Below are 57,533 nucleotides of genomic sequence, written 5' to 3'. Positions count from 1 at the left end.
TGCGAAGTAATGATGACGCTCGATCCACCAATCGATCCGAGATCGGTCGCATCTGCAAAACTCGAGTTGATGTCACTCGGCGAGAATACATCGTTGGCGGTCGCGCGAAGCCGATAAGACCCCGTGGAAGTGCCAGCCGTTCGCCCGGAACCCGTGGTGGGGTCGTATCCGGTATTCCCGTTGCTGGAGACACCGATGTAGTACGTGCCAGCATTGAGCGTTTCTGTCAACACCACGCTATCGCCCGAGACCACCGAAACTGCGGAATCGATTTCGGTCCCGGTCGAGTCGAAGAGTCGAATCGCTCCGGTGAGTGTCGATCCCAAATTCACGTTGAACGGGTCCAACGTGACGGTCAAATCGCGGCCGTCGTTGGCGATTTCAATCCGGTGGAGATCGTAGTCGTTCATGACCAACGAACTGCCGGTATTGCCATCGCCGATGAACCCGATGACGTCTAGAGACGTGCTCACGTCACCGCCTGAGAACAACGTCCCCGCATTGGCAGCGGTTGCCAGTGTGTCACCAGACTCGTTCGATGTGCCGACTCGCAGTTTGTAGATGCCCGCCGGCAAGTCATCCGGGAACTGCAACGAAACCGAATTCGACCCCGCGAAATAGGTCGCAGATTGCGGTGCGAATACACCAAGCGTGCTGGCATCGGTGGGATCGACCTGAATCAACTGATAGAAGGTGGGGTTCTCAGCGAGCGTCGCATTGAGCGGGTCGTTTGCGTTGAAGTAGATGTTTACTCGGTCTTGCAACTGCAAACGATTGATGCTTGTGCCCAGACCGATGGCACCACCCATACTCGTGTCGGCCACGTTCACGGTGAGCTGCGGAGTGAATGGCGACCCGTTCGCCAGGAGCGTATCTGTGTTCGGGTCAAAAGTTCGAACGGCAACGGAAGAACCGTTCGCGGTCGCGGTCACACCGCCGACAGCTTCCGAAATTGGTGTGGTCGTTCCTGGCACGACGCCGAGACGAATTGTATTGGCGACTCGCGTAGCGATCTGTCCGGCGGGTTCGGCATTGCTCATGCCGATCCGCACATTGCCGGTGGCGACGCCGGTATTGTTGGTGTCGAATTCGAATGTCACCGTTTGGTCGCCGGCGGTCAGTGTGAAGGTATCGCCGTCGGTCACACGGTTGGGATCGTTGATCCGCAGCAACGTCTCACGCAGAACCGGTTGAGGAACCACCGCGACAGCTTGCGGGCTGAGGTCCAACTCAAAGGAAATCGTTTGATCGACGCCATTGTTGAACGCTTCGCCATCCGTGTTCTGCAGCGGACTGCCACCGGAACCTACCAAAATGATTTGGTAGAAATCGTCTGGCAAATTCTCGGCGAACCGCACGACGACTTGGTTCGTCTCGTCGCCGATCACCGCAGCGCCGGGGGTCACGGTAATGTCGTCTCCGTTGCCGAAAACGCCATCGTTGCTCCGAACGAACTGAATGGAATCCAACGACGCCGGGTCAATCACTTGGCCTTCGCTGAACTCGAATGTCAGTGTGCGAAACGCTTCGTTGAGTTGCGTATCTTGGCCTGGAAAGACTGGCTCGCCAACACTCGGCTCCACCCCGATCAACTGCGGGGCCGCTAGCAAAACCCGCTCTTCGAGAGGCTCGACGGGTCGCATGCTCGCATGGGCATGCGATTGAGGACGCCTACGACGTAGACCCGCCCGAGAAGAACTTTTTCCACCAACAGTCAAGCGAGAGTAAACAGTGTCAAGCCAATGCTTGAGTACCATTGCGAGTGTCCTTGTGTGGGCCTAGGTAGGATGGAGTCACGAGAGAGAAAAAGATGACACCAAAACAAATACGGTATATGGAAGTTTGCTGATCCGATCAAGGGCGTGAAAATCGGTCTCGGAAGAGGAAATGACTTGTCATTTCGAGATTCCCAGCCGCTCAGCCGTTGTCGAGAGGTGACTGACTGAATTACCGCTTGAAAGCGAGACCGCCACTGTCGACAATGGCAACTCGAGGTTTCAGCGTAATGGGCGGTTTAGGGGGTTTCCAAGTGAAATTCTTTGCCTGAGGCAAAATTCCTGTCGGGTTAACAGGGTTTTGCGTCCATCGGGACAAAAACCAACAATACCAATTTGGCCCGCACTTCACTTCGCAGAGGGAATGACCCCTCATTTGTCTGTTGCAAAATCATCCGTTGCAAAATTGCGCGACTTAGTCGCCAATTTTGAAGTTTTGTATCATAATGCAATAGTCGTGGGTAGCGTCAAGCAATGAAAACATTTTCATATTGAGGTTTTGAATATGCAAGTTGCCTTAGACAGTTTGGTTTTCTTCGTGCTTCTGATGGTTGCGGTGAACCCGGCGTGTGCAGAAAACGCACCGGCGATTGCTGCCAAAGCCGATGACCCAAAGCTGACGAAAGCAGAGATCGCCAAACTCGTTGCGGATTTGTCCTCGCCAAAGTTCGCGGTGCGTCAATCGGCCAGTCAGAAATTGGCCACGGGCGGAGCCGAGGTCATTGGCCCTGTGCTCGAGGCGGGGAAGACGGGCAATCTCGAAGTGGCCACGCGTGCCATCCAAATTCTGGAATTCAATTTTCTTCACGGGGTTCTAGAAACTTCGATGAAAGCGCAGATGGCGTTGGAAACTTTAGCAGATCGGGATACGCAATTTGCCTCTGGCCCAACAATCCGAGTCGAGGCAAACGAGATACTCGCGTTGAACTATCTCGTGCGGGAAGAACGAGCCTTAGCGGCTATCCGTCGGTTGGGCGGGATCGTCCGGTATCGCGAAGGGGCAGATTGGAATTATGAAGATGTGACGAAAGACCAACCGCCGGAGATCGTGATTCTCACGCTACAGAAGTGGAAAGGCACTTCGAAGGACTTGGAGCACATCAAACGTCTCGATCGGCTTCGGCAACTTTACGTGATCCGCAAAGAAGTCGAAGAAATGAAGTACGTGCACGCGATTTCCGAGGAAGACGTCGCAGAGATTCAAAGGGCGTTACCTCAAGTCGAGGTCAGTTGGCGCGGACCGGCATTTCTCGGGGTGAGTGGCACCGACTTGCTTGGTCGTGGCTGTGAGATCAACACGGTCAGCCCCAACCAAGCCGCTGCGAAAGCCGGCTTACAAAGAAACGATCTCATTTTGCAGTTCGACGGACAAGACGTGGACAGTTTCGAACAGTTGGTTCGTTTGATCGGTCGACACGACCCTGGCGATAAAATCCCCGCCACCGCCCTTCGAGGAAACCAAATTTTGGAATTCGAGATTGTTCTCGAAGGCTGGAAATAGTCGACGACTCACATCCCGTATCGCGACGACCCCGTCGATTGTTTCTTGTTGAGCCGATTGTTCGTGTGCAAGCCTTCGAGGATGAACTCTGCGATACTCGCACGAAGTGCAGGAGCATGCGGCGTTTTCTCCAATTCGGGTGCCAGTTCGGCAGCGGCATCCTCGACTTGCCGACTAAACCCGCGAATCGTGTCGATGAGTTCTAAATACGTCCCGGTAGAGACGGAATCACCGACTTCTAGAGTTTTTCCGGTCTCGAAATACTCAACGACGTTCCGAAACTGCTTGGTCTTGAAGTGAGCATCGAACACGTTTTTCGTCGCTTCTTCGACGAGTCGAGTGGCCAAACGGTCTTCTTCGCCGGCTTCCTCGGTCATCGTCAATTCCATTTTCCCCCGTGAACCGGCCGCGATATGAGCCAAGTCGCTCAGGCGGGCAACCGTAGATTCCTCACCCGCCAAAACGGCCCGTCGTTCCGCGTTGGACACCATGTTCTCGTAATTTGCGATACTCATCCGCACCGAGACACCACTGGCGTGATTCACATGCGGACTCGTGCGGGCCAGCATACTGGCCTCTTCGACGATTTCCTTCATGAAGTGCGGAACCACAACGGAAACAGATTCCTCCTCACGGTCTGTCCAAGCATTCTCCTGAGTGATTTTCACCGAGAGTTCCCGGCTCAGCGGATAATGCGTGCGGACAACCGAACCGATTCGGTCCTTCAGCGGAGTCACAATCCGCCCACGGTTGGTGTAGTCTTCGGGGTTCGCGCTGAACACCAGACACAAATCCAACGGCAGACGCACGGAAAACCCGCGGATCTGCACATCGCGTTCTTCGAGCACATTGAACAGCCCCACCTGAATCTTTGGCGATAAGTCGGGTAACTCGTTCATGCAGAAAATGCCCCGGTGGCTGCGGGGAATCAAACCGAAGTGCATCACGTCTTCACTAGCGAGATGCCGACCCTCGGCGTGTTTGATCAAATCCACTTCACCGACCAAGTCGGCGATTGTCACGTCCGGCGTGGCCAACTTTTCGTGATAGCGATTTTCGCGATGCACCCAAACAATCGGCGTTTCATCGCCCTTCTCCGCAACCAGATCACGAGCATATTTCGATAGCGGTTGCAAAGGGTCGTCATTGATTTCCGAACCTTCGACGGTGGGAATCCATTCGTCGAGTAAAGCAGTCAGCATACGCAGCATTCGTGTTTTGCCCTGCCCTCGCAGGCCAAGAAAGAGCATATCGTGTTGCGACAGAATCGCGTTATAGATCTGTGGAAACACGGTCTCGTCGTATCCGAGGATTCCCGGAAATACCGGCTCCTTCGTTCGAAGTTTTGCCAGCAGGTTTCGTCGCATCTCTCGCTTGACCGGCACGCTCCGGTAGCCACTGTCTCGGAGTTCACGGAGATTTTTCGGTCGATCAGTCATAGGTTCTCTCGGCGGGGAACGGGGCGAGATTTGCTTTGTCATTGAAGCCAGCGCGGTTTTGCGATTATAGGTGCGACCTTTCGCTGGTCAACGTGCGGCATGGGACTTCCTCGGCCGCCACTGACTTAAATAGCGTATGGAGTTGACGTTAGTAGCCGCAGAGGCGATGCTCGCGGGGGATATCGTAAATTGAGGAGACCGAATGACAACCGCCATTGAAGACGCCCTTCGCCGGGTGGTGAACCGAGAAGCCCTGACAGCCGCCGAAACTGAAGCGGCGATCGGTCAGGTCATGGATGGCGAAGCGAAGCCTGCTCAACTTGCCGCCTTGTTGGCCACGCTCGCGTTTCGTGGCGAGACCGTAGATGAAGTGGTCGGTGCTGCTCGGGCGATGCATTCGCGAGCGATCCGCATTCCCACGACGCAAACCGGGTTACTGGACACCTGTGGTACCGGTGGAGACCACCTCCACACTTTTAATATCAGTACCGCAACGGCAATCGTTGCAGCGGCCGCCGGTATACCCGTCGCCAAACATGGCAATCGCAGTGCATCGAGTAAAAGTGGCTCGGCGGATGTTCTGGAAGCGTTGGGAGTGAATGTCAATTTGGAACCTGAAGCGGTCGCAAGTTGTATTCAGGAGGTCGGCATCGGATTCTGCTATGCACCGCTTGTTCACGGTGCCATGAAGCACGCGGGACCGATCCGCCGAGAGTTAGGGCTACGCACAATCTTCAACTTGTTAGGGCCATTGACGAATCCCGCCGGTGCGGAATTCCAGTTGCTGGGCGCTAGCCGCATTAGTTTCGCGGAATTACTTGCCGGGGCGTTAGCGAGTTTGGGGCGGCGGCGTGCATTGGTCGTTTGTGGTGCCGATCAACTCGATGAAGTCTCGCTTTGGGGTGAAACCACAGTCTTCGAAGTCGAGCAAGATTCGGTCCGCCGATTGACGTGGACCCCTGATGACTTCGGTCTGCCGACTTGCGACGTCGCCGACTTACGTGTCCACTCTCCCGACGAAAGTGCCGCACGGATTCAAAATATCCTCAATGGGGAACCGGGGCCGTCTCGTGACATCGTTGTGGCAAACACTGCTGCGGCTTTGCTGACGACTCGCTCCGTGACTAGTCTGCAAGATGGTGTGGCACATGCGTCTGAAACGATCGATTCTGGGGCTGCGAAGCAAACACTTGAAAAACTGATTGCCTTTACTCAAGCGACTTCGAGATAGATTGCCATGCAAGTCGCATGGAAATTGTTCGACGACGCCACTTGTCGCTGCATATGATCAAGACGGTCACAAAGGCAGGTTATCGCGGAAGGTTCTCTCCAGATGTGTCAGGCGACAGCCGCAAGCGAACAGGAAGCCGCAAAGCCCCGACCGACGGGGCGAAAGCGATTGTGGATGTTCCGTATTCTTGCATGTAGTTTGGCATTGTTTTTATTCTTGGTTGCCGAAGTGGCTTGCAGACTATTCGGTTTAGGAGATCCGAATCTCGGAGCCGATCTGTTTGCTGGGTTCCAAGAGGTGCGTCCGCTGTTTGTGTTGGGTGAATCCGGCGGCCGATACCAAATTCCAGAATCCCGTTACAACTTCTTCGCCCCAGAATCGTTTCCCAAAGCGAAGCAGCCTCGCGAGAAACGGATCTTCTGTCTCGGTGGCTCCACAGTGCAAGGGCGGCCCTACTCAACACCAACGTCCTTCCCCACGTTTTTGGAACTAGGACTGAATGCGACCGATCAGTCAGCAGATTGGGAAGTCGTAAACTGTGGGGGAATTTCGTATGCAAGTTACCGGCTCGTACCGATCTTAGAAGAGGTGCTCGCGTATCAGCCCGACATCATCATCCTGTGCACCGGGCACAATGAGTTTTTGGAAGATCGGAGTTATCACCATCTCAAAGACTCTTCGTCGCTGTTATCGCAGTCGTTGTGGGTCGCTTCGCACTCTTGGTTGTTCAATGCCGTCAGCCAGATTGCCCACTCGAAAACCGAGCGACCAAAACTTTCCGCCGAAACTGATCCGATCCTAGACTACAACGATGGACTCGCAGCCTATCATCGTGACGATGAATGGCATGAGAATGTCATTGCGCACTTCGCACATAACGTGCGGAAAATTATACAAATCGCGGAGGAATCCAAGGTGGCAATTGCCCTGGTAGTTCCCCCTTCAAATCTTGATGACTGTCCCCCCTTCAAGTCGGCTAGTAAACGCAATCTTTCGGATGACGAGCACGTGAGATTTCAACGACTCCGAACGCAAGCACGAGATCTCATGCGGAACGATCCTCAAGGGGCCGTTTCCCTATTTCGAGAAGCGATCGCAATTGATGATCGGCACGCCGCTACCTGGTATCAACTAGGTCAGTGTTTTCAAACGCTTGGACTTCGTTCCCAAGCTCATGAGGCATTTGTGAGAGCTCGAGACGAAGATATCTGTCCTCTGAGAATACTAAGTCGCATGGAAGAACAGTTACGGGAAATCGCAGATGAGTATAACGTGCCAATCTTAGATGTGAGCGTCTTAATGCACGATGGCCGTTCGCTTGTTGATCATGTTCATCCTGATTTCGAAGGTCATCAAGATATTGCAAAGCGGCTCATGGAGTTGATGTTCGAATACCGCTGGTGTCAATTGGAAGCGGAGTGGCAGGAACACTGTGACCGAAGATTTCTCACTCACATGGATTTGCTAGACGACTTCTACTATCTCCGTGGCCAACGCACACTCGAGGCTCTACAAGCCTGGACCGAAGGACGCGCGGACGGCCCGCCAGTCGAAAACCGTTTTCCTGATCGGATACGCTAGCTGTAACCACAACACTTTTCTTAGTTTCTCATTTGAAACCTACTCGCTCGAGGAGTCAGTATGCCGAGTTTTCGAATTCTAGTGATGACATTGAGTTTGATTGTCTATGGCCAGATGGTGATGGCCGCTGACGAACGTCTCAATGTGGTACTTATTGTCGCGGATGACTTGGGGTTTCAGGCAGGATGTTTTGGGAACCCGGTGATTCGTACTCCGAATCTAGACCGGTTAGCCAAAGAGAGCGTTTGGTTTCCCCGAGCACATTGCACGACCGCAAGTTGTAGTGCCTCTCGAAGTGTTTTGATGACGGGAATGCAAAACCATTCCATCGGTCACTATGGACACGCACACGGGGCCAACCACTTTAGTACTTATGAGTCGGTCGTCTCGTTGCCGGTGTTGCTCTCGGGGAATGGTTATCGGACCTGCTCAATTGGCAAGTATCATTTAGCGCCGGAGTATGTGTATCACTTCGAGGACTATCGTAATCAAGGCGTGCAAGGGAATCGCAATTCCGTCCGCATGGCGTTGAATGCGAAGGAGTGGATTGCGGAAGACGACGATCGGCCGTTCTTTCTCTACTTCTGCACGAGTGATCCGCATCGTGGCGGCGGTCCTGATGGGTTCTCGAACCACAACGAAGATCCGAACTATTACCCGGGAGTGAAGCCGGTCAAATACCTTCCTGAAGAAGTCGTCGTGCCTGAATGGATGAACGATACTCTCGTCGCACGGAAGGAATTAGCCGAGTACTATCAGTCGATTTGTCGGATGGATCAAGGACTAGGAGTTTTGTTCGACGCCTTGGAAGAACTCGGGCACGCTGATGATACGCTCGTTATCTTTCTGTCAGACAACGGCCCACCTTGGCCGGCTGCGAAGACGAATCTCTATGAGCCCGGTTCCAACTTGCCGTTGATTGTTCGGCATCCGAAACTTGAACAGAAAGGTGTAAAAAACAACGCACTTGTGATGTGGACTGATATTGCACCGACAATCGCTGATTTTTGTGGGATTGGAGAATTCCAAGCACCACTTGTCCGACCACGCGAGAACACCGGCGAGCGGATCGAAAATGGCCCGAAACGCCCGTATGAGTTTCACGGTCGCTCATTTCTAAGCGTGTTGGGTGACGAAAATCCCAGTGGATGGAATGAAAACTATGCCTCGCATACGTTCCATGAAATTACAATGTATTATCCGATGCGAATGATCATCCATGAGGACTATAAGTACATTTTCAATATTGCCAGCCCCCTACCCTATCCGTTCGCCTCGGATCTTCAAAGGTGCCCCACTTGGCAGGAAGTGCTAGAGACGAATGCTGAGAATTATGGCAAGCGGTCGGTCTATAATTATATCAATCGGCAACGACACGAACTTTATGACTTAAAGACTGATCCGTCCGAGACAAATAATCTCGCGACCGACCCCGAGCATCAGGCGACGCTACAACGATTGCAACAGAAACTACAAGACTTCCAAGAACGCACTCGTGATCCCTGGCGTTCAAAGTGGGAATACGAGTGATGTCGTCTGAGTTTTAGTTTGTGACTGAGTACAGTTGCTGAGTCTTGATGTAGACTTCTACGCTTCTCGGGACGAGATAGCGGATACTTTGTCCGTTTGAGACACGTTCGCGAATGTTGGAAGAAGAGAGTTCAATTCCAGGAATAACAACATCACGGACTGATTGAGCAATTGTCGGACCGACAATGCTTTCAATATCGACGACGATATCGTCTCCCCGATTGACAGCCACGATCGTCGCTAACTCTGCAATTCGATCCGGGCGATACCACGTCGGAAAGTCACGGAGAGAGTCCGAGCCGATGAGGAAGTACAGTTGATCGTCGGGACATTCATCCGAGATCTGTTGCAGAGTATCGACTGAATAACTAGGACCTATGCGTTTCAACTCACGTCGGTCGATACGAAAATCGTTATGGCCGGCAATTGCTAATCTCAGCATCGCGTCGCGGTGTGTTGATTCCGTGACTTGCTGACCTAACTTATGGGGAGGATCACCCGCGAGAATAAACCAGACTTCGTCAAGTTCCAATTGCTCGCGGCACTGCTCTGCCAGCACGAGATGCCCCATGTGGATTGGATCAAACGTACCACCGTAAAGTCCAATCCTCATGGGTCAACGTCCTTTTTCGACCGGTTATTGATACGTCGGAAAATCTTTCGTGTGGGTGTCGAGTGACTAACGGGTTAGCAGTTATGGCCGATAGAACTTCACGAGATCCGATTTTAGCTTCTTCAGGCTGCCTTCGTTGACGTACATCATGTGGCCAGCCGGGTAGTATTTCATGGTGATATTCTCTTGCTGCGGTTTTCGCAGCATGAGGTGGCGGAACGTGTAGATCGTGCCATAGTACGGCGTCGCAAGATCATAGTAGCCACTCGCAACGAAGACTTTGAGGAACGGGTTCTCGGTCATCGCCGAACGAAGCGCTTCTGTCGAATTGACATAGCGGTTTTCGAATGGTTTATAACTCCAAGGGTGAACCTTGCTGCTGAGGATCTCATAAGGTTCGGACTTGGTCACGTTCAGTTCATTTCGGAGATAGTGATACATCGCCGAAGTGTATGCTCCGGACATGGCGGCACTACTTGGGTCGTAACTATAGGAGTCGCCAGCTGAGTCTTCATCTGCACCGGTATAGCGACTGTCGAGTCGGCCGACCGTCGTGTCTTGTCGACGCATCAGTTCTTTAGCGAATCTTGACATGCGAATGCGTAAGTTCGATTGCAGAACGTAGCGTCGGGAAAGTCCGGTGTAGTCTGCAACTCTCTCAGCGATTTCTCGTTTTTTGGCGTTCGCGAGACTATCACCCAAGAGAAGTGCTGTTGCATAGTCGCCAGCAGTGAACTCTTCGACTTCCTTCAAGAACTTGGACAATGGCAAGTCTTGATAGCGTTCGGGCAGTTGCTTGTGATACCAAGCGGTCGCTGCATAACTTGGTAGAAATGTGATATAGGGAAGATCGTTGTTTTCGGTGAATCGAATCGTTTGAAAATCGAGCACTGAAGAGATTAGTACGATCCCATTGAGTTCCAAGTAATATCGATCACGCAGTTTGTCGGCGAGGCCGGCGGCACGTAACGTCCCATAACTTTCGCCGCAAAGGTACTTCGGCGACTGCCAGCGATTATACTTTGTGGTGTAGTGATGAATGAACTGGCCCACGGAATCGATGTCTTCATTGTATCCGTGGAACTGCGATTTGTTTTCACCATCCTCCGGCCGACTGTAACCGGTGCTGACTGGGTCAATAAAGACGAGATCGGTGACATCCAATAAGGAGTGTGGATTCTCAACCAGTTTGCCAGGAACTGGTTCCGGCTTTGCTTCGTCATCAAGTTCCACACGCTTCGGCCCCAGCATCCCCAAATGCAGCCAAACGGAGGACGAACCCGGCCCGCCATTGAAACAGAAGGTGATCGGCCGTGCGGGGCGATCTTTCGGTTGGGGGACGACGTAAGAGATGAAAAAGACATTGGCTTTCGTCTTGCCATCGTCCTTCAGAAGCGGAAGTGTTCCTGCGGTCGCTTGGTAGGCAATCGACTGGCCACCGATTTCGGCGGTGTGTTCGGTTACTTGACGGGTGGGGTCTTGCTCGACATTTTCCTTGTCATCCACCGTCTCAATTTGCTGGGCCAGTTGAACCGCTGGCTTGTCTTTCGTACTTTGATCCTCTTGCGCAAAGGCGGGGGGACCAACGATCGATGTTAGAATGAGCAAGACGGCGGTCGACTTCAAAGTGTGACTCAACTTTTTCATAGTTCCAGGACATCCAAACGTTCAAGTGTCACTGCGGATGACAGTCGGAGGTAACGGTGCATGCTTTGATTGTGGTATCTTGCCCAAATTAACAACCGTGCGGGCTGACGAACAGGCAAACTCGAAAGTTTGAGTGACGCCGTGTCGTTTCCGGGTGACACTTGTGTCGGGGATCAGAAGGCGTGGAAACTCGCTGGTGTTGTGACCGACGGTTCGTTTGGACGTGACGATATTATTCGGTTTATTGGAATGTCGAGTTCGAATGGTCGCAATCCTGGGTATCTCCGCATTCTATCACGACTCGGCCGCCGCTTTGATTGTTGATGGCGAACTCGTGGCGGCGGCCCAGGAGGAACGATTTACCAGAGTCAAGCACGATGCCTCGTTCCCGACCCAGGCGATTGAGTACTGTCTCTCACAAGCCGGTGTTTCAAAGGGGGAACTGGATTGGGTCTGCTATTACGAAAAACCGTGGTTGCGGTTCGATCGGATCTTGGAAACTTACCTGGCAGTGGCACCCCGTGGATTTGTATCGTTCGCTCGAGCAATGCCCAGTTGGCTCAAACAGAAACTTTGGGTTCGACGAAGATTGTCCCGACTCGTTGCCCGCTCCGCGCGGAATTCGTTGGTTTTTGCTCGACATCATGAATCCCATGCTGCCAGTGCGTTCTTCCCGTCACCCTTTGATGAGGCAGCGATACTCACGATCGATGGTGTGGGTGAGTGGGAAACCGCGACGTGGGGTATCGGTCGTGCCAATCGGATCGAACTCCGACAGTGTTTACGATTTCCCCATTCGTTGGGCTTATTGTATTCCGCGTTTACATCGTACTGTGGATTTCGTGTGAATTCCGGCGAGTACAAGTTGATGGGGTTAGCACCTTTCGGAAAACCTATTTACGCAGACCGCATTCGAACCCACATCATCGACGTGAAAGACGATGGTTCCTTTCGACTGGATTTGTCGTACTTCCAGTTCACGCATGGACTGCGAATGACGTCTCGAAAGTTTCACCGATTGTTCGGAGGTCCACCAAGACGGCCCGAATCCGAGTTGAGCGAACGGTTCAGGGATATTGCTGCTTCGATTCAGTTGGTGCTGGAAGATGTGGTGCTTCGGATGGCACATACGCTTCACGCGGAAACCGGCCTGAAGTCTCTCTGTCTGGCGGGCGGTGTCGCATTGAATGCCGTTGCGAACGGGCGAATCTCACGCGAGGGACCATTCGAAAATCTTTGGATTCAACCCGCTGCCGGGGATGCAGGTGGAGCTCTTGGGGCTGCGTACTGGGTGTGGCATCAACTGCTCAATCATCCGCGAGTACCCCAGGGAAACGATCGTCAGGCTGGTTCACTATTGGGGCCGAAATTCTCTCGGTCGGAAGTCCGGCGGGCTCTTGATGACTCGGGGCTTGTCTATCAGGAGTTCGATTCCTTTGACCAACTTTGTGATCGAGTTGCAGAGTTGCTGTCGCAGCAGCGTGTCGTCGGCTGGTTCCAAGGGCGAATGGAGTTTGGGCCACGGGCTTTGGGAAATCGGAGTTTGTTGGCCGCTGCAGATCATCCCGATATGCAAAGGAAACTCAACGAGTGCGTCAAACGTCGGGAGAACTTTCGCCCCTTTGCACCGGTCACTTTGGAGAGTCTCGCGGAAAAGCATTTCGAGATTCAAGAGAATACCAAGTATCCTTATATGCTTGTCGTCGTTCCTACGCGCGGGGACCGATTCCCGGCGACTACACATGTCGATGGTTCCGCTCGCTTGCAGACGGTCGATGAATCCGCCAATCCCGAACTGGCAAAGTTGCTGCGTGCCTATCACGAACGCACGGGTTTGTCCGTTTTGGTCAATACGAGTTTCAACGTGCGTGGCGAGCCGATCGTATGCACACCAAGCGATGCCATTCGTTGTTTCCAAGAAACCGCGGTGGATGTTCTCGCGATCGATCGATTCCTGATCACAAAGCCAACTCGTACGGAGTCGTCTTGCTGATGAACCCGTCACCGACAAAAATCGAACTGCGTGTCTTCGCCGGTGGACTCTTGATTCTTGCGGGGATTCTTGGGTTTGTCAGCCCATCTTGGCTTCCCGATCCCGGACGACAGTTGGTGATGTGGCTACTGATAGTGTCTGGATTGCTTGGGCTTGTCTGTCCGGCCATGATTCGGGGGATCTATCGGGCGTGGATGTTCATCGTCTTGCCGATCGGGTGGTTGGTATCGCATCTTGCGATGGCCGTGATTTACTTCCTGGTGATCACTCCCATTGGCGTGTTGCGTCGACTTGTCGGAGCCGACCCGCTGAGCATCCGCGAATCGAAGACGTTGGACTCGTATTGGGAATCAATTCGTCGAGAGGATGACCCGAGTCGGTCGTTTCGCCAATATTGACCGTTTCACGGGTTTCTAGATTAGCGAGGACGTGAAAATGTGTTGGTTTTCCGCTGATCACGAGAGAGAAGCCGGTACGATCGATTGTGAACTACTCATTGTTAAATATTCGTTCTACGAAATTCGAGTTCTAATGATTTTAAAGTGCAATGACGGAATCTAGCGAACAATTATTACTTAGCGAACTCTGTGCCGGGCGACGGCGGTGGTTGATTCGTCAGAGCAGCGGTGTGTTCCAACATGAATTGACGAGTCGCCCCGCGGGGATCTTGTGTGGTTCGTTTAATCCGCTCCATGAAGGCCATCTGCGACTTCGCGAGGTCGCAGAGCAGATATTAGGCGGTGACGTCTGGTTTGAATTGACCGTCACCAATGCAGACAAGCCGCCTTTGGACCCCACCACCGTGCGGATGCGGTGTCGCCAATTTGTATCGCACTCTGTGCTGCTGACAAACGCGGGCACCTTTCCGAGCAAGGCGGATGATTTACCGAATACCGTGTTTGTCGTCGGATTCGACACGGCGAAGCGGATCTTGCAACCGCGTTTCTATGGAGACTCTTTCGCTCGAATGTCGACGGCGTTGGAGCACTTTCGTCGGTCTGGCTGTTCGTTTCTTGTTGCAGGACGGCGTCATGACGAAGGATTTGGAACGCTGACGACGCTACGAGTTCCTGAGCAATTTTGTGATATCTTTCGCGAAATTAGGGAATCAGAATTTCGCGTGGATATTTCTTCGACGGAATTGCGAGACCGTGATCTTGGCCTGTCGGACGATGATTGACGACGTGTGCTAGGCTGCGTCTTCTTCGGCCTTCGGTTTTCTTTCCGCTGATGGTTTTGGCACTCGGCGGTTGAGGTTGAGGCCACTGTCTTGCAGCGGGTCATGAGTATCGAGAGACTTTTCGGATTTGTACCGAATCGGCAATTTGACCGTAAATGCCGATCCTTTGCCGAATTCACTTTCCAAAGAGACTTCACCGCCGAGCAATTTGGTGAGTTCCATCACAATCGACAACCCAAGCCCGGTTCCGCCGTACTCGCGGGTCATGGTGTCACGTTGACCGGGGGCGGATCGTCCTTGTCGGAATTTTTCGAAGATCGTTTCCTGGTCTTCAAGAGGAATCCCGACGCCGGTGTCTTCGACGATCACTTCGAAACTCGGTGCCGATTCTTCGAGCACTTCTACATCGTCCGCTAGCCGCGCCGTGACACGTACACGACCACCCTCGGGGGTAAACTTGATGGCATTCGACATCAGGTTATTGAGGATCTGCTGAAGTTTGCCGGAGTCTTGCCAAATCTTGGGTAGGTCGTTCGCGATTTCCGTCGTAAGCGCGATATTCTTTTTCTCAGCCACGACGGCCAACGCCGCAACTTGGCGTTCGATGACATCTCCAACGATAAATTCGGAGGGTTGAACATCCATCTTTCCGCTTTCGATTTTGGCGAGATCAAGTAAATCGTTGATCAATGCCATCAATTCGCGACCGGACTTCTGAATGTTTCCGACAAAACGGTCCTGCTTTTCGGTGAGGTTCTTGGCACCGGCGAGCACATCGGAAAAGCCAAGAATACTGTTAAGTGGCGTACGGAGTTCGTGACTCATCGTAGCCAGGAACTCGTCTTTGAGTTTGTTGGTTTCGTAAAGCGAGAGGTTCGCCTGGGCGAGTTCGTCGGCTTTTTGACCGAGGTTGTCGTTGGCGTCGCGAAGCTCGTCCTGCACGGTGGTGAGGTGGCGTAACATTCGGTTGAACGCGTGACTCAGTTCTTCGAATTCGTCGCCGGTCCGAATGTCGGCTCGCAAATCGAGTGTGCCCCGGGCGATCTCATCGCTCACATCTTTCAAGTGCAACACCGGTTTGACGATGACGTATCTTACAATCACATAGGCCGCGAGCATCGCCAGAAACGCCGTCACGATGGCTGTTGCCAGCAGAACTGCATTGTTCCAAGCGAGTGCTTCCTCGGTGCTGTTGAGCGGGAACATGACTTCCGCCATGCCCATCAAATCGCCGCGTTGCAGCTTCGGTTCCCATTCGCGGTGACAGGTCACGCAAGATTGTTCCGCACGCACCTCACGATAGTACGTGTACTTACCGGCATCGCGGTCGATGTCGATAACTTCACTTTCGCCGCGATTGATCAAACCCCAGGCATCGTAGCCGGCAGAACTTCCCGGAGTTCGGAAGTTTTCGGCGCGATCCGTGGCTTTCGTGGACTCATCCGGCTTGCGTCGGGTGAAGTAAAAGTTCCACGTGTACCCACGAAGGTCTTCGGGTTTCAGCGATGTCGCCAATTCGTCGATCAGCGGTTTGATTTCGTCGCTTTGCTCGAAATGCTTCCAGTGGGTTTCCAGAATCATCGGGGTGATCAGCATTCGCCCCGTAAATTGGTTCTGCTCGTAGATGAGATTGGCGTTCAGACGCGCGTACACGTAGAAACTGCCCGTAATGAGCAGCATCAAACCACCCCCGAACAGGAAGCGGCACTTCCGTTCGAGGCTGGTCTCGCCAAGAAGTCGTTTGATGGTCCGGTACGACATGCCCGTACTAGACCATGTCAGCCGCGAATTTGTCTAGAGAAGATTGGAATTTTCTGCGGCATCACCAACCACAAAATTGTCGGTCAGGATGAGCGTGACGAATTCCACAAACGGACACGACTTGCGTCAGCCACAGCCTGACCGTCAGGATCAATGAGCTGGCGGCGGGCTGGTCTGGACGGCTCGGTTGCGGAAGAGGAATTCGGTCAGGTTCCCTTCGTGCGGTTGCATCCAGTTAATCTGCATTGTCTTGATGCGACCCAGGTTCAGGCGATCAATGTTCGTAGCGTCGAGCAATTCCTGCTTCCACTTTTCGTCGTCGGTGATAGCAGTGCAGATCAACGTGGTTTTGATCTTCTTGATCATGTCTTTCTGCGGACATTCCACGACCGAAGCAAATGGGAACATGTATTCCGTGTTCGCCAAAAATGCATCGGGGCTTTCACAATGCACGATGGTCGGTCGTAGGAAGTCGTATCGCTCGTTTTCAACAAGTCGACTACCATCGCGGTACTTTGCAGTGACTTCCGTGACGCCTGGTTCGGCGAGTTTTTCTTCAATCTGATTGTGCATCGCCTCGGCGACGCCTTTGGTCGTGAAGGCAGCCAATAGAGATTCAGGATCAGTCATCGGTTTGGGAGCGATGGGGCCAAGCCGTTCGGCCAATGCCTCGGCAATTTCACGACCGTGACGAGGCGTCCAGATGCCGGATGCGTTGATACAACTTCGCCCAGAGTTGGCGAAGACACTGTCGGCCAGGACGTCGATGAAGTCTTCCCATTGATCGACCGAATCTTCGCCGATCAGAATCTTTGAGAACCCCGGTCCGTGCGCCTGCACACGTGGGTCGCCGTGATATTGTTCGACGGTCTGAGCACTCCCAAAGATCATGGAGCGGTCGCAACATTCCATGACGGCTTGTCCGCAGTCGCGGGCACCCGGGTAGAGTCCCCAAACTTCGGCGGGAATGCCGGCTTCAGTCATGGCGGCGAACATACGGTATGGAGTCCACGGTTCCTGTGAACCGGGTTTAAGGACCAACCCCATTTGCAGCGGAATCACAGGTAACCAAAGGGTATGCACACCGGGTGAATTGTTCGGAAGAACGGCACCCAAGACCGGTGCGGTCGCTTGATAACTCACCGTGACGCCACGGCCTTCTTCACCATAACCGCGGGTGAGAATATCTAACGGCAAACCACGCGTGAGGGCTTCCAAAACTTCCTTCATTTTACCGAGGACGAACGCGTTCTTCCGCATGTTGAACGCACACATGTGCTCGGGCAACCCGGTTGTCGCGGACTGAATTCGACAGAACTCTTGGGGCGTTTGCGTGCCATTGCCAAGTGGCAAGGTGGCTTCCATATAGAGTTCGGCGGCCTTCTCACAGAGTTTGCACAACTCCTCGATCGAGAATTGTCGCAAGACTTCGCGAGCCTTCTTCGCCTTACGATTATCCATCTTGATCTGACCGCCAACGGCCTGATTCATCCGGGCCAGTTCTTCGCCCGTCTCAAAATGAACAACAGGTGCTTTCTCGGTCGACTCGTGCGGTTGACCCCAACGGATAACAGGAATTTCTAGCATGATTTTTTAGGGGTTAGGATTTCGGGATTCGGGGTTGGGGTTTCGGGATTAGGATGAAAGTCGATGCTCCAAGGCGCATCGAAGACGAGTCAACATTCGTCCAACTTCGTCAGTACGTTTTCGAATTTCGTCGATCGCGTCCGTTGTTGTATAGTTGAGACGAACTGCGAGTTCCAAGTGCGTATCGAGTTCGCTGAGCGACCCGGCCGCGATGGAAATAAAACTAAGATATGCTTTGGTGGTGTGGCGACCATGACCTTCTGCGATGTTGGCGGGAATGGAGACAGCCGCGCGTTGTAGTTGCGAGGACAAACCGTAGTTTTCGGATTTAGGAAAAGAACCTGTGAGGCGATAGCACAACACGACCAACTCAACAGAGACTTGCCAAACACGCAAATCTCTGTGATTCCTAATGTTTTCGTTGGAGTGGGTGGATGCCATAATTCTTCCTCACCCCCAAACCCTAGTCCCTAATACACCCCGACTGTTGTCGTTTTCGCGAAGACGTGGAATGGGCGGGTGCCGCTGATGCCTTCCCAGGGGAATTTCTTGCAGGGGGCTTCGCGTTCGCCTTCGTCGCGTTCCATGAAGCCGGGGATGAAGAGTTCGTCGGTCAGGGTGTAGAGTTTTGCGCGACCTGTACCGCCGACATCGACGACTTGGTTGTAGTCATCGAAATCAACCACTTCGACTACAGCTCGTGGTTGCGGAGCGTAGTAGGTGATTTTGTAATTGTCAGCAGGATCGAACGGTTTGCCACAGGCAAGACCCATCAGCGTGTTGCCGTAGGTTGGAGTGATGTAAACATCCGGCCCTAGCAACTCCTCCATACAGAACTTGTACCAGTCGGGCTTGAACTCGGTACCGCCGCCGAAGATCCCGGTGATGCCCTCGTCCGCGATACTGGAATCGTTATCGAAGAGTCGCATGGCGAGCGATTCGAGTAGCTTCGGCGTTGTGAACATACACTTGATGTCGTGCCCAGCGGAAAGCACGGTAATCGCCTGATCGATAACGTGCTCTTGATAGGCTTTGGCTTCGTCAACTTTGCCCTTCTTTAGCAGTTTGACGACGTAACGTGGATCCAAGTCGACGCAGAAACAAATTCCGCCACGATATTGAGCAAGGTGTTCGACCGCCAACCGTAACCGTCGCGGACCTGACGGACCCAACATCAACCAGTTCGAACCTTTCGGGAAGTATTCATCCGGAAGCGTGTGGCTGAACACTTCATAGTCGATGAAGTGATCCCGCACGACGCAGCGACTTTTCGGAATCCCTGTCGTGCCACCGGTCTCGAAGACATAACGTGGTTCGTTATGCAAGCTCTTCGGCAAGAAACGATCGACCGGTCCGCCGCGAAGCCAATCGTCTTCGAAGAGCGGAAATTTCTTGAGGTCATCGAAGCAGTTGACATCGGTCATAGGATCGAAGTCGTACGTCTTCGCCTTTTCCAACCAGAACGGAGCCCCGTTTTCCGGGTGAAAATGTTTGTGAACGATATCTACGGTATGAGCATCGAGCTGCTCACGAGCGGCGGCAACTTTTTGGTCAAGAGTGTCAGACACGGTCGGCTCCAGGCAGGCAAAGTCGTTTGAGGCGAGGAAGGGGGCTTCCGTTTGCTGAAAGGTCGCATCGATTGACAACAGACGGACATCCAGCGGTCACGGAGTACAACTTTGGGATCATCTTAGACATTGCCAATGCGTTTTCCAATCGACCGGCCAATTTCCCTAGGATGGGAAGTCGCCTTTCGGTCAGGTGCATTCGTGTGCCCGTCTCACTAAAGTGGCAATCGTTGTTGACTCGATTCTCGTATCTGCAAATTGGTGGCTAATCGTGATCGTCCGTCCAAAGACAACCTGGTTTCGCCTCCTGTTTTCTTTGCAGGGGAGTATTCTCGTCAAAACTTGGAAACGGATTCTCTTCGTGACGGTCCTTTCCTGCCTGGTGACGTATTGGTTCTGGGTACGCCCCGGCCAAGAATTGAGCCTAACACCCCTTCCCTTCCAACTGATCGCAGTCGCGTTGGGGATTTTTCTCGGTTTTCGCAATAACGAAGCGTATGACCGGTTTTGGGAAGGTCGACAGTTGTGGGGACGGATGGTCAACGTCTCGCGAAGCTTCGCTCGACAAGTGACGATGTTAGTCGATCCACTTCGCGAACATGACGAGACGGAGCTTGCGGCATTCCGTCAGGATGTGATCCGCCGCACCATTGCCTATGTTCACGCGTTTCGTCATCGACTCCGGGATAGCGATCCGTATCCGGAGCTCGAAGGGTACTTAACGCCGGAGGAACTCACCGCGCTTCGTGGGCATACAAATGTGCCCATCGGGATCCTGCAAAACATCGGTGAACGCTTGCGGCTGGCTTATCGGAATCGCTGGATCAGCGAATTCCATTTGCCGATTTTGGAAGCCAGTCTGACAGAAATGACGTCGGTGCAAGGTGGTTGCGAGCGAATCAAAGCGACGCCGATACCCTTTGCCTATACAGTGCTCATCCACCGAATTGTCGCGGCGTACTGCTTCGCACTTCCATTCGGCATTTACGACAGCGTGCATCAACTGACGCCAGTGGTTACGTTTTTGATCGCGTATGCATTCTTTGGGCTAGATGCCATTGGGGAAGAGATCGAAGAACCGTTCGGAATGGATGCGAACGACTTGTCTCTGAACGCGATTTGTCGCACCATTGAAATTGATCTTCGGCAGATCCTTGCGGAAGACGATGTGCCGTCTCCGTGGACTGCCGAAGATGCTGTGCTGACGTGATCGGTTTGCGAGTCGACCTCGCGACTCACTTAGAATCCAACCGGAATCCATTGTTGCCCCTGCGGAGCCTGCATCGTCGCCGTCGGTTGGGCTTGTCCGCCTTCCATTGGCATCGGTTGGGTGTTCATCGGCATTGGATTCATGGGCATCGGATTCATCGGCATCGGTTGGATGTTTCGATTGTCCATTGGTGTGGGCATCTGTTGACTCGGAACCGGATGCGGTGCCGGAGCAAACTGCGATGGAACGGAATCTTGAGGCATTTGGAATTGATCCGGCATCGTGGGCATTGGTTCCTCATAATACTCGGTCATTTCCGGTTGAAAGATTTCTGGATAGGAAGGAACCGGTGCACTCGGGATTTCGCTCGGGCCACAATCTCCGGTTGGACAGCCTCCTCCGTAATTCATGACTGGCGGCGACGAGAAAACTTGTGGTGCCATTGCCGTCTGCGATGGAATCATTTGGGTCGTGATGGGGGTGCCGATGGACGGTGGGGCCATGGCGGTCTGCCCGCTCGAAATGCCGGCAACTGGTTGGGACGAAACGATCTGACCCTGCACGAACCCCGTTGGAATCGTTCCGCGAAACACACCGGGCGTCAGACCACCACCGCCGGGAATCACTGGGGGAGCACACATCCCGGTCGAACAAGGAGTTGGTGGGCAAGGTGTGGGAGGACAAACGGTCCCCGGTGTGCACGTTGGTGGCAACGGAATCGGTGACAGCGGTCTGCAAACTGGTGCACCAACCGGGCCACAAGCCGGGACGATCGGCATCATTGGACGGGGCTGAGCACATTGCATCGGAGGCAATCCCGCCGGTGTAACCACACAGGCTCCGTCACCGCATGAGAACAGCTTCTCTAACAAGCAGTCGTCATCATCGCAGTCTTTTCGACACGTAATGCCACCGCCATAATACGCTTGAAGACAACCGAGTTCTCCGGTGTGAAGGCAAGAACAGCCTGCGGAAACAGCCGTTAGCAACAGTCCAAGTTGTAATTGCAAAATGCGTTTCATTGTTCATCCCTGACGAACGCACGAAGTGCGATAGAACGCGACAACATCCCATCGGGAATGCGACGCTTGAATGTTTTTTCCTCGCTACAGGAAGAATCGTCCAGGAAGCTGGGTCAACTTTAACGCTCCGGCCCAAAAATTCGGATTTTTTCACTCTTTCACGCCGGTTTGACTGAAGACTTGATGTGTTAAGCATTTATGATGACCGGAAAATTCGCGCCCGAAGTGGACTTTTGGCGGATTGGCTTGCAAACTTTCTCCAGCGACTCAATGATTGCTCTCTTTTCTCACGGATGGCAAATGATCGAGACATTCCAATATCGCATTCAACCCGCAATCATCGAGTTGCACGAGACGTTGGTTGCACAGATGTCCGATTGCTCGCTCGCCGACGCACTCGGCAGCGAACTGAATCATCTTCGTGGCGACGGAACTGGTCGCTCAATCGTGTTGCTGTCGGTGATGAACGATGTCCTGCGGATGAACGAAATCGCGTTGGGCTCGAACCCCAGTCAACATCGGCAAGTTCTCGACGCAATTCTTCCGTTCTGCCAATCGGCTGCCAAAACGTTCGCAGCGAAAGGGCTCGACCATTATCAGCCATACGCCGAATTAGAATTGGATTCGATCGAGGAGTTCCTCGCGTTTTACCGATCATCACGGCTGCCGTTCACGGGGGAATCGCCCGTGACGCAATGGAGCGGCCTGCAAATCTGCCGAAACGTCGCACTCCACACCAATGATGTCAGTGTCGTCGACGCCTATGAGGGGCTGATCGAGACCGTTATCGAGTTCTGGGAGGAAAACGGCCTCCCACATAGCAACTCGTCGGAAATCGCGGCGTTGAACGAGTTTCTGAGCGATAGCTGCGAAGACATTCGCGACGATCTCGGAGAGGTTCCGTCACCCAGCGGGAAAACGTCGCACGAATTCCGAGATATTGACTCGGAACGGAGCCGACTCGTTGCCTGGCAAGAAAAGCTCAAACGGCAACAAAACGAGATCGCCGCTGTGCGAGCGAATCTGCATAATCAATATGCCGAGCTACGGAACCGCGAAAATCAGTTGCAGGAGATTCAGAAACAGCTCGCCACAGAGCGAATGCAACTCAAGGAACAAGCCGCTCGGCTACAAGCCGACAGAGAACGCTTGGCAATCGATCAATCTGCATTGGCGATTCAACGTCAGAAAGTCGAAGAGAAGCAGGAACTCTTCGATAAACAAGCGGGCACGTCTATTAGTCGTTCGATTGAAAGTGAACGGGCCGCATTGTGGAAAGATCGCGAGGAATTGGCTCTCGAACGGGATCGCCTAGCAGCAGAAAAATCCCAATTGGAGCAAGATCGCGAAGCATTCGAGCGCGAGCGATTCGAGCAATCGCACCGAGAATCGACCGTTGCGGAATCATCGACTGCCAAAAAATCGAATGGTTTGACCAGCGATTCGAGCATTGAGGAAGCCGATGAAATTGCTGAACTGGATTTCGTATCGATCCTGACATCCGCTGCGCAAATTGGTGATTTGTCAACCGTTCAATCCACACTCGACCGGCTGCCTGAGGAGTCGTGCGATGATCTGCATTGGGGCAACCGGGAATCCAACAACGCCGTGCTCGCTGCGACGGTTGGCAACGATGCCGAAAAATTCGATTCCATCGTCACACTATTGGCCAGCACCTGCCCCGATTGCGTCCGGTCTGTCTTTTCCACCCTCCTGCAGATCTTGCGTGACGTCAGTTCACCGCCATCGGCGCGTCGTCGAAGTGCGATTGCGATCGGGTGTCTCGGATCAGACGCGAACCACGCAATTTCAGCCCTCTTTGGAGTCCTCGAAAGTGAGGACCGTTCCGTTTCGCTCGCCGCGAGTGAAGCAATTGCCAAGATTGACCTCGCGACGGTAGAAACAGAAGCGATACCGTATCTCACGACGATCCTGCAGCAATCAGGATCAGCGTCGCAGAGTCAGGTATGGACGGCTAATCTGTACGCCGCCCGTGCTGACTTATATCGCCTGAGCAATCAACCCCGTCGAGCCTTGGACGATTACGAAGAGAGTTTGAAACATCGTCCGAATGCGTCTCAACGGGACGTGAGATTTTGTGAGGAAATGCGAGACGTGTTGAAAAATTTGACAGTCGACACGAAACGGACGGCTCGAACTTGACACCAAAGCGAACCCCTGATACGTTTCGGTTCTCCAGTGAAGGGACAACGTCCCACCCAAACGGGGGATTAGCTCAGTTGGGAGAGCGTCTGGCTGGCAGCCAGAAGGTCAGGGGTTCAAGTCCCCTATCCTCCACTTTGTCACCTTGTGACACTTGGCGACAAACTATGCCTAAGTCCTTGCTTTCGTTAGGACTTGGGCTTTTTTCTTGCGCGGATGCAGTGCCATCCGCTGCCACCTGTTGCCCCTCAGAGACGCCCGAAATGCAGCGCATTTGCAGCGCGGGTAGATTCTCAATCGCTCGGGCCTGGTCCGCCAAACCGATATGGGTGTAACGCATCGTCATTTTGACATCGGAGTGGCGAGCCAGCTTTTGGGCTTCCGGCAAAGTGGCACCATTGCGGAGCAATTCTGTGATGTGAGTGTGACGACCGGCGGCATGAAAGTCGGCAATTCCCTGATCGGTCTCATACGGAATGCCGACACGTTCGAGATCTTTCTTGACCATTAACCAGGTTTTCCGTCTTGCTAGCTTCGGAAACAAAGGGCCGTCGATTTCGCTGAGCCAATCCTTCAAGAGTGGCACCAAATCGGAGTGAAGTGGCAGCGTGTCCTTTTTTCGATGCTTTGAGCTTGCAGCCGCCACGGTCAACGTGGGTGGATTTCCGTCGAGATCGAAGGAATCTTTGGTCAGGCTCCCGAGTTCTTTCCTTCGCAGGCCCGTCATGTATGCCAGGATGTAAATCCGCGCTCGCGTTTCACCATCGAAGCATTGGATTTTCTTCTCAGATGAACGAGCCGAATTGACCAATTTAGCGAATTCCTCGCTCGACAATGCTCGCCGTTGATGCCGGACATCAACCTGCTCATTCACCCTCTCGATCGCCAATAACGGATTGCTCAGCGACCTTCCGGTTGCCACACACCAATTGAGAAAGGTCTGGACTGTTTGCAGATAGTGATTGGAGGTTCGCGGCCCAAGTCCGGCCTGCCGTCGTGCGCGCAGGTAGGTCTCGATGGGTTCAGGTTTGAAGTCGGCGAGCTTCTCGAAGCCACATCCTTCGATCACTTTGTTCAAACGTCCTCTGACATGCAGAATATACTGCGACGAGCATTCGGAAATACTTTCCTCGAATGCGGCGACGTGCGAAGCCAAGGGAGCATTGCGTTGCTCGCTGTACTTTTCGGCTTCGACGTCGATCAGACCGCTTCGCCTGAGTCGTGCATCGTGTTCTAGTCGGGCAGCCAGTTGCTCGCTCAACCCTTTGTCCGTGAAGCCTTTGACAGTTTTCCGCTCACCAACGTGATCCAAATATTGGATCGTGTACGGCGTGCCTTTTTTGCGGTTCCGTTTGAAAATGGAAGCCATCAGTCGTTCCTCAGGTTCGGTTGGTTTTCGGACAGCCTTGTTCGATCCATGCTTGGACGACTTGCCGGGACCATCGCACGCTGCCACCGAGACGGATGGCGGGCGGGAGTTGGCCTTGGCTGCGTAGTCGCCAGAGGGTTCGCGTGGAGATGTTCAAGATATCAGCGAGTTGGTCCGCTGTGATCATTTTCAGGACCGGCTCCGAGGAGGCAACCGGCGGATTCGAGTCAGTCATCAAATTTCTCCGATTCAATTTAGATGGCGATAATTGTCCCCAAAACGGTGTGGATGGTTGGGTTTGTCCCCGCATAAACGGTAGTAGGTCAGGAATCGCGGGATTCCGCCGAAAACACGAAAACCCTACGCATAATCGGTACCCCTAACCTGCGCATGAACGGTACCCCCATCCTTTAGACTCCCTTTAGAAAGAATCCTGTAGAGGGTCCGGCAGGACTGTGGACAACACGATCGTTTTCGGCTGAGATGGACAAAACGAGCTTTCAATCGATTCGCATTCAGGGGGAACAAGCGGACGACTCCGAGACCCAGATTTCGAGTTCCGAGAAATCGGCAACAAGTTTTTGTCTCCAAGTCCGCTTTCGAGTCCCAAGGGCAAACTTTTGATGTTCATCCGCTCAAAACTTCATTGCATCATCTGAGTAATGATGTTTTTCTTCATGGCTTCATCGGCTCATCAACCCCTTGGTAGCAATGATGCGATCTACCGGTCTTCATATGAGTTGGTTTGACCCAATGTGATCCGTCCGTCCGGTGTCCGCTGAAACTGCGGGGCGGCGAGAGTTTCCTGGAATCGCAACGAAAACCCACTCAGGCTTTTCCCGCCGTCCTCCCGCAACGTCTCTTTGGCCAATTCTTCGAGTTCCATCTCGCTCAGACTGCCATTGTCGCTGAGCAATCCGGTGAGGATCGTGCGGACGTCCTCCTGAGTCGCACACGGTTTCCTCGAGCGGCTGGCTTTGCGTTTGCCGCCGCCGAGGGCTTTGAGCGCCGCCCGGATCCGGGTGGATTGTTCCTGAACAGCCGCCAATTCCTCCTTGAGTTGTTGGGCTTGCTCTTCGAGCGGTGCCAATTGCTCGGTCAGGGTTTGTTCGATGTCGGCAATCGTCAAGTCCATAGTTCTTGGTTCCTTAGAATGCCATTGGGACGGTGAGAGCAATTCGCTGTTCACCGAGTCGGGTTCTGTCTCGCGGAGGTGCGTCAATTACGGGTTATTCCGCATCCACTGCGGACACAGACGACCGCCATGCGGTCTAGCGATCCAAATCCTGTTCGTGTTCCCGCCATTGATTGAAGCGTTCGGTCATCCGCTCGTCGAAGTCGTCGCGGTCGGGCTCCGGTTCATCGAGATACTGCTGGTACTCCGCGCCCGCTCCCGGCACTTCATCGACGGATCGCAAGTCACGGAAATCGTCTTCGGCGGTCCGCTCGTGTTGTTGGGCCTCGCGGATCGCCTGCTGGGTTTCGGCATCCAATTCCTGCTGCACGTCGATTTCAATCGTGCCAAAGGGCGTGGGAGCCATCACCCGGTTGGGATCATGCACCGGCCGTGGTGGATCGAAATTCAACTCGTCCAGGTCCTCACGATCGGGATTTTGTTCGATTTGCTGCGCAGCATCCGGTTCGGATGGCGGTTGCTGATCGCGAAACGCGTCGCCCATGTGAGGAGCGTTCGGAAAATCGGGGGAAGCCATGTCGGTGACCTTTCAACGAAGAAAACAAAACGGACGTGTGATTAGAATTCATCCACTAGGTCGGCCAACGGCAGACCTCGGAGCCGGAGCCCTTCCTTGGTCTTGATCGGTTTGTGAGCCAGCCGTTCGAGCCGCATTGGCTGACCGGCGTACGGCAGGCAATACTGCAGGGGTGATGTCGGGTCCAATTCCCGCTTGATGTCCTGCGGCGAGACCAACGGATATCGTCCCCGATGGTCCTCACGTTCGCCGAGTTGCTTACACAGTCTTTCGGCCGTGTCGGTATCCGTGACGCCGTAGTACCGTTCGGTAGAACTGCTGCAAATCTCATGGGCGGTTTGCTCGCCAACGGTTGTTACCAAGGCCGGGTAATTTTGGAGGTAAAGGTTCAATTTGATCCCGAAGCTCCGCAGCACCATTGAGCCGGAAGCGATCTCATCAATGCCTTTGCCGTACTGCCGGTACTCATCTCCGACAAAAATGATGGGTGTTTTGGGTCGGGGTTGGCTTTTGAGTAGACTCAAGGCGAGCGTAATGTGCGTTTGCATGTACGGTGTGGCTTCGTTCGGAGCCAGACTCGGTTGGATCAAAAACACCGAGAGCGGATGCTGCTCGTCCCCGAGTTCGCGATAGCTGAAGTCCGACGGCCGGGAGAGGTGCTCCCGCATCAGCATCACCCACCGCAGGGCGTTGCGAATTTCCGCATTGATGGCCCCAAACGCTTTTTCGCCAAGGTCATCGACGGCCGAGGCCCCGGCTTGGACGATGCCGCCCAGGGCGTTGATCTTTCGCATCGCCAGCATCGTGCGGCGGAAACGGTCGGGATCGCACCGGCCCTTGTCATCGATTCCGAGTAGCAGATCGGCCACATGTGGCAGTGTTTGCTTGGTCGGATCCTTCTCGGTGAGTTTGACGAAGCCGATGCCCGCGGCCAGCAACGCTCGTGTGGTGTTCTGCCAGAAAGGGTCCGAGGCTTTTTCATTGACCGGCACACTGGCAGTCGCAACTGCGAAGATCAGTGACGCGGCATTCGGATGCCGGATATCGATGTCCGAGAGAATATTATGGGCCGACAACCGACCGGCCTTGGCGTAGACCGATGAGCCTTCCGGGTCGAGCAACATCGACCGTCCGCGGGGAATGTGTTTCTTGACCTGCGTGATCCCCCGGACATCGACGCCGGGATTGCGGCCTCGGCCTTCGTTGCCGAAGGCAAATTGCGGATCCGATCGTCGTCCGATCAAGGCCTCCGCGATGTCGGTCTTCACACTGGCCGCGATCATGCTGCCGGAATGCAGGCAGCCGTTGACGATGATGTCGAACGATTTGCCGCCACCAGTGCAGCAAAAATGAATTTCCGAGACCGGACTATCGATCCAGATCGCGCGCGACCGGAGCGTCGACTCCGGCAAGGTGCGTCCGATGTATCGTGCCGACGAGAGATAACCCGCCGTCGGATGCATCTTGCTCTGCCAGGATGCGGACAACTTGCGAGCTTGATACGCACCGGCGAAGTCTTCGACCGGTTTGCCCCCACTCAAAAATTGCCGGATTACGAACGAGGTCGCTCGCAATCGCTCGATAACATCCGGCAATAAAAACACGAACAACCCGAGGGCCGCCGGAATGACCGCCGACCAGGGATATCGGGCCGTCAATCCGCAGAAATGCAAACAGCCGTAACCGATGGCGGTCAGTCCCACTCCCAGCATGCCGGCGAAGAGTTTGCGGTAGGCGTAGAACCGCAACAGCAGTCCCAAACCACGCAAACCCCGCCGGATGATCCCGATCACGACCAGGATCACCGCTCGCGCTGCCAATAAGGCGGCGAAGAACAAGCCGACCAGACCGAGCGTGCGGACCCGCGGATCGGAGGAATCCTGCGATCGCAGACTCAATCCACCGATGATCGCAGCCCATACGAGACTGCCAAATGCATCAGCGAATTCGGACGGCTTGTTCGACGAGGACATCAAATCACTCCCAAGTGAGACTGACCAACACCATCGGTCACGACAAATCACGGTCTAGAACACGACACGGTGCCAGTGCGAACTTTGAGCACGCGGGACGTCGCGAGGATTGGCATTCGGGTGCAAGCGAAATACACGTTCTTCCCGCCGTCCGTGCAGCACCCGGATGAACCGCACTGTGGCCGGCTTGCGACTGCTGTAGACGTGGACCCAGACCGTCAAATCCTGCCACCGATTGTGGTGGATCCGAGCCCACTCCCAATTCTGATAGTTCGAACCATCACCGGAGATCGTTCCGCTGCTGGTAACGTCACGGAACAACTGGCCGAAGCCGGTTTCCTTCTGCCGGTAATACAGTTCCTCGGATTCGCCACGGCTGCTGACATGCAGATCCAAGTCACAGCTGGGGTCCTCCGATTCCCAATTGATGGCCAAGCCAATCACGTCCTGATTGGATTCGGCGTCAGCCAGCACGGTTTCCACTTCGGTTCGCTCGGGTGCAGGCGGAGTAGGTTCGACGGGTGCCGGCTGAACTGGCGTCGGCGGTTCGGGCTGTGGCGGATCGACTTCGACAGTCAGTTTCCGTTCAGCCATCGGATCGGACTCACGATCCGATTGGACGGCGACAAACTTGACCCCCGGCTCTTCGCGTGACGGTGTCACGCTACCGGGGAACTGCGTGGTCCCAAAGTGGAAGGCGGTTTCCGCATCAGCGGTCATCCGCGTCAATTGACCGTTCCGCGTTTGCAGATACAGCCGGTTGAAACGCGTCACCGCATCCCGGTGGGCTGGGTCGTCGCCCCAGTCGGTCGTCGCCGACAGCCAGCTGATCTGAGTGCCGTTCGGGAAATTCGTGGCGTTGTTGAACGGCGAATGCTCGGCATTCAACGCCCCATCGGTGGGGACCATCCCGCCGGTCATCGACCAACCCTGTTGCCGGGGATCATCGTAAATCGGTGACCCAATCAAGACGACGCGGCTGGGAAACTCGGTCCGCCGTAGAGACCGCACGGTCGCGGCCACACTGGGCAATTGAATCTGACTGGAGCCGCGATTGGGCGAGGCCGAGAACAATGCCTTCAACTTGCGGGTCGCGGCTTTGACGCTTGAGTCGCGGAGCCGTGCGTTATGGTTTCCCTCCGGGATCACGAGCGAAGCGACCGGCCGATGGCTCGGAGTCGACACCAAGTGAATGACATCGCCCGGTTGGGCTCGGGCACTCAATAGGTCTTGGAATTGCTGGGCGGCCGACTGCAAAACCGGTTCGGGCAGACCGTCGGCCAGAAACAGGAACCACTCGGCGTGTCCCGTTGCTTCGGTCGCGTCGGGTGACTTTGTTGAGCAACCGCTGCCGAAACAGACGATCACGGCGAATAGCATTAAATTTCGTGTTTGCGTCTTCATGTGATGGATCTTTCAAGACAAAGGGTGAATTAGGAATCGAGCGGATCGAGCTGGACTTGAGCTCGTTTGGCATCCAACGTGTGTTGTTGATGTTGGAGTTCGCCCAGACACTCTTGGACGAACATTTGGCGTTCGCCCGCCAGTCGACGGAGCAGGGCCAGCATCTGTCCGCGAAGCACGTCCGTACCGAGCAACGCAGTTTCAAGTCGTTCCGCCTCCCAACGCGCATCGACGTATTCGGCGTTGGGTTGCGGCAGGTATTCGAAGAACGACATCAAAGAGTTTTTGACGAAGCTGGCGAGCATCGTGACCATGATCGCCAGCAGGATCATTTCGCCACCGAGCAAGGCCCACAGTGGTGGGACCCACGACTCGCCTCCGCTCGCGAACAAATCGACTTCACTGTGCATTTTGCCGATCACCCAGCTGAACAGACCGACGGTGCCCAGTGCGATCGGGGTGGCGATCTTGTTCAACGTCTGCGTGAACTTTCGCTTTCCATGCGGATTGAGGCTGCGTTCCAAGTACTTCAAAGCGATGAAGGGACCAGCGACGATTGGAAACGTGAAGCACAACGCTCCAAACGGATCGTTCTCGAACCCCAATCCCGAGCTTGTGACCAAGAACACGGAGTTCTTGAACTCCGCCGCGAACCCGAACAGAAACAACACTAAGCAGGCCGCGAGGATCGTCGCATGCACAATCTTGGTGAGCTTGTGCAGATGATTGTCACGGACGCTGAGCACGCGATCGGTCCGTGGCTTGGTATCCCGCCCATCGACCTCTCGGGCGAGTCGATACCGCAGATCCCCGCCGTACTTCTTGCTGAATCTCACAACCTGCTTGGCCATTTCACGTCGATTACTACGACAGGGTTCACTGGCAAAGACGGCCAACGCATGTTGTTTAACGGCTTCAGCTGCTCCCTCATGTCCAACCAGCTTGCGGATCGCTTGCCGATCCACCACCAACGGTCGCAACTCGGCATGGAAGTAGGCGCGGGCGTCATCGGTCAACCTCTGCGCCTGGGGAACCTCCTCTGCATACTGCGGTTCGAACAAGGTTTCCGGTGGTGTGGCCAAGTCTGGGCTCGGCCACAGATCAGTGGGTTGGTCTATCGCCTGATCGGGTAGATGTCGACCATTCCCGTTCGAGTGAGACGTCGTCATTCGAAGTGTCTCCTGAGTTTGGCCAGATTCTTTTCAAAGTCTGGCGATGGCGAAACGAAACGTGAGACCGCAGCTAATCTGCCGCCTCCAAAGTCGATCTGGTGAAATGCCCGGCTATCGGGCGAACGACTCAATCGGCTGCTGAGCCTGAGACACGATCGTCAGCGGACGATTGGGTTTGGGTGGTGGCAGCCCCGGCTTGGGGGGCGTCCACTCCAATGGCATCGGGGGCAAGACAACGTCCCCACACAGTGGTGATAGCGACGGCAGCATCGGCGTCGCCCGTTCATCGGGCGGCTGCATGGTGCGTAGCCCATTTTTAGTAGTGAAACTCATGATTGGCTCCTAGTTTTGTGGCGTGTCCCGCGCGGGCTCACAGTTGAGTCCTGCAATGCGATCCACTCAGGGGTATGGCTGCATTGACAAGCGTTGTCCCGACACCATTTGTCAGAGATCTCAAGACAGCAGAAGACGAACGCACGGGTCGTCTTGGCGGTTCCGCATGCGTATCATTTTGAAGGCACGGCTCAGGTATTCTTTGGAGGTCCGCCGTCCCCGCAAATCACCGGATTAACTGCGAACAGAAGAAGTCCGCACGTTCCTGACGATGGACGAGAACCAAAAACTCAGAGACGACGCAATGGCGGCAACTGGGTATTGAAGTACTCTTGCACCCCCCAACCGAGCTTTGGAACCCACAGATCATCATGGTGTGAGTTCTTTTCAAAGATTTGATCCGGCGGTATATCTGACTCCTGATCAAGAGTTCCCTGGAACTCACGTGCCGTTGGCTCGTTAGCCAACCTTCCATTGACTGGATCTTTCATCGTTCTCTCCTGACCAACATTGAACGTCCCGGTGTTGCGTAAGGATGCACCAGTCCTTGATGCACCAACCAAGTGCTTGACCTCACGGCGTTGCGTGAGACCCAATGGAAATGATGGCCGAGAGCGTGCATGACGAAGTCGTGCAGTCACAATGCTGAAGCTGAACATGACGACTTCGAAACGGCACTCGTAGTCGCACTCCCGATATCACTCTTGGATGGGACCGAGCCAAAAGGGGCAAGAAGATTGGCTGGATCGACTCGTTTTCGGACAATTCGAGAGTGAAGAGAAACAACTACCCCGCTAGGGCCAAAGGAGCTCGGAATAACCAAGCGGCAAAAGAACGGTCAATTCGGCCAATGCGCGTGAGTCGTCAATGCTTGCTTCGTCAATTTCCACCAAACCACGATCGTCGTGTTGATCTTCCGCATTGGCGATCAACACAAGACTTCTTGGACCTTCTCGACAATAACGCAATCGCATGCGTAACTTGTTTGCTCAAGAGCATGGTGTAAAATGTTCACGTCAATGCAATGTGGTTGCCAATACACGAACGCCATTGCTAATTATTTTCGATAATTCGAAAATAATATTGCCCCAACCGGTTTCCTTTCCTCCTTACTGAGAGACGGAGTTTTTTTGTAACAAGCTCGTCAATTCGTTTCTCAGTGATCGGGAGATCAAAAGATGGACTCACTCGAAAAAAAATGGGCTGAATATTTCAACGATCTGCTAGAGATCGTTCTCCGTTCTCGCTGGATCGAGCGATGTGGCAGAGGATCCGCGGAGGACGTCGTACAAAGCGCGATAAATAGCGCACTCAACAAAGAAGATTTTCCACCCCTGAATGACCAGAACAAGGTCTACAATTTCCTGAAGGGACATCTTGAACGCAAAATCAACGAGTACAAGAAGCATTATCAGACTGGAGACGGGCGGACGCTCCGGATGTCACAGATTTCCTCGGAGAACGAAAAACTTCTCTTTGACCTGATTGAATGCGTTCGAGAAGCATCACCGGATGACAATTTTGAGACTCCTCCGAAGGGATTCGAAGGGGCACTTTCCCATGAGGCGGTCGAAAAATGTATGGAATGGATTCGTCACATCAGTGAAACTTACTTCAATGACCGACAGCGAGCAGTCCTTGAGCTGCGGCTTGATGGAGTAAACATCGAGGAGTCGGCGCGAGTATTGGGAATATCGTACTATCAAGCAAGGTACGATTACCGACAAGTCTACAAAGAGCTGCAGAACAGAATGACCTAATGTCCGGAAAGTATTGCTCACCGCTTTCATCTTTGCCAGTGGCGGCACAACGCGCCATTGAAGAAGCCGCGCTTGCCTACAATCGCGGCTTCGAATCATATAAATGGCGAAATTTGGATGAAGTTTTTGACGAGTATTGCACTAAGAATCCACTCGCGACTACCGCCGAAAAAGAGGCGCTGCTTGTTGAACTGCTGCAAGTCGAGCTCAAAAAGCCGATACCCTTTGGGAAACCAAATGGTCTTTTGTTGACCCTAAATGAACTCAAGGATTCCTACCCTACGCTACAGACACAAATAGAAAAGGCTTATGAGAAACTACCTAACGAAATGCGGCTACTAAATGTCATTGGGCGATACCGGGTACTCGAACATATTGGCTGCGGTGGGCAAGCAAATGTCGTGCGCGCCAGAACAGACGATCCAGCGTCCGAAGATGTGGCTATAAAATACGCAGTGCGACCTGCCCAGCAAGCTTCTCTACTCCATAACGAGGGCTGGATACTGGAAAAACTGAAGGCTTGCGAACATCCAAACATCATTGAATTTCACGGACGCGAAACTCGCCAGAATTTTCAGATCCAGTATGTCGTATTTCCACTATTGCCCGGAAAACCGCTCGCTGCGATTTCAAACCTCGGTGTAAACGAAGTTCTTGAAATCGCCGTTCAGATTTCCTCGGCGATTGCATGTGTTCATTCCAAGCACTGCCTGCATTGTGACATATCGACGGGGAACATACGAATTACAACGGGCATAGAAACGCAAAAACCAACTGCGATCTTACTGGATTTCGGTTATGCCACAAGAACGACCAATAGCAATTCCCTGCGTCCAGAAGGCTACACGTTAGGCAAGACTGACCACTTCATGGCTCCAGAACAAAGTACCGGAGACCAGATAGTCAGCGAGCAAACTGACATATTCCAGCTTGGCGCGGTACTCGGATGGTGTGTGACCGGTGGAGTGTATGCCAAGGATTACGAAAACTTTCGCAAGTCGGTTAGACAATCACACACATTCCCGAAAGCTCTTCGAGCTGCTGTTCTCAAAGCCACAGAGAGGAATCCGGACGAGCGTTTTCGAACTGCGTCTGAGATGCATCTGCAGTTCGTCCGATGCAGGCATCAAAACCATCCACGGAAGCAGGTTTTTCGAAGTGCGTTGGCGCTAATTCTGGTATCTCTTTTTTCGCTACAATACATTTATTTCGGCAACTTGAGCTTTAAGTCTAGTAAAAAGGAGGTGTCGCCCAAAACATCTAGCAAAGGAAACTCAAGTAAACTGGCGACAGATGTTCCTATCCCGAAAGAGGAACCAATTGAACGGGAAATTTCAGAATCTATCGAATCGGAGAACTCGGACGTCCGGGCTTCTCTCGCTGAGCCAATAAAAAAATCGAATGTTGAAGCCCTTGAAAAGAACCCACAAGTTCCGTTGGAGTCATGGAAATCTGATTCAAATTATCCATCGATCATATTTGATCCTGACAGACGGGATCAGGCGTTCCTAGAATTTTTCTCGCGATCAGCCACTGGACCATCCCGGCTCAAACCCGATCAAAACGAAGCAGAGACGGTTGATAAGACAATCGAAGGGGAAAACGTACGCACGCTACTTCCGAACCACTCGTATTCGTTTGCTGCACCCGTAACGGGCGTTGAGATCTTTCCAAACGGAAAAAACCTCCTTGTATATACGAAACGGAACGAGATTTTTTGCATTAATATCTCTACAGGAGATCGCGTTTTCGAAATCCCAAATCCCGATGATAAAGTTGGCAAACTGCTGGTTTCTCCTAATAGTCAACGTATCCTCTGCCATATCACGGAACACAACGAATATGGACGCCCGGAGTGGCACTATGATCTGCTTGACGCAGCCTCAGGCGAACCCATCCGAAACTCCGTGCCCCTCAAGACATCTGCGCAATTCACACCGCAGAGCGATCTCATTTACTACGCGAACCGCACAGACGGTAGTTTTACAGAGAGGCCACTGGATCGTTTTCCCAATGAACTTTTCGATGGAATGACTGGGGAAGCACTCTCCGGCCCGAACGATAGCGGATTGTTCTTGGGTTCTTGCGGCGACAGAGAATACCTCTCATTCGAGGAAAACTCCCAGACTGTCTTTCTTCGCGAAGCGACATTGGGTGATGATCCAGTCAAGGCTTCTTACGAACTTGGAATGAAACTCACAGAGGGCAAAGTCGCCGATCAGGGAAATCGAGTTTTACTGTACTCCAAAGATGAATTGAAGGTCGTGGTACTGGATATCCCCTCGTTGAAACCTATTTATACTGCCTATTCTGAGCAAGGGTACCAGGTCAGATGCCCCAATATCTCTTGGGACGGAAAGCGTGCTTTAGTCGACCCTGGCACAATCAGGGGTGGCTATTTATTGGTTGACCTCGAACACAATACGACGTTTCGAAGTCTTTCAAAAGATAAATTCTTCCTTGCTTTTCCTATTCTACGAGGACGCGATTTCGGCGGAACTGACGTCCACACTATCTATCTTAACCGAGATAGTTTTGATGACGAGGGGAATTTGTCATCAGATAGCAGGTGGCGTAAACTTTCGGATTTGCAGAAAAAAGCAGAGCAGCTATATGCCCCAATGGGTGGCTCATATTACGTGACTCAGCAAGAAGCAAGTTACCTTCAGTTTAGAGGAATCCGTCCACACGTACAGTTTTTTCACTTTCCCAGTCGAAACGTGTATAAATTGGAATTCCCCGAACGTGCTGACTGTTCTTATTGGCGAATTGCGCCTAATGGGAGAACGATTGCTGCTGTGTGCGAAGATGGAGCAGCAAAAGTTTGGGTTTTGCCTGACGATGGCAGTGATACTGCCAAGTTGGAGAAGTAGTACCATAATCTATTTTGGTCCTTCGATTGGAGGCATTCCCTTGTTCTTTATATAATCCTCCGGGTTCAAGGCATCGGGAAGTGTATCTCGCATCAACTCTGCCAAGTCGGCTTGCAGCAAATGACGATGGAGGTACTCTCGCCGGGTTTCTAGCGAGAGTACAGATGTTATTTTGTCGTCAGAGCGCATTGCATGTAAGGCTTCTGCAAGTGCACCAGCACGCCGCAGTGACTTTCCTGCCATGGCTAGTAGATTTCCAGCTTCAGCAGGATCTTCCACCCAAATGTGAGAGAGCCTATCCATGAGACGCTTCTGGCTAGAAATGAGTTCATCCTCATAGTGCTCTATGCTTGCCCCGAGAGGGCTCAACGGGTCATACTCCTCATTTAGAAACTGCCAAGTAACTAGCGTCATATGATTTAATCTCTCATAGATTTCTTCGATGAGAGTTTGGCGAGCTCGATCTGCGATTGAAACGGGGTTGCGATCACGGTCTGCAATTCCTCCGTCTCCTTTGTTTGCCGATTTCGGAATGGCAAACCTATTTACGACCTGACCCCAAATCCGTTTGAGCATGTAACCTCCTGTTAGAATAATGACACAGAAAGTGTGCATGCGCAAACTTTCGGGTCACTCTGCTAACAAACGGCTTGGTATGAAAACGAGTATCCGTAGACTTGTGCTGCATACCGAATGGCCCGAAGGCTAGGGGTTCATCTGATCGCCTGAATCCTAAGATCAAGTTCACTCAAACCCTGATGTTTCACGAGTGCTTGGACCGGCGATCCGTAGTGGCAGGCCGCAAGAAAACGTGGCATGCTGCCTTGATGGAATTCAGAACCGGCCATCGTGATCATTGCTCTGGGGAGGCCATATCGCGACGCCTTCCTCGGGCCACCATCTATTTGCTGCTCTCGGCCCGCACCGGGCAGGTCTACCTCGGAACCACCACCGATCTCCGGCGGAGACTTCGAGAACACAATGCGGTCGAGAATCACGGCTGGACGCGATCCGGGCAACCTTGGCGACTCTTGGCGGTGCGGTGTTATCTCGATCGGCAGTCGGCCCGCTTGGTCGAACGGCAGATGAAGCGATCGAAGTTCGATAAGTCGAACTGGATTCGGGCGGAGAGAACGCGGCTGCGGAAGCTCTGCCGGATTCACGGACTTCGACATCCCCTCGCTTGAATGTGGTCTTCTTCTTTGTCACGGCATGTGGCTGGAGGCTCCACTTGAAGGGAAACCCGCGGCGGTTTCTCCTTCAAACTTCCTCTTCCGAACCTGAAGGAGGCGTCTGCTGCTGGGTCCTTTGAGTGTGCGCCTCCGGGGGAAGGGCCGCGTCCGGCTGCGGCTCCCACCTGGCGCCCTGCGGGACGCTCCGCTCCCTCCTGACGTCGGTCGCTCCGCGTCCGATTTCTGCCGCCTCGTGCGTCAGAAATCGGCGCCGGCGGTGTGAGGCTCCCCCTTCCCCGCTCCGGCTATCAGGGAACCAAACCCAGAAGCAGAGGGCTTCGGACTCAACCAATTCTCAAACACACAGGAGTGTTCTCTCATGCCGGAATCGAATTCGAACGGCCAACGAGTGCGATCGGAACAAGAACGACTGCGTCGTCGCGTCAAGATCGCGGCCCAAATTGCCTGCCTCGAACAGTATCGAGAGGCGTTAACCCAGCCCGAGCAACCGGCGGTGAATAACACGTCATCGACCAACAAGAACGAGGGGACCACAGCCAAGTAAATCGACCCTCGAATTCCTCAACTCACAAAGACGGCCGGGCGGTGCGCGAACACCGACCCGGCCTTTTCCATTCCCAGTCCTTGCTTAGGAGTACCAAGAGATGGAAGGCGTATTATCTCGTTTCGGCAAAGGCACGTCCACCTCGGTGGCGTTGAATTTTGCTCCGAGTGGCACGGCTAACTGCGATCCGACTTGCCGATTGCATCCCGAATCGACGGCCGAAAACCCACTGCCACGCTGCTATGCGGTCAAACTCGAAACCTTTCGCAAGAACGCTCGGCAGAAGCTAGAGCGACATGGCGAGCTGCATCCGGCTCAAATCTGTAACGCGGCCCTCTATGAACTGCAAATGCGGCGAGCGATTGGCGAAGAGATCAACTGGCTACGGTTCTCATCCTCGGGCAGCCTGCCGATCCCGTCCCAAGCCGACCGAGGTTTTATCAAGGCATTGAGAGCCTTGCTGACCTACTGCGTGCAAACCGGCATCCTGGTTCACTTCCCGGTCGAAACCGCAGCCAAAGCAAAATTCTATCGGCGTGAATTACGCGGCTTGAATGTCGTGGTGCGAGAATCACTGCAAGATCGAAGTGCGGAAACGAAGGTGACAGGCGCGGTGGCGTTCCTGGCCGGTGACGAGATCACGAACGGTGCCAAGCGGAAACAGCGACGGAAGGCGGTGGCTCGGCTCGCGGCCAAACGGCGGTCGCAGGCGACGGGACGCAAGACCATCGTCTGTCCGGCCACGTTCTCGGACAACCTGAAAGCTCGGTGCGGAACGTGCACGGCGTGCGCCCAAGCCCATATCGATGTCGTCTATCCGTTGCATTGAACCCGCGATGCCGTGAGAGCGGGGCTGGCTGTTCGAAGTGGCCAGCTCCGTTCCCTGTCTTCGTTGTTGTTTGACCTGCCGGGCTCGGGTGAGCAGGTCAACCCAACAACGAAAGGAACTCTACCATGGCCACAGCAATCGATAATCGCCCCGCCGACACACTCCGTGAACGCGGAGGTCTCAAAGCCACAATCTGGAAAAACACAAATACCTCCGGACGGGCTTTCTACAGCGTCGAATTCTCCCGCACCTACAAAACCGAGAAAGGTTATGCCGAAACCCGCAGCTTCCGCGACAGCGATCTGTTGGTCCTCGCCCACCTCGCTCCTAAAGCTTACGACCGGATTGGTCAACTGCGAGCCCAGGACGCTGACAACGCCGCGGAGGCCGCATGAGCCGCCTTAGTCTGGATGATCTTCGCCAATTCACTGGCGATCTGGATCGCTTCGTCCATTCTCTCAATCGCCGGGTGCTTTACACACCCGGCGTTCGCTACCTCGCCGAGAACGGCGGTGCCTACTGGCTGATCGATGCCATCGCCGCTTGGCTGGGATCGCCGAAGTTAACCACCGAGATGCAAGCTGACGAACGGCTTGGGTCGCTGCAGTTCTGGAAACTGGACGTCCACTCGGATCAATCGGCGACGCTCGTTTGCCAAGCCGACTCCGGTGAGCGGGAAGTCATTCGCCAACAAATTCCCTGGACCGACTTTCCATTGCCGAGCGTGAAAATCTGGGTCGGCTTTGATGGTCGCTATTGGGTGCTCTATCTCCCATCGGAGCATTAACCGAACCGTTCAAGCGACGGCGGCTACCGCCGTCGCTTGCATACCCAAGTCACGACCACTTGCGCACGCTTTCGAACTCGGGCATGCTTGGTTCTATGTCTGCGAGTGAAGATTTCGAACAATCGAACCACCCCATGCTTCCTCAACAAGCGGAACTTCAAGAACTGTTTCAAGCACGTGTCGTCGTCTACCAAGACGGGAACGAGGTTAAGCCGGGAGGTCAATGCCGTTGTTGTGGGTGTGGCCCCAATCCAAACCCCGACTACCAGCTTGAGCCACGCTACATCTATCAAGCCAATCTTTGTGACTCGGATGGAGTTTTTTATAGCCAAGCTTGCGAAGATTGTTTGGAGGATCTCCGGCTGGAGAACACGCAACGACCATCGACCACTCGCGACGAGCAAGCTCGCATCATCGCCGAACTACTGGGTGACGACGTGGACGGTGCCCAAAGCATGATGGACGATTTCGAAGGTTTGGACTTCGATCTCGATTGATTCGCGATTCCGTGACCGGAAAACATCCGCAAAAGAGAATGTTACGAAGTGGCTGGCGGAAACAGCCCTTCTTCAATCAGCGATTCGCGGAGCAGCACGTAATCGGGATCGTTCATTGTGAATAATTCGACGGTCGTGCGACCGATCGCCGTTGCTCCGACAATGTAGGGACCGCTGATCGAGAAATGTTCGGTCCAACGGTCCGTCCGCGGATGAAATAGACGCATCATCTCACCCGATTGGGGATCGATCCCGGCAATGTTGGGGCCTTTGTGGCTATTGCAGCGAGTGCACGACAGGGCCAAATTATCGAGCGTCGTCGGTCCCTGATGTTGTTGAGCGATGATGTGGTCAACCGGGAACGTGCGAACATGGGCTGCTTGAGGCATTCGACAGTATTCGCAGACCTGACCGGCCCGCTCTCGAACTTCTGCCGCAATCGCCGCATCCATCCGCTTGTCACCTACGCCGGCTGATGCTGTGCGAGTGCTCGCCGGGCTTTGGAATGCCACAGCGAGAGGACATCCGCGACGTGGTTGAGATTCTCCAATTCCTCGTGTTCAGCCGGTGTCAGCGTGCCCGCTTGCGCTTTCGGCAGTAACTCGTCTAACCGTCGATCATCCTGCGACGACATCTTCAAGGAAAGAATGTGTCGCGCGAGGTCAGGGGAGAGATCGTCGCTCCGCTCGGCACCTAACATGCGGCTGAAGATAGCCGCTTCGGAAAATTCAATCGTTGGATTCACCATAAGCAGAGTTTAACACGCTTCCGGCGCGTGCGTCAAAACATTTGTGAACGGTCGACTTCTGCACGTTCGTGATGCCGAAAGAGGGCGGCTTTCGCCGCCCTCTTCAGCGTTTACCGGTCACTTCTCGACTTTCGCGTCTTTCTTGTCGTCTTTAGTCTGCTTCTTGTCATCGTGAGATTTGCCGCCACCGTTGGTCATCGCATTGTCTCCGAAAAGAAAACCAACTTCAAATAGTCCACTTTGGACTATTCCATAACGGACTTTACGCTTTGCCAGAACTCTTGGCAAGGCGAGCCGTGGAAAAATCGATCTATTCTCCAGAATACGAATTGTTGCTCGAGGTTTTGCGAACGCTCCGCATCGAAAGCGGAGTGACGCAAGTCGAGCTCGCTGCGCGGCTGAAACAAAGCCAGTCGTATGTCAGCAAAGTCGAACGGGGCGACCGGCGGTTAGACCTTGTACAGCTCCGGACGATCTGTCTCACACTTGGTTCGACGCTCCCGGAATTTGTGGAGGCCTTCGAACAACGTCTTAAAGAACGCGGCCTTTAGTGGGGTGGGGTTTCAAGTACCCAACCGACGCGGTCGTAGTACTTTCGCAAGGTATCGCGGGACGCTGCATAGAACAGCCCCACCATTCCGACGGCGAGTATCACTTCCAGGATGCCGACTCCTTGGATCGCCCACCGCATCGCGGCAGCAAAGAGCATTGCGACGATGGAATTGGCATAGAACTGGTAATAGCGGTAGTGGATCTCAATCAACACGCTGAAAGCTTCCGTGCGGGCGTAGAGATCTTGGAAATTCCACTCGGGCAATCGGATGCCAGTGTGGTGGTGTAGCGGATCGATGATCAACCAACGCAGCGTGCTCGCCGTCAAACCGGCCCCAACGGCGGCAACGGTACCGGAGAGAAAACCTCCGATCGTCTGCCGCTCAGCCTCCGACGTGCCGATCCAACTCGCGATGTCAGGCGAGACGTAGCTCAGTCCCCACAAACCGATAAAGCCGGGAATCAGATAGGCGATCAGCAATCCAAAACTTTCTGAGGTCACAGCCCGCATTCCGAACACACTATCGGACGGTTCGTGTTTGCGCAAGCTTGATGTCCGGTGCAAAGTTCATTTTCCGTCGGACAATGAAGCAATGAGCCGGTCGTCACTGCTTCATTGGCTCATTGATACCGATCGTCATCGGAAGCGATACGAATCTGTCCGGATAGAAGTCCTCGCAAAAAAGCCCTTCTTAATCGACAGAAATCCGGTCGCTGAAAAAGCTGGACCGGCATCCGGTTTAGGGTGTACTCTTTTCTGGACGAAGAACCGAGAAGAGGAAGAAAAGAATTGCCGAAGGGAATTGCTTGCTATGTGAGAGTGTCGAGTTATCGACAAAACCTGGAAAGCCAGAAGCAAGAAATCAAACGATGGCTGAAAGGACAAGGCATCGAAGAAAGCCGAGTCCGGTGGTTTGAAGATTTCGAAACCGGACAAACCCTCGACCGGCCCGGATTTACCGAATTGGAAGCCGCGATCTTTCATGGCGAGGTGAAGACCGTCGTCATCTGGAAGCTCGATCGGCTCTCGCGAAATCAACGTGACGGGATGAACACCCTCGCGGATTGGTGCCAACGCGGCGTGCGGATCGTCAGCGTTACGCAACAGTTGGATTTGAACGGAGCTATCGGTCGCATCGTGGCCGCAGTCTTATTCGGTGTCGCCGAAATGGAACTCGAACACACCCGCGCGCGACAAGCCGTAGGGATCGCGGCGGCCAAAGCCCGTGGTGCCTACCGGAATCATGGTCGCCAAGTCGGCACGACCAAAGCCGATCCCAGACGCGCGGTTGAACTCCGTCGACAAGGACTCAAGGCCAGTGAGATCGCTCAGGCCCTCGGCGTGAGTCGGTCGGTCGTCTACGAATATTTCAAGACGGCATCTTTCTGACCCTGACGCGGACGAAAAGTCGCCTGGCATGGGAAAGCGACTTCCATGGAACCGTCGTCATGGAAGGGTCCCCGAACGCGGCTGTGCTGCGGGGCCGATCACGTCCGTGAAGACGCGGCCTGATCCTCCGCGTCGCTCGCAACCGGTGACCCGTTCCTCCGAACGGGGTGCGAATTGTCCGGCAGTCCCTGGTGACCGGACCAATTCCCACCCCTAGAAATCGGAGGAACCTCACCATGACCACCCGTCCCAACATCTACGATCTGATCACCAACCGCATTCTCGACCTGCTGGCCGAGGGGGTGGTCCCCTCGCGGCGTCCCTGGAGCGGTGAAGCCGCACGCCCAAAGAATCTCGTCAGCGGCAAAGCCTATCGCGGCATCAACCCGTTCCTACTGCAGTGTGCCGGGTATGACGATCCCAACTGGTTGACCTTCCGACAAGCCCGCAAACTCGGCGGAGCCGTCCGCAAGGGCAAGAAAGGAATGCCAGTTGCGTTCTGGAAGAGGCATGAAGTCGAAAACACCGAAACCGGCAAGAGTGAACGTGTGCCGGTTTGCCGTTACTACACGGTATTCAATATTACGCAGTGTGATCTGTCCGTTGACAAGCGACCCGAACCGGTGGAAGTCGAACAGTTCGATTTCGAACCGATCGAACAATGCGACGCAGTCGTCGCGGCCATGCCAAAGCCGCCGACGATCGAGTACCAAGGTCATCAAGCCGTCTATCAACCCAAAGTCGACACAGTACTGATCCCGGAACCCAGCCGGTTCGCACAGCCCGCCGAATTTTATTCAACTCTCTATCATGAGCTAGTCCACGCCAGTGGTCACCAAAGCCGCTTGAACCGCAAAGGAATTACCCAACCGACTCGCTTCGGAAGTGCTGAATACGCCCGAGAAGAATTGATCGCCGAAATCGGGGCCACCTATCTGTGCGGTCATTGCGGCATCGAACGCGAAACCCTCGACAGTTCGGCGGCTTACATCGACACCTGGATGAAGCGGCTTCGCAAAGACAACCGCTTGGTGATCGTCGCCGGGGCCGCCGCTCAGAAAGCCAGTGACTACATTCTTGGGCAAAGCTGGTCTGAAGACGACCGGACTCAATCATCGTAGTTGCGTCTCACTCAACCGCTCGTTCTAAGACCTCGGCAGTCGACTTCCGGCTGCCGATTTTTTTGTTCGCGTGTCCCAACGTCTCAAAGCCGTCCATCGTGCGGTCGAGAATTTTTATCGGACCGTCGCGACCGAAGTGTCGAAGCGACCGATTTGGCAAAATGACCCAGACCGCTGACCTGGATTGAGTTCGGCTGACACACGGTGGCATGCGATGTCCTGACCCACATTTGCACCCATGCGGAATTTCGTTGACACGCTCGATGGTTGTGTGATTATTTGCCCAGGTGGAGGGGAGCCAGATGTTTTTTCCTGGGAGGAAAAACCCGATTTCACCGTCTGGCGACGGCTCATCGGCATCTGGCCAGGGTGCCACCCTGGACCCGGTCAGGGGCGATGACGCTCTCCCCCGACACCCCCATCGTGGAGCGGCGAGCCGCTCTGTGATCGTCTCCGACTTAAGTCGGAGCAGTGCTGCGTGACGGACCCAACTTTGGAGGATCACGTGTGATGTCTAACCTCTCTCACCAAACCGACCGACCACAGCGTTTGGGCCGTCCCCGCAAGTCGCCAGACGAACTGCGGACCGCAGAAGTCCGCACGTTCTTGACGATCGCTGAGAAGCAGAAACTCAGCGACGATGCTGCCACTGCGGGCATGCGACCGGCCGAATATGTCCGGCAACTGATTGCCGGTCATCGACCGAACGCGATGGCGACCAAGTCGTGCGATCCCCGGTTGCTGCTCGAACTCAACGCGATCGGCAACAACCTCAACCAAGCCGTACGCGACATGCACGCCGGTTCCGAGCGAAAGCACGATTGGGAACAACTCCGCGACCTGCTCGAAGCGGTGCTTGAGAAAGTGGTGTCCGGCGATGTTTGTTGAACTCACCCGCGGCCGCTCATTTAAAGGTCTGGCCGAATACTGTCTGCATGACGTCGATGCAAAGACCAACGAACGGGTCGACTTCGTCGAAACCCGCAACCTCGGCACACGGAATCCGGCCGTCGCGTGGCGGATCATGGCGGCGCGGCACTATTTGCAGGATGAACTCAAAGAGAAAGCCGGTGTCGGTCGTGGCGGTCGCAAAGACGGCAAACCGGTCGGTCATTTGCTGCTCAGTTGGCGAGACGACGAAGCCGCCGCCGAAAACCTCAACAAAGCCAGCATGCTGGGCGCCGCTGCCGGTGCGTTGCGAGCGATCGGAGCAAGTGAGCATCAGGCGATTATTATTGCCCATCGCGACACCGCCCATCCGCACTGTCACATCATCGTCAACTTGATCGGTGACGATGGCCGGTTGAAGAAGAATTGGAAAGAAAAGGAGAAGCTGAGCCGCTTCGCACTGGACCGGGAGATCGCCATTCACGGCGAACCGATCGTCGAACAACGCCAACTGAATTGGGAAGACCGCGACGCGGGCGAAACGCCGGTTCCAGTTAAGAAGAAATCTCGACCGCTTTACGAACTCGACAAAGCTGCCGAACAATGCGCGATCGTTCAGGAATATGCGAGCCAACATCGCCAGGAACTGGCCCGGATGGAACGAGCCAAAGCCTCCCAGAAACTGCGGCATCGTCACAACCAAGAACGGCTTCAATGGTGCCATGAAGAACGGACGCGACGGATTGTTGACGACACCGCCGACAGAATCCGCAAAGCGACGTCGAAACTTCGCAAGGAGTATCGATCCACGCGACGAGAACTCCTCAATCGACAGAAAATCGAACGGGCGGAGTTCGATGAGAACGAACGGAACATCAAAGGCTCGGTCGCCAATGCCTTGTCGCTGATCGATTGGAAAAAACTCATCGGCCGAAAGAAGGATTCCAACGACTTCACGTTGTCCGATGCTTTCCAAATTCTGACGTCCGAAACGGCCCGTCGTGATCGGCTGCAACGCAGGCAAAGCCAAGAGCGAGAGCGATTACGGGCCGAGCAACGCCGAAAGGAACAGGAGATCGAGTTTCAACTCCGCAACGAACAAACGGAGAAGATCCGAGAGAACCGTCGCCGATACGTGAAGAAAGCCACCGCCATGAAGCAGCGACAGGAGCGAGCGGCGGCAAGACTTGCCAAAGAACAACAGCGATTGACGATGGAACGCGACCTCCACCTGCAGTCGTTCCGCGAACGGGAACGATTTGCCAAGCAAGAGCGGACGATCGAACAATCAGCAAAATGGAAAACACGGGGCCGTCGACCACGCCAAGAACGTCAGCCACGCCAGCCACGAGAGAAAGTCGATGACGATCGTCAGCAGATTGAACAGTCAACCGATGATTTCGATCAGCGGATGCTCGACCGCTTCAACTCACGGGCCAAGCGAGAGTTTGATGACCGGGATTATTGAGTAGTGGGCTCAGCCGATCCGTTTGGATTTCGATGTCGCCACGGCGGTTCGACCGGGCCGGAGCAGAAAGCCGCCCGGCTTGTCTTCCAGATCGAGACCAGGATAGACGACTTGGACTTTCCGCAGGGCTTCTTTGGCCTTGCGTTTGAAGTTCTTGACATCCGCATAGTCGCCGCCGAACTGTTTCATCAATCCTCGCCAGGGGATAAATTGGGCTCGGCCGCTTTGGTTGCAGCGGTGCGTGCGATAGGTCGACCATGCGTAGAGGTCGAGGGCCAGGGGACTGCGTTTGAGAGCCAACAAAGCACGCAGATCGACCGGCACCGGGGCCGCGATGATCGCGTCATAGAACGACTCGCCGAGTTCGATCCAACTGCCAAAGAGCGTACCTTGCTCCGGTTGCCGATGGTTCCACCACAGTTCGCCTTTGGGAGCAACCGGCATGTCCAGCCACTCATGGCCCTGGGCGGAGCCGTCATGCTTACGGATGTCGAAACTAATCTTGGCTCGAAACAGCCGCTCCATCTGATTCTTGAGTCGCGGAATCGTGCCCCAACGACCGCCGGTCGGAACGAGATCGAGTTGCCGCATGAACGACGATAACGAATCGCCCAAGACCAAACGACGGGTGCGTTGCCGGAGGGTTTCTGTGGTGATCCAGAACAAGAGTAACCGAGGAATTGTGCCATAGGGCAGACCGATACAACGCGGCTTTCCGGTGTCCGGATCGAGCATCCAATCGGGTTTGATTGTTAGCGTCAGATTTCCATTGGTCCGACCCCAGATCGGCGTGTCATCGCCGGGATTGCTGTGCGGCAGCGTGACCTGGACCAGGTTGCGAGCAAGGAATGCTTTGTCATGTGGCTCTGGATCGGGCTCAAGGTGGATGATTTCGGCGGCCTTGACTATTCGGCGGACTTCCCGCCCTATTTGGCCGCTACCAATGTTCATTGCTGCATCGGTATCAATCGTCATCGCCGTATTTGCTCAGATACTCACTGGCCGCCCGAATGATGATCGAGGTGATCGTCACGCTTTTGCCTTCGGCAATCGCTTGCAGCTTCAAATCCCGGTGCAGCGTTTCCGGGATCAGGACGTTCAGTCGCGTGACCTCGTCCTTAGTGGCTTCTTCAATAGCCGCTTCTTTTTGCTCCGACGAGCGACGGCTTTCTTTGACGTGTAGTGCCATGCATTACCTCCATAATTTCGTGTTTGATGGCTCGAATTTCCTTGGCCGCCGGTCCATACGGCTCCACCGAGAAAACGGTTTGACCTACCGATGCGGAACTCGGGTAGATCACTCGTTGCGACGTACCGGCTTTGAGGACCGGGATGTTGTACCCGCCAAGTGCTTCGGCCACTTCCTGCGACAGTCGCGTGTTCTTGATCATCCGGCTGATCACGAACGCGGCTTGCGGAGCCCCGCCAGTGACTTCCTGCCGTGCTTCGATGATGTCGACCAGATCGGCACACGCCCAGATGTCGTAGGGCGAGGGTTGAACCGGAATCAACACCAGATCAGCCGCTTTGACCGCAGCTGCCGAGAGCTTCGCGATCTGAGGAGCTCCATCAATGACCACGTAGTCGTATCCAGTCGAAACAGCGGTCAAGTCTTTGGCCAAGCTCTCGCGATCCAAACCGACAACGGAAACGACTTCCCCGCCATTGACCTCATTCCAATCTCGCAAACTTCCTTGCGGATCCGCATCAACCAGTAGCACACGAAAACCATCGAGCAAAAGCCCATGAGCCAGATTCGTCGCAATCGTGGTCTTTCCGGCGCCTCCCTTTTGATTCAGAACTGCGATCGTTTTCGACATCCGTGCCTCGTGAGTTTTGCAACCGATGCGTATTGCATCATCTCTTCATGAATATCTCACAAACCGATCTTAAGAAACCCCGAGCCATCACGAGTGCCGAGTTGTCCACATGAAAAGGCAAATGCGACCGGATTGGTTCGCTCAATGTCCTGGTATTTGCACCGGGTTTGCGAGGTAAGGATCCGTAATTGTATGCCAGCCGTACATGGAAACGTGCATTTCAATCCGTGGGCTTTGCAAGTTTGGGGCATTTCCTCCACCAACTTGTTGATATGAGAGCAATTCCCCGATATTGTCATTTGTCACCCTACTCTCTCGACTTAAGATTTTCGTTTCCATTATTCACATCGGCCTGCGGCAGTCGTTTGGCTTCACAACAACACTGCGGGCATTTTCTGCACTCACCAGATGAAAACCGGGCTCATGACTTCTTCCGTTTTGCAAGACTATCTCGCGTCCTGGCGGAACCGTGCATTTACGCAGTCGTCCAGACGCCGATCGCGTAGTTCATTGGCTTCTTCGGCCGAAGTGTTGGAAACGCGGATCATTCTCACCGTCACGGTCGAGGACGATCCAATCGATCCAGCTGCCATCAACGGCCAATTTGCTGAGATTGCCTCCGGGAACTTCGACGGTTCCGGCGGCATCGATTACTTCGTTTGGGATCCCCGGCCCGCCGGGGAACGCCCGGAATCTTTCGCAGATCGAAGTGAACCGTTTCCTTAATCGGCTCCACGACGTTTGTCGATCACCAAACCCTCGACTTGGTTTCTCCGAGAATTCGGAGCCTGCCGTTCTTGTAACAGGTGTGTCACGTGCAGGTTACGTCTCGAATGAGTTTCCCTCGCGAAGGCTCAAGCTCCTTGACATCTTGTGCCATTTTAGGCTGTGTTTAAGGCGAAAATCATCGTCGATCCCCGTCGGGAATGCGCCCAATGCTCTCGATGCCACCCAGCGAATTTCGACCGCGTAGGATTTGACGAAGGTTGAGTATTCATAAGCACCGACTGAAGGAGACATGAGCCCAAAACTGATAAGCCGCAACCGCAAACTCTTACTCGCATATGTTGCACTGGCGATGTGCTACATCTGTCCAGAAGTGGGACTAGCTTTCAATTCGTCAGACTTCGTTCTTGGTCTCCCGACAAGCGTCGCGTGGCTGACACTTTGCTTCGATTCCCAATCACTCCTCACGGTACTCGGCTATCGGTGGGTGCTCATCCCTTGGAGCGAAGCGACCGACGTATCGCCCGAACGAACGCAAAATGAGGAGAACCAACTATGACTTTTGCAATTATCATCGTCGTGATAATCTATGTCGCAGCTACTACTGGGCTTGGGATATATGGGCACATCGGCAATCTCAGAACACTGGCGAGGACTATTTTCTTGCTCGTAGGTCTGTCTCATGGCTTCACTTGGTGCTGACTATGTTTGCAACTTGGATGAGTACCTTCGCGTTCAACCGCAACGATGGAGACAGTATTGAGTTCGCGCGACAACAACAGCTTTTTCACACCTTGGTTTAAGAGTGAGAAATGTTCCGTAGACAGTGTCAGCGTCCTAACGGAACGCAGTGACGGGAGGGCCGTCGTATTCGATTCGCTTGTTGAAGTTGCGGCGGACCACGTCGTGGGATTGAAGGCGATTGAAAAGCTGGGCGGTTTTCCCAAAGCAACACACCTTTTGAAGAATCGCGTGCCGACAACAAAGATTGGCAGATCAGGGATGCTTGGGGAGATCCTTGCAACGGAGTATGTCGTTCAGGAAACCGAGTTCTCTGTTCCAGTGCGACGGCTCCGCCACCGAGATACACGTGAACTGGCGATGCGGGGCGATGACGTACTCGGCTTTCGTGTGGCAAAGAAGCGAGTCAGGGTTCTGAAAGTCGAAGCCAAGAGTCGCGTGAAATTGGCCACCTCAACCCTCGAAGAAGCTCGTGCAGGGCTGTCACAACATCGCGGACGACCGAATCCTGAAACACTCGCTTTTCTTGAGTGCCACCTACGGATGTATGACCGCGATGCAGAAGCGGAGCCGATAGCGTTCCTTCAGAAGAATCCGATTTACGTCAAAGACGTGTGCCATCTGGTGTTCACGCTCTCAGGAAACTCGCCGAAGAAGTTCTTGGAGGATAACAGCGGCGTCGTTTACAATGGTATCGAACTGCGATTGTGTGGTTGCCGCGTCAAGAAGCACGCGGACTTTGTGAAAGCCGTCTTCGACCAATGTTTGGCACGGGGTTGAGGAGATGGAATCTTCCGGGGAGCTAGTCCAAAAGATTCGGGAACTATGTGCACCGGGCGTGCGGGAGCAGTTGATCGCGAAGGGGTTGTCTCGCGGAATGATCTGGAATGACGGACGTCTACCGGACGATAGCCCGCAATTCTCACGACGGCTTTCAAATGACCTGCTGAATCACGGCTATCTTGTTCTCGGTTGCTCACTCAGATTACGGATACTCGCGAATGAAGAATCGCTTTCGGTTGATCCAGTTCTGGACGATGGTTTTAGAACGGCAGCAGAGTGCATTGAGGCTGTTGTGCGGCGTGGTCAACGTCGGAATGACCGTGGTTTTCATTTGACCGTCGCTGCGGCTGCATTTCATCTTGCACACTATGGGGCTCGGTCTTATTCGCTGCTGGCCGAGAACATCGGCGAGCTCAATCTTGTCGATGTTGAGTTGCTGCTGGTCGCATTGATGCAACGACGGCTCAATGAACTGGAAACGCTCTGCCTGAACTGGTTGAACGACCATCGGCATACTGATGATGGTATTGTTGATTTACTTGAGTCCGTCGATTCGGACTTTGATGATGCCGACGCTGCTTACGTTGCGATCTGTCGAGTGTTTCATCAGGCCGTCGCCAACTTCGACTACGCGATTCGGACTGGTGATTCTGACATTGTCGCGGTGGCTATCGAACTGTTGGATCGCTGCGTTGAAGCGTGTGATGAATTGAAGCATGTACCACTCTGGTGGGTTTGCGTCCTCACTCGTCATTTGATTGACGATCTTTGGGACAGAAGTCTTCACAATATGCTGCCGGTGTTGCCAGACAGCGACGACCGATGGCCCGACTTGCGTCGGAATTTTATCGACCTGCTCTGTCACCGGAGCGTTGCCGAGATTGATTTGTGGCCGTCGCAGATTGCCGCTGCAAGCCGAGTTGTCGATGAATCGGATAGCCTCGTTGTGGCTCTGCCGACCAGTAGCGGTAAAACCAGAATCGCTGAATTGTGTATTCTGAAATGCCTGTCGAGTGGTCGCCGCGTCATCTACATCACACCCCTGCGGGCATTATCTGCACAAGTCGAAGGCACGCTTGCTCGCAGTTTCAGACCCTTGGGGTTCTCCGTTTCGTGTGTTTACGGAGCCAGCGGAATTGGAGCAAGTGACGTTGATACGATGCGATCTGCGAACATCGTTGTGGCGACGCCAGAGAAGTTGGATTTTGCGATTCGACAAGCCAGTGATGTTATCGACGACGTGGGGCTGATTGTTCTTGATGAAGGCCACATGATCGGGTTGAGTGAGCGGGAAATCCGTTACGAAATTCTTGTCCAGCGGTTGCTGCGTCGGTCCGATGCGGACACGCGGCGAATTGTCTGTCTGTCCGCGATCTTCACAGAAGGTGAGCCGTTTGAAGCCTTTACCAACTGGATTCGTGCTGATAGAGAAGGTGAGGCAATCCAGTCAAAGTGGCGGCCCACGCGTCAACGGCCAGCAACAATCGAATGGAAGAACAGTGGCGGTTGGCTTGAATACCAAGTCGGTGGTGAAAAGGTGTTTGTTCCTCAGTTTGTTGAGGAAAAGCCCAAACGGAGCGGTCGAAGCAATGCCTTTCCTCAAAATCGCAATGAGTTAATTGTGGCGACGGTCCAGAGATTTCATCAGGACGGTCACTCGGTTTTACTGTATTGTCCGTTGCGGACATCGGTTGAAACATCCGCTGCGATGTTCTTGAAGATGGTGAGGCAAGGATATGTTCAATCGTTCTTGGCTGAGCCATCCAAAAGCCAGATCGATAAAGCAATTCGGATCGGTGAAGAGTGGCTCGGACCAGACCACGTTGCGATCAAGGCGTTGCGGCTCGGTGTTGCCGTACATCACGGGCAACTGCCGCGTCCGTTTCTCGCTGAGATCGAAAGCCTGCTGCGACGCAGGTTATTGACCGTCGCGATTTCGTCACCAACGCTCGCCCAGGGAGTCGATCTGTCGTTTGGAGTTTTGATATTCTCGTCGCTATGGAGGAGTGGCAGACTCCTCAAACCCAAAGAGTTCGCGAATGTCGTTGGCCGCGTGGGGCGTGCTTACGTTGATTTGGATGGAATCTATGTCCTGCCGGTTCATGAAAGCAGTCCCCAAACACGCAGTCGAAGACTCCGCGAGTTTCATCGACTCATCAAGGATGCACAAGGAAGGGAACTTGAAAGCGGCCTGTTCCTGCTTGTCCATCACTGCCTCTGGGTTTTGCAACAGAAACTGGGAATTGATTCCAAAGAGATGGCGGAATATGTGCTGAATCAGCAGCCAGCGATCGATGCGACTGCGGCCGGGGACGATGACGATTCGGAACTAATCGCTGTCATGCTCGCTGAATTTGACGCCGGGATTTACGCGTTGATTGAAGATTTGGATTGTGACGTCAGCGAAGTCGCCGCGAATCTCGACGAAGCCCTGAAAAGTTCGCTTTGGCTCAGACGGCTCGCGATTCAAGATTTGCAGACACGCGAGAATCAAATCGCCATGCTTCGTGGTCGAGCGATTCACAACTGGTCTAGGACGACTGCCTCGCAGCGGAGAGGTTTTTTCTCGGCAACCATCGGAACTGAATCTGGTCTCCAAATGGTGAGTCAAGCAACTGAACTTGGGCAACTATTGGATTCGGCGACTGCGGCAATCAAGTCGGGAGACGGGGACCAACTATCTAACGATTGTTGTTCACTTGCCGATATTCTCTTTGCCATCTACCCGTTCCAACCGAGTCTCCCCAGCAACTGGGAAGAAAGCGATTGGAAGGCAATTCTCGATGCTTGGATTCGTGGTGCAACGCTCCATCGTGTCACAAATACAGTTGGAATCGCATTCGTTCAACAGGCATTCGTGTTCCAACTCGTTTGGGCGATCGAAGCGGCTCGAACGGTACTTGCGGCGGTTACGCGAAAAGCCAATGGTGATCCGGTCATTGAAGATGATGACGATCGGACTTTTGTTGCCATCTGTATAACTTACGGCGTACCAAGTGTGGCTGCCGCACGCTTGCTTGAGATCGGAATGGAATCACGACTGCTGGCCGTGCGTCTTGCAAGTGAGCTTGGTCTGACATTCACAACGCGAGAGGATGCAGTCCTTTGGCTCCTGCAATGCGATGGAAATGAACCACTCGAACTCTCCGATACGGAGCGTGAAGTGTGGCAGAATTTCGTGCAAAGAAACGAGTACTCGTTTGATACATGGAAACGGCTCGATCAAACGTTTGCGTTTCGTCTTGGCAAAGGGATTCATCTGGCAGTAGGTACAAAACTACGATTGCTTCCCAACGATGAAGGAACTGCGGAGCTATACCTGCCTGACTTTCAGTGGGTAGGACGTACAGATTCACAAGTGTCCTCAAGACACCCGCTGAACGGGGTGGTCAAAAGTAGAAATCAAATCAACGTCGGCGATTTCATTGATCCTGAACTTCCAGCCTGGTTGAAGGCACTTCGTTCGACGTAGTGGAACAGTCATGCAACTGGCAGACTGAGAGTCCTCGAGGCAACGTGATGTCGGCACCTAAACGGTAGCGACTTCCTGAGAACGAGAGATTCATCACTGCTTTAAATTCTGTCATTTACAGACAGCAGTCTCTGCAACCAGAACTGTAACCATCAACCACCGCAGGATTCCAAACAAAGTTACTGATGAAGCTTGTATTTGTCACTCCTCGGTCTCCGGAGACCGAGGGGGTCAATATGCGGCAATAAGTCTCTTAGAGGCGATTTTTGCGAGAGAATCACGCGGGGTCACACTGCGAATACGTGTTTGTAAGTTGACCAATGATGTGCTTCAGAATACGTTGGGACCTCGGCGAGTATTCATTTTCTCCGTCATCGTACTGTGTAACGAGAGTTGGCCTGGTCCTATTATTTGGCTGCTTCTAAATGGTCTCTTGACCTCGCGTCCGCGATAACCCCATGTCGTCCCCAAAAATAAAAGTCTTGTTTGCCTCATATTGTTGTATGGCTGATCGCTCGAGCGAGGCGGCGGTCTCCGCTCGGGTCATGTTGGAAATGCTTGCGGAGAAGAAACTGTCTGTGAGGGCGTTCTGTGGTCCACTATTGGTTTCGCCACACGAATCTCCCTCCCAAGTAATAGCGGATCTAGGCTTAACCTACGAGAAGAAATCACACCACAACGAGAGAATATCATTCGAAGTCTGGCATATTAAGGAGGATTTTGGATCTGGGAGCATTTTTGTTCCAGAAGCGGAAAGCAAGCTGAATGACCAAAGTCGAAAGCTCTTCGTCGATCTCTACGATCGGCTACTAGATCAATGGCAACCCGATGTCTTAGTGACTTACGGCGAACCTTGGGGGGAGCAAGTTGCTCAGGCGGCTCGAAGGCGTGGTATCCCCGTGGTTTTCTTGCTATACCACTCTGCAATTCCCAGTCAGGACATTCTCGAGGCGACAGACGTATTTCTCGCACCGTCGCGTTCTGCTGCCAGCTACTTCCGACGTAAAACCGGGCTCGAATGTGCAACGATTGCCCCTGCTGTCAGGTCGTCAAGCGTGTTTTGTGAAACGGAGCGAGAGCCGCAATTCATCACGTGTGTAAATCCGCAAGGTAGTGAAGACATTTGCGCATTTGGCCACATCGCAGCGGAATTGGCTCGTCGGAAGCCTGGTATCCCATTGTTGGTCGCAAGCGGGCGTGATACGACGAGCTTGCTGGATCGGTGTGAGCTCGACCTCACAGAGCTCAAATTGCGTGTGATGGACAACATTGCCGATCCTCGTGAATACTATCGCGAGAGCAAGATAGTGCTCGTTCCCTCAGTGAGAGAAGAATTATTTGGACGAATCCCAATTGGGGCGATGATCAACGGTATCCCGATGTTAGCGAGCACTTCAGGTGCGTTGCCGGAGCGGCTGCGGGGAATTGGTTTTTTGTTTCCAATTCCAGGAGGGACCGTTACGAAATCAAGTCAAGCGACTGATGCATCTTTTGTCACGCCATGGATCGAAACCATTGTTCGGCTTTGGGAGGACAATTCTCTATACTCGGAATGTGCTGAGCGATGTCTTCGTGCCGCAGAAGATTACCGCGAAGACAAAATTGCTCAGCAATACGCTGACTTCTTTCACTACGTCATCCGACACAAATGACGTAAACTAGAAAGTTTTCGATGGATGGATGCACTCTATGTCTTCAAGCACAGTCAGTTTGGTGATGAAGAAATTCGCTACTCGCTACGCAGTGTCAATCAGTACTTACCCTATATACGCAAAGTTTGGATTCTGGGGGATTGTCCGTCGTTTGTCTCGGATGATCGGCTGTTAATCCAACACGTTTCTCACGAGGAAGTTGCATGGGTTGGTCGTTATAATGTGCCGGTTCGAAACACCTTCCTGATGCTCTTTCTGGCGTCGTTGATTCCGGAACTTGATTCCGAATTTCTTTGGTTCTGCGACGACTTTTTGCTGATCGACTATCTCTCGGAAATCGATGCGAAGCAAGCCCGCTATGTGGAGGATATGGAAAAGGTCGCCAATCGTGGACAAGGGTTGTTCAAGGACGCGTTATGGCGAACCTACGACGTGCTCAGGCGATTGGGGTATTACGGTTGGAATTTTGAGACACACGTTGCAACCTATTTTACGAAACGTTGGGTTCTCGACGCATTCAAAGATCTGCAAGACTACGTGTCCGAAGACCGTTTCTATGGGTTGATTGGACCGACCGCAATCTTGAACCATGCTCTGAAAGAAAACCCGCGTCGTTTGATTCACCTTGCAAGCGAAGGACGTCGTGCTGGATTCCACGGGAAACCAGCGAGCTATGAAGTCATTGCCGAGTTGTGTTCAGGCAGGACTTTCCTCAATTTTGATGATGACGGCTACGGCAACGGTATGCGCCGTTATCTCGCCGAACGGTTTCCGACGCCTTGTATTTACGAAAAACCATGAGCCGCCGCATGACTTTAAGTCTCGTGTCAATTGACGGTTACGCCGACAAGTGCTTCGTCCAGGAGTTAAATTTTCAAAAAATAAGTTGTGGCATGGACTATTGGTCAGTAAAGTCTTTGTCTTATTGACAAAACCGCGGTTCCTGTCGGCATCACAATAACACCTCACCTTAGAATCTAAGGCGATTCCAATGCTTCTCACGGATTGGCTTGACGATCTGAAACTCACGTTTCCTCGCTTTCGCCGTCAGCAGACTCCTCGAAAACGCGCACGAGTTCTCGAGGTCCCGAAAGTCATTGAAACACTCGAGCAAAGAGCGTCTCCGACAGGACTCGCTACTTCAATTATGAGCGGCACGCTCCTCGGCGCGATGGCACTGGGGGACGACATTGATGAGGCGGTGGTTGTCAACACGCTCGGCCATGAGGTGGACTTGTTTGCTAATGGCGACAATGACTTGGGCGATGCATTGGATTCGGGTCGTGAGCAGTTGCAAACCGATGGTCGTTTTGATCAACCTCAATTGCCGCCGTCTGCAACGCCGAGTTCTGACAACGCATACTTTGCCGCTTCGGAGTTATCACAGGGCAGAACTGATCAAGCTGAAGAGGCACTCTCACTGAGCTTGCTCGCTCCAGACACTTTGGACGAACTGCTGTCGTCGTCACTTCACGAGGCGGTTGATTCGAGCCCAGCAAGCTCACCTGTTAACACGACTAGTTACCGGCCCGTTGATCGCACGTCGAACCGATCGCTGACTGAAGAATCAACTCACAGCACTGGTGGCTCCCCTTCGAACGTCACAGCGAATGGCGGAGGCAACGGGATCGAGGCTGAGACCGAAATTCCAACGGCCCCCAAGATCCAGTTCGGGCCGACGAGTTTCTCAGCCTTTGGCGATGGAGGTTCTTCGGGAGGTTCTTCGGGAGGTTCTTCGGGAGGTTCTTCGGGAGGTTCTTCGGGAGGTTCTTCAGGAGGTTCTTCAGGAGGTTCTTCGGGAGGTTCGTCAGGAGGTTCGTCAGGAGGTTCGTCAGGAGGTTCTTCAGGAGGTTCTTCAGGAGGTTCGTCAGGAGGTTCGTCAGGAGGTTCGTCAGGAGGTTCGTCAGGAGGTTCGTCAGGAGGTT

Annotated in this window: 53 protein-coding genes, 1 tRNA gene and 1 pseudogene (1 of these 55 only partly in view); 28 read left to right on the top strand and 27 right to left on the bottom strand. The window is 53.8% G+C overall.

Translation table 11 applies throughout. The features are described 5' to 3' along the window. Positions 1-1,643: the 5' portion of a Calx-beta domain-containing protein gene (locus AC5DDB_RS02005; protein WP_491737991.1), read on the bottom strand. 13,753 nt of this gene lie to the left of the window's left edge; 1,643 of the gene's 15,396 nt are visible here — the first part of the coding sequence; the start codon lies at positions 1,641-1,643; its stop codon lies beyond the left edge, outside the window. A gap of 637 nt (positions 1,644-2,280) precedes the next feature. Here AC5DDB_RS02005 and AC5DDB_RS02000 point away from each other — a divergent pair. Then, positions 2,281-3,276, top strand: a complete 996-nt coding sequence (locus tag AC5DDB_RS02000; protein WP_491737990.1) for a PDZ domain-containing protein — start codon at positions 2,281-2,283, stop codon at positions 3,274-3,276. A gap of 8 nt (positions 3,277-3,284) precedes the next feature. Here AC5DDB_RS02000 and AC5DDB_RS01995 read toward each other — a convergent pair whose 3' ends face one another. Further along, on the bottom strand, positions 3,285-4,715 hold the full coding sequence (locus tag AC5DDB_RS01995; protein ID WP_491737989.1) for a sigma 54-interacting transcriptional regulator: 1,431 nt from the start codon (positions 4,713-4,715) through the stop codon (positions 3,285-3,287). Positions 4,716-4,917: 202 nt separating this feature from the next. Between AC5DDB_RS01995 and trpD the strand changes: the two genes are divergently transcribed. From trpD to AC5DDB_RS01980, 3 genes are all read left to right on the top strand, one after another. After that, entirely contained in the window at positions 4,918-5,946 is a 1,029-nt protein-coding gene (gene trpD, locus AC5DDB_RS01990) for an anthranilate phosphoribosyltransferase (RefSeq protein ID WP_491737988.1), read from the top strand. Positions 5,947-6,048: 102 nt separating this feature from the next. Beyond that, positions 6,049-7,527: an SGNH/GDSL hydrolase family protein gene (locus AC5DDB_RS01985; protein WP_491737987.1), complete on the top strand. Its 1,479-nt coding sequence runs from the start codon at positions 6,049-6,051 to the stop codon at positions 7,525-7,527. 60 nt (positions 7,528-7,587) lie between these two features. Further along, positions 7,588-9,057 carry a sulfatase family protein gene (locus tag AC5DDB_RS01980; RefSeq protein WP_491737986.1) on the top strand — a complete coding sequence of 490 codons (1,470 nt, stop codon included), beginning with the start codon at positions 7,588-7,590 and terminating at the stop codon, positions 9,055-9,057. A gap of 13 nt (positions 9,058-9,070) precedes the next feature. Here AC5DDB_RS01980 and nadD read toward each other — a convergent pair whose 3' ends face one another. Then, complete coding sequence (gene nadD / locus AC5DDB_RS01975; RefSeq protein WP_491737985.1) at positions 9,071-9,670, bottom strand: nicotinate-nucleotide adenylyltransferase; 600 nt, start codon at positions 9,668-9,670, stop codon at positions 9,071-9,073. 81 nt (positions 9,671-9,751) lie between these two features. Further along, positions 9,752-11,317: a S10 family peptidase gene (locus AC5DDB_RS01970; RefSeq protein WP_491737984.1), complete on the bottom strand. Its 1,566-nt coding sequence runs from the start codon at positions 11,315-11,317 to the stop codon at positions 9,752-9,754. Between the two features lie 262 nt (positions 11,318-11,579). On the opposite strand from AC5DDB_RS01970, the gene AC5DDB_RS01965 reads away from it, so the two are divergent. From AC5DDB_RS01965 to AC5DDB_RS01955, 3 genes are all read left to right on the top strand, one after another. Beyond that, positions 11,580-13,310, top strand: a complete 1,731-nt coding sequence (locus AC5DDB_RS01965; RefSeq protein ID WP_491737983.1) for a carbamoyltransferase family protein — start codon at positions 11,580-11,582, stop codon at positions 13,308-13,310. Continuing rightward, the gene (locus AC5DDB_RS01960; protein WP_491737982.1) at positions 13,310-13,708 is read left to right on the top strand and encodes an SxtJ family membrane protein; all 399 of its coding nucleotides are present in this window, start codon (positions 13,310-13,312) and stop codon (positions 13,706-13,708) included. The genes AC5DDB_RS01965 and AC5DDB_RS01960 overlap by 1 nt, the downstream gene beginning before the upstream one ends. 149 nt (positions 13,709-13,857) lie before the next feature. Further along, entirely contained in the window at positions 13,858-14,490 is a 633-nt protein-coding gene (locus AC5DDB_RS01955; protein WP_491737981.1) for a nucleotidyl transferase family protein, read from the top strand. A 9-nt stretch (positions 14,491-14,499) separates the two neighbouring features. Here AC5DDB_RS01955 and AC5DDB_RS01950 read toward each other — a convergent pair whose 3' ends face one another. From AC5DDB_RS01950 to AC5DDB_RS01935, 4 genes are all read right to left on the bottom strand, one after another. Continuing rightward, positions 14,500-16,251, bottom strand: a complete 1,752-nt coding sequence (locus AC5DDB_RS01950; RefSeq protein ID WP_491737980.1) for a sensor histidine kinase — start codon at positions 16,249-16,251, stop codon at positions 14,500-14,502. Between the two features lie 150 nt (positions 16,252-16,401). Then, complete coding sequence (locus AC5DDB_RS01945; protein ID WP_491737979.1) at positions 16,402-17,838, bottom strand: aldehyde dehydrogenase family protein; 1,437 nt, start codon at positions 17,836-17,838, stop codon at positions 16,402-16,404. A gap of 48 nt (positions 17,839-17,886) precedes the next feature. Further along, complete coding sequence (locus AC5DDB_RS01940; RefSeq protein WP_491737978.1) at positions 17,887-18,279, bottom strand: four helix bundle protein; 393 nt, start codon at positions 18,277-18,279, stop codon at positions 17,887-17,889. A 29-nt stretch (positions 18,280-18,308) separates the two neighbouring features. Continuing rightward, positions 18,309-19,406, bottom strand: a complete 1,098-nt coding sequence (locus tag AC5DDB_RS01935) for a hypothetical protein (protein ID WP_491737977.1) — start codon at positions 19,404-19,406, stop codon at positions 18,309-18,311. Between the two features lie 220 nt (positions 19,407-19,626). Between AC5DDB_RS01935 and AC5DDB_RS01930 the strand changes: the two genes are divergently transcribed. Continuing rightward, on the top strand, positions 19,627-20,616 hold the full coding sequence (locus AC5DDB_RS01930; protein ID WP_491737976.1) for a bestrophin family protein: 990 nt from the start codon (positions 19,627-19,629) through the stop codon (positions 20,614-20,616). 29 nt (positions 20,617-20,645) lie between these two features. Here AC5DDB_RS01930 and AC5DDB_RS01925 read toward each other — a convergent pair whose 3' ends face one another. Continuing rightward, positions 20,646-21,638, bottom strand: a complete 993-nt coding sequence (locus AC5DDB_RS01925; RefSeq protein ID WP_491737975.1) for a hypothetical protein — start codon at positions 21,636-21,638, stop codon at positions 20,646-20,648. Between the two features lie 300 nt (positions 21,639-21,938). Between AC5DDB_RS01925 and AC5DDB_RS01920 the strand changes: the two genes are divergently transcribed. Then, on the top strand, positions 21,939-23,801 hold the full coding sequence (locus AC5DDB_RS01920; RefSeq protein WP_491737974.1) for a HEAT repeat domain-containing protein: 1,863 nt from the start codon (positions 21,939-21,941) through the stop codon (positions 23,799-23,801). A gap of 62 nt (positions 23,802-23,863) precedes the next feature. After that, positions 23,864-23,936 (top strand) — tRNA-Ala (locus AC5DDB_RS01915). A gap of 247 nt (positions 23,937-24,183) precedes the next feature. On the opposite strand, the pseudogene AC5DDB_RS01910 reads toward AC5DDB_RS01915, so the two are convergent. The 10 genes and pseudogenes from AC5DDB_RS01910 to AC5DDB_RS01865 all read right to left on the bottom strand — a co-directional run. Continuing rightward, positions 24,184-25,170, bottom strand: a pseudogene (locus AC5DDB_RS01910) (tyrosine-type recombinase/integrase); the annotation flags it as partial. A 10-nt stretch (positions 25,171-25,180) separates the two neighbouring features. Continuing rightward, complete coding sequence (locus AC5DDB_RS01905) at positions 25,181-25,405, bottom strand: helix-turn-helix transcriptional regulator (RefSeq protein WP_491737973.1); 225 nt, start codon at positions 25,403-25,405, stop codon at positions 25,181-25,183. 486 nt (positions 25,406-25,891) lie between these two features. After that, entirely contained in the window at positions 25,892-26,305 is a 414-nt protein-coding gene (locus AC5DDB_RS01900) for a hypothetical protein (protein WP_491737972.1), read from the bottom strand. Between the two features lie 136 nt (positions 26,306-26,441). After that, positions 26,442-26,882, bottom strand: a complete 441-nt coding sequence (locus AC5DDB_RS01895; RefSeq protein ID WP_491737971.1) for a hypothetical protein — start codon at positions 26,880-26,882, stop codon at positions 26,442-26,444. A gap of 41 nt (positions 26,883-26,923) precedes the next feature. Beyond that, the gene (locus AC5DDB_RS01890; RefSeq protein WP_491737970.1) at positions 26,924-28,855 is read right to left on the bottom strand and encodes a type IV secretory system conjugative DNA transfer family protein; all 1,932 of its coding nucleotides are present in this window, start codon (positions 28,853-28,855) and stop codon (positions 26,924-26,926) included. A gap of 54 nt (positions 28,856-28,909) precedes the next feature. Further along, positions 28,910-30,259, bottom strand: a complete 1,350-nt coding sequence (locus AC5DDB_RS01885) for a hypothetical protein (protein WP_491737969.1) — start codon at positions 30,257-30,259, stop codon at positions 28,910-28,912. A 29-nt stretch (positions 30,260-30,288) separates the two neighbouring features. Continuing rightward, positions 30,289-31,428: a hypothetical protein gene (locus AC5DDB_RS01880; protein WP_491737968.1), complete on the bottom strand. Its 1,140-nt coding sequence runs from the start codon at positions 31,426-31,428 to the stop codon at positions 30,289-30,291. Between the two features lie 114 nt (positions 31,429-31,542). After that, positions 31,543-31,764 carry a hypothetical protein gene (locus AC5DDB_RS01875; protein WP_491737967.1) on the bottom strand — a complete coding sequence of 74 codons (222 nt, stop codon included), beginning with the start codon at positions 31,762-31,764 and terminating at the stop codon, positions 31,543-31,545. Between the two features lie 290 nt (positions 31,765-32,054). Continuing rightward, positions 32,055-32,255, bottom strand: a complete 201-nt coding sequence (locus AC5DDB_RS01870) for a hypothetical protein (RefSeq protein ID WP_491737966.1) — start codon at positions 32,253-32,255, stop codon at positions 32,055-32,057. A gap of 303 nt (positions 32,256-32,558) precedes the next feature. Next, positions 32,559-32,738: a hypothetical protein gene (locus tag AC5DDB_RS01865; protein ID WP_491737965.1), complete on the bottom strand. Its 180-nt coding sequence runs from the start codon at positions 32,736-32,738 to the stop codon at positions 32,559-32,561. 204 nt (positions 32,739-32,942) lie between these two features. Here AC5DDB_RS01865 and AC5DDB_RS01860 point away from each other — a divergent pair, with 204 nt between their 5' ends. Together AC5DDB_RS01860 and AC5DDB_RS01855 are read left to right on the top strand one after the other, a co-directional pair. Then, positions 32,943-33,524, top strand: coding sequence for a sigma-70 RNA polymerase sigma factor region 4 domain-containing protein (locus tag AC5DDB_RS01860; RefSeq protein WP_491737964.1), 582 nt, complete (start codon positions 32,943-32,945; stop codon positions 33,522-33,524). After that, positions 33,524-36,397 carry a serine/threonine protein kinase gene (locus AC5DDB_RS01855; RefSeq protein ID WP_491737963.1) on the top strand — a complete coding sequence of 958 codons (2,874 nt, stop codon included), beginning with the start codon at positions 33,524-33,526 and terminating at the stop codon, positions 36,395-36,397. Before AC5DDB_RS01860 ends, AC5DDB_RS01855 begins: the two co-directional genes overlap by 1 nt. A gap of 9 nt (positions 36,398-36,406) precedes the next feature. Here the strand turns inward: AC5DDB_RS01855 and AC5DDB_RS01850 are convergent, their stop codons facing one another. Next, positions 36,407-36,973: a hypothetical protein gene (locus AC5DDB_RS01850; RefSeq protein WP_491737962.1), complete on the bottom strand. Its 567-nt coding sequence runs from the start codon at positions 36,971-36,973 to the stop codon at positions 36,407-36,409. Positions 36,974-37,224: 251 nt separating this feature from the next. Between AC5DDB_RS01850 and AC5DDB_RS01845 the strand changes: the two genes are divergently transcribed. The 6 genes from AC5DDB_RS01845 (at position 37,225) to AC5DDB_RS01820 (ending at position 40,247) form a co-directional block, all read left to right on the top strand. Next, positions 37,225-37,584, top strand: a complete 360-nt coding sequence (locus tag AC5DDB_RS01845; protein ID WP_491737961.1) for a GIY-YIG nuclease family protein — start codon at positions 37,225-37,227, stop codon at positions 37,582-37,584. A gap of 364 nt (positions 37,585-37,948) precedes the next feature. Then, positions 37,949-38,134: a hypothetical protein gene (locus AC5DDB_RS01840; protein WP_491737960.1), complete on the top strand. Its 186-nt coding sequence runs from the start codon at positions 37,949-37,951 to the stop codon at positions 38,132-38,134. 100 nt (positions 38,135-38,234) lie between these two features. Beyond that, on the top strand, positions 38,235-38,963 hold the full coding sequence (locus tag AC5DDB_RS01835) for a hypothetical protein (protein WP_491737959.1): 729 nt from the start codon (positions 38,235-38,237) through the stop codon (positions 38,961-38,963). A 125-nt stretch (positions 38,964-39,088) separates the two neighbouring features. Beyond that, on the top strand, positions 39,089-39,358 hold the full coding sequence (locus AC5DDB_RS01830; protein ID WP_491737958.1) for a hypothetical protein: 270 nt from the start codon (positions 39,089-39,091) through the stop codon (positions 39,356-39,358). Beyond that, the gene (locus AC5DDB_RS01825; RefSeq protein WP_491737957.1) at positions 39,355-39,750 is read left to right on the top strand and encodes a DUF6876 family protein; all 396 of its coding nucleotides are present in this window, start codon (positions 39,355-39,357) and stop codon (positions 39,748-39,750) included. Before AC5DDB_RS01830 ends, AC5DDB_RS01825 begins: the two co-directional genes overlap by 4 nt. A 134-nt stretch (positions 39,751-39,884) precedes the next feature. After that, positions 39,885-40,247 (top strand): hypothetical protein, encoded by a 363-nt coding sequence (locus AC5DDB_RS01820; RefSeq protein ID WP_491737956.1) that lies wholly within the window; start codon positions 39,885-39,887, stop codon positions 40,245-40,247. 41 nt (positions 40,248-40,288) lie between these two features. Here AC5DDB_RS01820 and AC5DDB_RS01815 read toward each other — a convergent pair whose 3' ends face one another. Next, positions 40,289-40,699, bottom strand: a complete 411-nt coding sequence (locus tag AC5DDB_RS01815) for an HNH endonuclease (RefSeq protein WP_491737955.1) — start codon at positions 40,697-40,699, stop codon at positions 40,289-40,291. A gap of 11 nt (positions 40,700-40,710) precedes the next feature. Next, a complete protein-coding gene (locus AC5DDB_RS01810) occupies positions 40,711-40,995 on the bottom strand; it encodes a hypothetical protein (protein WP_491737954.1) in 285 nt (94 codons plus the stop codon). A gap of 269 nt (positions 40,996-41,264) precedes the next feature. Here AC5DDB_RS01810 and AC5DDB_RS01805 point away from each other — a divergent pair, with 269 nt between their 5' ends. Next, the gene (locus tag AC5DDB_RS01805) at positions 41,265-41,546 is read left to right on the top strand and encodes a helix-turn-helix domain-containing protein (protein WP_491737953.1); all 282 of its coding nucleotides are present in this window, start codon (positions 41,265-41,267) and stop codon (positions 41,544-41,546) included. On the opposite strand, the gene AC5DDB_RS01800 is transcribed toward AC5DDB_RS01805, so the two are convergent. Beyond that, positions 41,543-42,049, bottom strand: coding sequence for a hypothetical protein (locus AC5DDB_RS01800; protein ID WP_491737952.1), 507 nt, complete (start codon positions 42,047-42,049; stop codon positions 41,543-41,545). The two genes, AC5DDB_RS01805 and AC5DDB_RS01800, sit on opposite strands and share 4 nt — an antisense overlap. A gap of 288 nt (positions 42,050-42,337) precedes the next feature. Between AC5DDB_RS01800 and AC5DDB_RS01795 the strand changes: the two genes are divergently transcribed. The 4 genes from AC5DDB_RS01795 (at position 42,338) to AC5DDB_RS01780 (ending at position 46,414) form a co-directional block, all read left to right on the top strand. Continuing rightward, the gene (locus AC5DDB_RS01795; protein ID WP_491737951.1) at positions 42,338-42,937 is read left to right on the top strand and encodes a recombinase family protein; all 600 of its coding nucleotides are present in this window, start codon (positions 42,338-42,340) and stop codon (positions 42,935-42,937) included. A 236-nt stretch (positions 42,938-43,173) separates the two neighbouring features. Continuing rightward, entirely contained in the window at positions 43,174-44,058 is an 885-nt protein-coding gene (locus tag AC5DDB_RS01790) for an ArdC family protein (RefSeq protein WP_491737950.1), read from the top strand. A gap of 510 nt (positions 44,059-44,568) precedes the next feature. Beyond that, complete coding sequence (locus AC5DDB_RS01785; RefSeq protein WP_491737949.1) at positions 44,569-44,946, top strand: plasmid mobilization protein; 378 nt, start codon at positions 44,569-44,571, stop codon at positions 44,944-44,946. Then, positions 44,936-46,414 carry a relaxase/mobilization nuclease domain-containing protein gene (locus tag AC5DDB_RS01780; protein WP_491737948.1) on the top strand — a complete coding sequence of 493 codons (1,479 nt, stop codon included), beginning with the start codon at positions 44,936-44,938 and terminating at the stop codon, positions 46,412-46,414. The genes AC5DDB_RS01785 and AC5DDB_RS01780 overlap by 11 nt, the downstream gene beginning before the upstream one ends. Positions 46,415-46,423: 9 nt before the next feature. Here AC5DDB_RS01780 and AC5DDB_RS01775 read toward each other — a convergent pair whose 3' ends face one another. From AC5DDB_RS01775 to parA, 3 genes are read right to left on the bottom strand one after another with little or no spacing between them, the layout of a single operon-like run. Then, complete coding sequence (locus tag AC5DDB_RS01775; protein WP_491737947.1) at positions 46,424-47,389, bottom strand: replication protein RepA; 966 nt, start codon at positions 47,387-47,389, stop codon at positions 46,424-46,426. Further along, on the bottom strand, positions 47,379-47,603 hold the full coding sequence (locus AC5DDB_RS01770; protein WP_491737946.1) for a hypothetical protein: 225 nt from the start codon (positions 47,601-47,603) through the stop codon (positions 47,379-47,381). The genes AC5DDB_RS01775 and AC5DDB_RS01770 overlap by 11 nt, the downstream gene beginning before the upstream one ends. After that, positions 47,545-48,234 (bottom strand): ParA family partition ATPase, encoded by a 690-nt coding sequence (gene parA, locus AC5DDB_RS01765; RefSeq protein WP_491737945.1) that lies wholly within the window; start codon positions 48,232-48,234, stop codon positions 47,545-47,547. The genes AC5DDB_RS01770 and parA overlap by 59 nt, the downstream gene beginning before the upstream one ends. 423 nt (positions 48,235-48,657) lie before the next feature. On the opposite strand from parA, the gene AC5DDB_RS01760 reads away from it, so the two are divergent. The 5 genes from AC5DDB_RS01760 to AC5DDB_RS01740 all read left to right on the top strand — a co-directional run bounded on the left by AC5DDB_RS01760 (position 48,658) and on the right by AC5DDB_RS01740 (position 56,409). Continuing rightward, positions 48,658-48,960, top strand: coding sequence for a hypothetical protein (locus AC5DDB_RS01760; RefSeq protein ID WP_491737944.1), 303 nt, complete (start codon positions 48,658-48,660; stop codon positions 48,958-48,960). Positions 48,961-49,719: 759 nt separating this feature from the next. After that, positions 49,720-50,481, top strand: a complete 762-nt coding sequence (locus AC5DDB_RS01755; protein ID WP_491737943.1) for a Hachiman antiphage defense system protein HamA — start codon at positions 49,720-49,722, stop codon at positions 50,479-50,481. Between the two features lie 4 nt (positions 50,482-50,485). Further along, on the top strand, positions 50,486-53,956 hold the full coding sequence (locus AC5DDB_RS01750; protein ID WP_491737942.1) for a DEAD/DEAH box helicase: 3,471 nt from the start codon (positions 50,486-50,488) through the stop codon (positions 53,954-53,956). A 503-nt stretch (positions 53,957-54,459) separates the two neighbouring features. Beyond that, positions 54,460-55,608: a glycosyltransferase gene (locus AC5DDB_RS01745; RefSeq protein ID WP_491737941.1), complete on the top strand. Its 1,149-nt coding sequence runs from the start codon at positions 54,460-54,462 to the stop codon at positions 55,606-55,608. A gap of 24 nt (positions 55,609-55,632) precedes the next feature. Beyond that, positions 55,633-56,409: a hypothetical protein gene (locus AC5DDB_RS01740; protein WP_491737940.1), complete on the top strand. Its 777-nt coding sequence runs from the start codon at positions 55,633-55,635 to the stop codon at positions 56,407-56,409. Between the two features lie 771 nt (positions 56,410-57,180). Here the strand turns inward: AC5DDB_RS01740 and AC5DDB_RS01735 are convergent. Further along, positions 57,181-57,533: hypothetical protein (locus AC5DDB_RS01735; protein WP_491737939.1), on the bottom strand; the 353-nt coding region annotated here is incomplete at its 5' end.

It is taken from the genome of Thalassoroseus sp. (assembly GCF_984380535.1).
This window is presented reverse-complemented; position numbering and strand designations above follow the sequence as displayed.

Excerpts from the sequence above, each read along its gene's own strand:
- AC5DDB_RS01810 (WP_491737954.1), bottom strand. The coding sequence starts at position 40,995 with ATGGTGAATCCAACGATTGAATTTTCCGAAGCGGCTATCTTCAGCCGC.
- AC5DDB_RS01895 (WP_491737971.1), bottom strand. The coding sequence starts at position 26,882 with ATGGCTTCCCCCGATTTTCCGAACGCTCCTCACATGGGCGACGCGTTT.
- AC5DDB_RS02000 (WP_491737990.1), top strand. The coding sequence starts at position 2,281 with ATGCAAGTTGCCTTAGACAGTTTGGTTTTCTTCGTGCTTCTGATGGTT.
- AC5DDB_RS01835 (WP_491737959.1), top strand. The coding sequence starts at position 38,235 with ATGGAAGGCGTATTATCTCGTTTCGGCAAAGGCACGTCCACCTCGGTG.
- AC5DDB_RS01875 (WP_491737967.1), bottom strand. The coding sequence starts at position 31,764 with ATGAGTTTCACTACTAAAAATGGGCTACGCACCATGCAGCCGCCCGAT.
- AC5DDB_RS01815 (WP_491737955.1), bottom strand. The coding sequence starts at position 40,699 with ATGGATGCGGCGATTGCGGCAGAAGTTCGAGAGCGGGCCGGTCAGGTC.
- AC5DDB_RS01945 (WP_491737979.1), bottom strand. The coding sequence starts at position 17,838 with ATGCTAGAAATTCCTGTTATCCGTTGGGGTCAACCGCACGAGTCGACC.
- trpD (WP_491737988.1), top strand. The coding sequence starts at position 4,918 with ATGACAACCGCCATTGAAGACGCCCTTCGCCGGGTGGTGAACCGAGAA.
- AC5DDB_RS01740 (WP_491737940.1), top strand. The coding sequence starts at position 55,633 with ATGGATGCACTCTATGTCTTCAAGCACAGTCAGTTTGGTGATGAAGAA.
- AC5DDB_RS01820 (WP_491737956.1), top strand. The coding sequence starts at position 39,885 with ATGCTTCCTCAACAAGCGGAACTTCAAGAACTGTTTCAAGCACGTGTC.
- AC5DDB_RS01965 (WP_491737983.1), top strand. The coding sequence starts at position 11,580 with ATGGTCGCAATCCTGGGTATCTCCGCATTCTATCACGACTCGGCCGCC.
- AC5DDB_RS01985 (WP_491737987.1), top strand. The coding sequence starts at position 6,049 with ATGTGTCAGGCGACAGCCGCAAGCGAACAGGAAGCCGCAAAGCCCCGA.
- AC5DDB_RS01850 (WP_491737962.1), bottom strand. The coding sequence starts at position 36,973 with ATGCTCAAACGGATTTGGGGTCAGGTCGTAAATAGGTTTGCCATTCCG.
- AC5DDB_RS01760 (WP_491737944.1), top strand. The coding sequence starts at position 48,658 with ATGACTTCTTCCGTTTTGCAAGACTATCTCGCGTCCTGGCGGAACCGT.
- AC5DDB_RS01775 (WP_491737947.1), bottom strand. The coding sequence starts at position 47,389 with ATGACGATTGATACCGATGCAGCAATGAACATTGGTAGCGGCCAAATA.
- AC5DDB_RS01865 (WP_491737965.1), bottom strand. The coding sequence starts at position 32,738 with ATGCGATTGCGTTATTGTCGAGAAGGTCCAAGAAGTCTTGTGTTGATC.
- AC5DDB_RS01970 (WP_491737984.1), bottom strand. The coding sequence starts at position 11,317 with ATGAAAAAGTTGAGTCACACTTTGAAGTCGACCGCCGTCTTGCTCATT.
- AC5DDB_RS01840 (WP_491737960.1), top strand. The coding sequence starts at position 37,949 with ATGCCGGAATCGAATTCGAACGGCCAACGAGTGCGATCGGAACAAGAA.
- AC5DDB_RS01880 (WP_491737968.1), bottom strand. The coding sequence starts at position 31,428 with ATGACGACGTCTCACTCGAACGGGAATGGTCGACATCTACCCGATCAG.
- AC5DDB_RS01905 (WP_491737973.1), bottom strand. The coding sequence starts at position 25,405 with ATGACTGACTCGAATCCGCCGGTTGCCTCCTCGGAGCCGGTCCTGAAA.
- AC5DDB_RS01770 (WP_491737946.1), bottom strand. The coding sequence starts at position 47,603 with ATGGCACTACACGTCAAAGAAAGCCGTCGCTCGTCGGAGCAAAAAGAA.
- AC5DDB_RS01980 (WP_491737986.1), top strand. The coding sequence starts at position 7,588 with ATGCCGAGTTTTCGAATTCTAGTGATGACATTGAGTTTGATTGTCTAT.
- AC5DDB_RS01925 (WP_491737975.1), bottom strand. The coding sequence starts at position 21,638 with ATGAAACGCATTTTGCAATTACAACTTGGACTGTTGCTAACGGCTGTT.
- AC5DDB_RS01955 (WP_491737981.1), top strand. The coding sequence starts at position 13,858 with ATGACGGAATCTAGCGAACAATTATTACTTAGCGAACTCTGTGCCGGG.
- AC5DDB_RS01830 (WP_491737958.1), top strand. The coding sequence starts at position 39,089 with ATGGCCACAGCAATCGATAATCGCCCCGCCGACACACTCCGTGAACGC.
- AC5DDB_RS01845 (WP_491737961.1), top strand. The coding sequence starts at position 37,225 with ATGGAATTCAGAACCGGCCATCGTGATCATTGCTCTGGGGAGGCCATA.
- nadD (WP_491737985.1), bottom strand. The coding sequence starts at position 9,670 with ATGAGGATTGGACTTTACGGTGGTACGTTTGATCCAATCCACATGGGG.
- AC5DDB_RS01950 (WP_491737980.1), bottom strand. The coding sequence starts at position 16,251 with ATGTCGTACCGGACCATCAAACGACTTCTTGGCGAGACCAGCCTCGAA.
- AC5DDB_RS01860 (WP_491737964.1), top strand. The coding sequence starts at position 32,943 with ATGGACTCACTCGAAAAAAAATGGGCTGAATATTTCAACGATCTGCTA.
- AC5DDB_RS01870 (WP_491737966.1), bottom strand. The coding sequence starts at position 32,255 with ATGAAAGATCCAGTCAATGGAAGGTTGGCTAACGAGCCAACGGCACGT.
- AC5DDB_RS01790 (WP_491737950.1), top strand. The coding sequence starts at position 43,174 with ATGACCACCCGTCCCAACATCTACGATCTGATCACCAACCGCATTCTC.
- AC5DDB_RS01900 (WP_491737972.1), bottom strand. The coding sequence starts at position 26,305 with ATGGACTTGACGATTGCCGACATCGAACAAACCCTGACCGAGCAATTG.
- AC5DDB_RS01750 (WP_491737942.1), top strand. The coding sequence starts at position 50,486 with ATGGAATCTTCCGGGGAGCTAGTCCAAAAGATTCGGGAACTATGTGCA.
- AC5DDB_RS01920 (WP_491737974.1), top strand. The coding sequence starts at position 21,939 with ATGATCGAGACATTCCAATATCGCATTCAACCCGCAATCATCGAGTTG.
- AC5DDB_RS01745 (WP_491737941.1), top strand. The coding sequence starts at position 54,460 with ATGGCTGATCGCTCGAGCGAGGCGGCGGTCTCCGCTCGGGTCATGTTG.
- parA (WP_491737945.1), bottom strand. The coding sequence starts at position 48,234 with ATGTCGAAAACGATCGCAGTTCTGAATCAAAAGGGAGGCGCCGGAAAG.
- AC5DDB_RS01940 (WP_491737978.1), bottom strand. The coding sequence starts at position 18,279 with ATGGCATCCACCCACTCCAACGAAAACATTAGGAATCACAGAGATTTG.
- AC5DDB_RS01780 (WP_491737948.1), top strand. The coding sequence starts at position 44,936 with ATGTTTGTTGAACTCACCCGCGGCCGCTCATTTAAAGGTCTGGCCGAA.
- AC5DDB_RS01960 (WP_491737982.1), top strand. The coding sequence starts at position 13,310 with ATGAACCCGTCACCGACAAAAATCGAACTGCGTGTCTTCGCCGGTGGA.
- AC5DDB_RS01855 (WP_491737963.1), top strand. The coding sequence starts at position 33,524 with ATGTCCGGAAAGTATTGCTCACCGCTTTCATCTTTGCCAGTGGCGGCA.
- AC5DDB_RS01785 (WP_491737949.1), top strand. The coding sequence starts at position 44,569 with ATGTCTAACCTCTCTCACCAAACCGACCGACCACAGCGTTTGGGCCGT.
- AC5DDB_RS01995 (WP_491737989.1), bottom strand. The coding sequence starts at position 4,715 with ATGACTGATCGACCGAAAAATCTCCGTGAACTCCGAGACAGTGGCTAC.
- AC5DDB_RS01890 (WP_491737970.1), bottom strand. The coding sequence starts at position 28,855 with ATGTCCTCGTCGAACAAGCCGTCCGAATTCGCTGATGCATTTGGCAGT.
- AC5DDB_RS01885 (WP_491737969.1), bottom strand. The coding sequence starts at position 30,259 with ATGAAGACGCAAACACGAAATTTAATGCTATTCGCCGTGATCGTCTGT.
- AC5DDB_RS01825 (WP_491737957.1), top strand. The coding sequence starts at position 39,355 with ATGAGCCGCCTTAGTCTGGATGATCTTCGCCAATTCACTGGCGATCTG.